Annotated in this window: 44 protein-coding genes and 3 tRNA genes (1 of these 47 running past the window's edge); 19 read left to right on the top strand and 28 right to left on the bottom strand. The window is 65.4% G+C overall.

Features of this window, described 5'->3' with window-relative positions; all coding sequences use genetic code 11:
• A partial coding sequence (locus CSQ99_RS09520; protein ID WP_099038811.1) for a wax ester/triacylglycerol synthase family O-acyltransferase occupies nt 1-1,462 on the bottom strand: 1,462 nt, incomplete at its 3' end.
• Between the two features lie 133 nt (nt 1,463-1,595).
• Here CSQ99_RS09520 and CSQ99_RS09515 point away from each other — a divergent pair.
• The 4 genes from CSQ99_RS09515 to CSQ99_RS09500 all read left to right on the top strand — a co-directional run bounded on the left by CSQ99_RS09515 (nt 1,596) and on the right by CSQ99_RS09500 (nt 4,530).
• Nucleotides 1,596-1,668, top strand: a tRNA-Arg gene (locus tag CSQ99_RS09515).
• A gap of 79 nt (nt 1,669-1,747) precedes the next feature.
• The gene (locus CSQ99_RS31675) at nt 1,748-3,316 is read left to right on the top strand and encodes an alpha/beta hydrolase family protein (RefSeq protein ID WP_099038810.1); all 1,569 of its coding nucleotides are present in this window, start codon (nt 1,748-1,750) and stop codon (nt 3,314-3,316) included.
• 97 nt (nt 3,317-3,413) lie between these two features.
• A complete protein-coding gene (locus CSQ99_RS09505) occupies nt 3,414-3,743 on the top strand; it encodes a hypothetical protein (protein WP_099038827.1) in 330 nt (109 codons plus the stop codon).
• 34 nt (nt 3,744-3,777) lie between these two features.
• Nucleotides 3,778-4,530, top strand: a complete 753-nt coding sequence (locus CSQ99_RS09500; protein ID WP_099038809.1) for an enoyl-CoA hydratase — start codon at nt 3,778-3,780, stop codon at nt 4,528-4,530.
• A 3-nt stretch (nt 4,531-4,533) separates the two neighbouring features.
• On the opposite strand, the gene CSQ99_RS09495 is transcribed toward CSQ99_RS09500, so the two are convergent.
• From CSQ99_RS09495 to CSQ99_RS09460, 8 genes are all read right to left on the bottom strand, one after another.
• Nucleotides 4,534-5,757, bottom strand: a complete 1,224-nt coding sequence (locus tag CSQ99_RS09495) for a dihydrolipoamide acetyltransferase family protein (RefSeq protein ID WP_099038808.1) — start codon at nt 5,755-5,757, stop codon at nt 4,534-4,536.
• Complete coding sequence (locus tag CSQ99_RS09490; protein ID WP_099038807.1) at nt 5,754-6,812, bottom strand: alpha-ketoacid dehydrogenase subunit beta; 1,059 nt, start codon at nt 6,810-6,812, stop codon at nt 5,754-5,756. Before CSQ99_RS09490 ends, CSQ99_RS09495 begins: the two co-directional genes overlap by 4 nt.
• The gene (gene pdhA, locus CSQ99_RS09485; protein WP_099038806.1) at nt 6,809-7,924 is read right to left on the bottom strand and encodes a pyruvate dehydrogenase (acetyl-transferring) E1 component subunit alpha; all 1,116 of its coding nucleotides are present in this window, start codon (nt 7,922-7,924) and stop codon (nt 6,809-6,811) included. Before pdhA ends, CSQ99_RS09490 begins: the two co-directional genes overlap by 4 nt.
• A 101-nt stretch (nt 7,925-8,025) precedes the next feature.
• A complete protein-coding gene (locus tag CSQ99_RS09480; protein WP_099038805.1) occupies nt 8,026-8,844 on the bottom strand; it encodes an HpcH/HpaI aldolase/citrate lyase family protein in 819 nt (272 codons plus the stop codon).
• The gene (locus CSQ99_RS09475; RefSeq protein WP_099038804.1) at nt 8,844-9,332 is read right to left on the bottom strand and encodes a MaoC family dehydratase; all 489 of its coding nucleotides are present in this window, start codon (nt 9,330-9,332) and stop codon (nt 8,844-8,846) included. The genes CSQ99_RS09480 and CSQ99_RS09475 overlap by 1 nt, the downstream gene beginning before the upstream one ends.
• Nucleotides 9,329-10,489 (bottom strand): acyl-CoA dehydrogenase family protein, encoded by a 1,161-nt coding sequence (locus tag CSQ99_RS09470; protein ID WP_099038803.1) that lies wholly within the window; start codon nt 10,487-10,489, stop codon nt 9,329-9,331. Before CSQ99_RS09470 ends, CSQ99_RS09475 begins: the two co-directional genes overlap by 4 nt.
• Nucleotides 10,486-12,477, bottom strand: a complete 1,992-nt coding sequence (locus CSQ99_RS09465) for an acetyl/propionyl/methylcrotonyl-CoA carboxylase subunit alpha (RefSeq protein ID WP_099038802.1) — start codon at nt 12,475-12,477, stop codon at nt 10,486-10,488. Before CSQ99_RS09465 ends, CSQ99_RS09470 begins: the two co-directional genes overlap by 4 nt.
• A gap of 4 nt (nt 12,478-12,481) precedes the next feature.
• Nucleotides 12,482-14,032 carry a carboxyl transferase domain-containing protein gene (locus tag CSQ99_RS09460; protein WP_099038801.1) on the bottom strand — a complete coding sequence of 517 codons (1,551 nt, stop codon included), beginning with the start codon at nt 14,030-14,032 and terminating at the stop codon, nt 12,482-12,484.
• A gap of 98 nt (nt 14,033-14,130) precedes the next feature.
• On the opposite strand from CSQ99_RS09460, the gene CSQ99_RS09455 reads away from it, so the two are divergent.
• A complete protein-coding gene (locus CSQ99_RS09455; RefSeq protein WP_099038800.1) occupies nt 14,131-14,766 on the top strand; it encodes an SACE_7040 family transcriptional regulator in 636 nt (211 codons plus the stop codon).
• On the opposite strand, the gene CSQ99_RS30940 is transcribed toward CSQ99_RS09455, so the two are convergent.
• The 3 genes from CSQ99_RS30940 to CSQ99_RS09440 form a co-directional block, all read right to left on the bottom strand.
• Nucleotides 14,763-14,918, bottom strand: a complete 156-nt coding sequence (locus tag CSQ99_RS30940) for a DUF6131 family protein (RefSeq protein WP_099038799.1) — start codon at nt 14,916-14,918, stop codon at nt 14,763-14,765. The two genes, CSQ99_RS09455 and CSQ99_RS30940, sit on opposite strands and share 4 nt — an antisense overlap.
• Nucleotides 14,919-14,957: 39 nt before the next feature.
• Nucleotides 14,958-15,167 carry a hypothetical protein gene (locus CSQ99_RS31280; protein ID WP_099038798.1) on the bottom strand — a complete coding sequence of 70 codons (210 nt, stop codon included), beginning with the start codon at nt 15,165-15,167 and terminating at the stop codon, nt 14,958-14,960.
• Nucleotides 15,168-15,264: 97 nt separating this feature from the next.
• Nucleotides 15,265-17,142, bottom strand: a complete 1,878-nt coding sequence (locus tag CSQ99_RS09440) for an alpha/beta hydrolase family protein (RefSeq protein ID WP_099038797.1) — start codon at nt 17,140-17,142, stop codon at nt 15,265-15,267.
• 127 nt (nt 17,143-17,269) lie between these two features.
• Between CSQ99_RS09440 and CSQ99_RS09435 the strand changes: the two genes are divergently transcribed.
• On the top strand, nt 17,270-18,064 hold the full coding sequence (locus CSQ99_RS09435) for an MmpS family transport accessory protein (protein WP_099038796.1): 795 nt from the start codon (nt 17,270-17,272) through the stop codon (nt 18,062-18,064).
• Here the strand turns inward: CSQ99_RS09435 and CSQ99_RS09430 are convergent.
• Nucleotides 18,061-19,371, bottom strand: coding sequence for an MFS transporter (locus CSQ99_RS09430; RefSeq protein WP_099038795.1), 1,311 nt, complete (start codon nt 19,369-19,371; stop codon nt 18,061-18,063). The genes CSQ99_RS09435 and CSQ99_RS09430 overlap by 4 nt on opposite strands.
• Before the next feature lie 25 nt (nt 19,372-19,396).
• On the opposite strand from CSQ99_RS09430, the gene cmrA reads away from it, so the two are divergent.
• Entirely contained in the window at nt 19,397-20,203 is an 807-nt protein-coding gene (cmrA, locus tag CSQ99_RS09425) for a mycolate reductase (protein ID WP_099038794.1), read from the top strand.
• 69 nt (nt 20,204-20,272) lie between these two features.
• Here cmrA and CSQ99_RS09420 read toward each other — a convergent pair whose 3' ends face one another.
• The gene (locus CSQ99_RS09420) at nt 20,273-21,868 is read right to left on the bottom strand and encodes a helicase HerA-like domain-containing protein (RefSeq protein ID WP_099038793.1); all 1,596 of its coding nucleotides are present in this window, start codon (nt 21,866-21,868) and stop codon (nt 20,273-20,275) included.
• Between the two features lie 25 nt (nt 21,869-21,893).
• Here CSQ99_RS09420 and orn point away from each other — a divergent pair, with 25 nt between their 5' ends.
• Entirely contained in the window at nt 21,894-22,541 is a 648-nt protein-coding gene (gene orn / locus CSQ99_RS09415; protein WP_176560946.1) for an oligoribonuclease, read from the top strand.
• 31 nt (nt 22,542-22,572) lie between these two features.
• Nucleotides 22,573-22,645, top strand: a tRNA-His gene (locus tag CSQ99_RS09410).
• A 43-nt stretch (nt 22,646-22,688) separates the two neighbouring features.
• On the opposite strand, the gene CSQ99_RS09405 is transcribed toward CSQ99_RS09410, so the two are convergent.
• The gene (locus CSQ99_RS09405; RefSeq protein WP_099038791.1) at nt 22,689-23,909 is read right to left on the bottom strand and encodes a L,D-transpeptidase; all 1,221 of its coding nucleotides are present in this window, start codon (nt 23,907-23,909) and stop codon (nt 22,689-22,691) included.
• A gap of 146 nt (nt 23,910-24,055) precedes the next feature.
• Between CSQ99_RS09405 and CSQ99_RS09400 the strand changes: the two genes are divergently transcribed.
• Nucleotides 24,056-24,128: transfer RNA gene (locus CSQ99_RS09400), tRNA-Lys, on the top strand.
• Between the two features lie 503 nt (nt 24,129-24,631).
• On the opposite strand, the gene CSQ99_RS09395 is transcribed toward CSQ99_RS09400, so the two are convergent.
• On the bottom strand, nt 24,632-24,859 hold the full coding sequence (locus CSQ99_RS09395; protein ID WP_099038826.1) for a DUF3618 domain-containing protein: 228 nt from the start codon (nt 24,857-24,859) through the stop codon (nt 24,632-24,634).
• A gap of 113 nt (nt 24,860-24,972) precedes the next feature.
• Here CSQ99_RS09395 and bcp point away from each other — a divergent pair, with 113 nt between their 5' ends.
• Nucleotides 24,973-25,446 (top strand): thioredoxin-dependent thiol peroxidase, encoded by a 474-nt coding sequence (gene bcp, locus CSQ99_RS09390; protein ID WP_099038790.1) that lies wholly within the window; start codon nt 24,973-24,975, stop codon nt 25,444-25,446.
• On the opposite strand, the gene CSQ99_RS09385 is transcribed toward bcp, so the two are convergent.
• The 4 genes from CSQ99_RS09385 to CSQ99_RS09370 all read right to left on the bottom strand — a co-directional run bounded on the left by CSQ99_RS09385 (nt 25,423) and on the right by CSQ99_RS09370 (nt 37,699).
• Complete coding sequence (locus CSQ99_RS09385; RefSeq protein WP_099038789.1) at nt 25,423-26,769, bottom strand: dipeptidase; 1,347 nt, start codon at nt 26,767-26,769, stop codon at nt 25,423-25,425. The two genes, bcp and CSQ99_RS09385, sit on opposite strands and share 24 nt — an antisense overlap.
• A gap of 43 nt (nt 26,770-26,812) precedes the next feature.
• Nucleotides 26,813-27,208, bottom strand: a complete 396-nt coding sequence (gene acpS / locus CSQ99_RS09380) for a holo-ACP synthase AcpS (RefSeq protein ID WP_006241314.1) — start codon at nt 27,206-27,208, stop codon at nt 26,813-26,815.
• Nucleotides 27,209-27,223: 15 nt separating this feature from the next.
• Nucleotides 27,224-36,469: a type I polyketide synthase gene (locus tag CSQ99_RS09375; protein ID WP_099038788.1), complete on the bottom strand. Its 9,246-nt coding sequence runs from the start codon at nt 36,467-36,469 to the stop codon at nt 27,224-27,226.
• 495 nt (nt 36,470-36,964) lie between these two features.
• Nucleotides 36,965-37,699, bottom strand: coding sequence for a DUF1906 domain-containing protein (locus tag CSQ99_RS09370; RefSeq protein ID WP_141562655.1), 735 nt, complete (start codon nt 37,697-37,699; stop codon nt 36,965-36,967).
• 159 nt (nt 37,700-37,858) lie between these two features.
• On the opposite strand from CSQ99_RS09370, the gene CSQ99_RS09365 reads away from it, so the two are divergent.
• Genes CSQ99_RS09365 through CSQ99_RS09350 form a run of 4 tightly spaced genes read left to right on the top strand, consistent with a single transcriptional unit; the run spans nt 37,859 to nt 41,801 of the window.
• Entirely contained in the window at nt 37,859-38,953 is a 1,095-nt protein-coding gene (locus tag CSQ99_RS09365) for an ABC transporter ATP-binding protein (RefSeq protein WP_099038787.1), read from the top strand.
• A 3-nt stretch (nt 38,954-38,956) separates the two neighbouring features.
• Complete coding sequence (locus CSQ99_RS09360) at nt 38,957-40,150, top strand: ABC transporter substrate-binding protein (protein ID WP_099038786.1); 1,194 nt, start codon at nt 38,957-38,959, stop codon at nt 40,148-40,150.
• Nucleotides 40,129-41,001, top strand: coding sequence for an ABC transporter permease (locus CSQ99_RS09355; RefSeq protein ID WP_176560944.1), 873 nt, complete (start codon nt 40,129-40,131; stop codon nt 40,999-41,001). The genes CSQ99_RS09360 and CSQ99_RS09355 overlap by 22 nt, the downstream gene beginning before the upstream one ends.
• A complete protein-coding gene (locus tag CSQ99_RS09350) occupies nt 41,001-41,801 on the top strand; it encodes an ABC transporter permease (RefSeq protein WP_099038784.1) in 801 nt (266 codons plus the stop codon). The genes CSQ99_RS09355 and CSQ99_RS09350 overlap by 1 nt, the downstream gene beginning before the upstream one ends.
• Before the next feature lie 11 nt (nt 41,802-41,812).
• Here CSQ99_RS09350 and CSQ99_RS09345 read toward each other — a convergent pair whose 3' ends face one another.
• Complete coding sequence (locus CSQ99_RS09345; RefSeq protein ID WP_141562654.1) at nt 41,813-42,595, bottom strand: MerR family transcriptional regulator; 783 nt, start codon at nt 42,593-42,595, stop codon at nt 41,813-41,815.
• A gap of 342 nt (nt 42,596-42,937) precedes the next feature.
• Between CSQ99_RS09345 and CSQ99_RS09340 the strand changes: the two genes are divergently transcribed.
• Nucleotides 42,938-44,209 (top strand): MFS transporter, encoded by a 1,272-nt coding sequence (locus CSQ99_RS09340; protein ID WP_176560943.1) that lies wholly within the window; start codon nt 42,938-42,940, stop codon nt 44,207-44,209.
• Here CSQ99_RS09340 and CSQ99_RS09335 read toward each other — a convergent pair.
• The gene (locus CSQ99_RS09335) at nt 44,206-45,468 is read right to left on the bottom strand and encodes a low temperature requirement protein A (RefSeq protein ID WP_099038782.1); all 1,263 of its coding nucleotides are present in this window, start codon (nt 45,466-45,468) and stop codon (nt 44,206-44,208) included. The two genes, CSQ99_RS09340 and CSQ99_RS09335, sit on opposite strands and share 4 nt — an antisense overlap.
• A 166-nt stretch (nt 45,469-45,634) precedes the next feature.
• Between CSQ99_RS09335 and CSQ99_RS09330 the strand changes: the two genes are divergently transcribed.
• A complete protein-coding gene (locus CSQ99_RS09330; RefSeq protein ID WP_099038824.1) occupies nt 45,635-46,057 on the top strand; it encodes a PPOX class F420-dependent oxidoreductase in 423 nt (140 codons plus the stop codon).
• A gap of 53 nt (nt 46,058-46,110) precedes the next feature.
• Nucleotides 46,111-46,818, top strand: a complete 708-nt coding sequence (locus CSQ99_RS09325; protein ID WP_176560942.1) for an IspD/TarI family cytidylyltransferase — start codon at nt 46,111-46,113, stop codon at nt 46,816-46,818.
• A gap of 6 nt (nt 46,819-46,824) precedes the next feature.
• Here the strand turns inward: CSQ99_RS09325 and CSQ99_RS09320 are convergent, their stop codons facing one another.
• The 6 genes from CSQ99_RS09320 to CSQ99_RS09295 all read right to left on the bottom strand — a co-directional run bounded on the left by CSQ99_RS09320 (nt 46,825) and on the right by CSQ99_RS09295 (nt 53,441).
• Complete coding sequence (locus CSQ99_RS09320) at nt 46,825-47,508, bottom strand: IspD/TarI family cytidylyltransferase (protein WP_099038780.1); 684 nt, start codon at nt 47,506-47,508, stop codon at nt 46,825-46,827.
• Nucleotides 47,509-47,519: 11 nt separating this feature from the next.
• Nucleotides 47,520-48,179, bottom strand: a complete 660-nt coding sequence (locus CSQ99_RS09315) for a hypothetical protein (protein WP_099038779.1) — start codon at nt 48,177-48,179, stop codon at nt 47,520-47,522.
• Complete coding sequence (locus tag CSQ99_RS09310; protein WP_099038778.1) at nt 48,176-49,006, bottom strand: hypothetical protein; 831 nt, start codon at nt 49,004-49,006, stop codon at nt 48,176-48,178. The genes CSQ99_RS09315 and CSQ99_RS09310 overlap by 4 nt, the downstream gene beginning before the upstream one ends.
• Nucleotides 49,007-49,148: 142 nt before the next feature.
• Nucleotides 49,149-50,612, bottom strand: coding sequence for a FadD3 family acyl-CoA ligase (locus CSQ99_RS09305; protein ID WP_099038777.1), 1,464 nt, complete (start codon nt 50,610-50,612; stop codon nt 49,149-49,151).
• A complete protein-coding gene (locus tag CSQ99_RS09300; protein ID WP_099038776.1) occupies nt 50,609-51,799 on the bottom strand; it encodes an amidohydrolase family protein in 1,191 nt (396 codons plus the stop codon). The genes CSQ99_RS09305 and CSQ99_RS09300 overlap by 4 nt, the downstream gene beginning before the upstream one ends.
• Before the next feature lie 103 nt (nt 51,800-51,902).
• A complete protein-coding gene (locus CSQ99_RS09295) occupies nt 51,903-53,441 on the bottom strand; it encodes an AMP-binding protein (protein WP_099038775.1) in 1,539 nt (512 codons plus the stop codon).
• Nucleotides 53,442-53,523: 82 nt separating this feature from the next.
• Between CSQ99_RS09295 and CSQ99_RS09290 the strand changes: the two genes are divergently transcribed.
• Nucleotides 53,524-54,221, top strand: partial view of an enoyl-CoA hydratase/isomerase family protein gene (locus CSQ99_RS09290; RefSeq protein WP_099038823.1) — the 5' portion only. 19 nt of this gene lie beyond the right edge of the window; 698 of the gene's 717 nt are visible here — the first part of the coding sequence; it begins with the start codon at nt 53,524-53,526; the stop codon falls past the right edge of the window.

The following is a 54,221-nucleotide window of genomic DNA, read 5'->3' as shown; positions in this document are numbered from 1 at the left end:
GGATGTGTATACCGGGTTCGGGCGGGTCTGTGGAGAACGACGCCGGGACCGCGCGACCGTCGCCACCCAGAGCCAGAACTTCGTCGAAACCCGACAGCAGGCAGCGGGCCCACAGATCCGGGTCGTCGATCGCGGCGCGATCGTAACGTGTGGTGATGGTGCAATACCCCGCCCGGGAGATCAGCACCACCATCATGGCCACACCCGGCAGCGGGCCAATTCCGTACTGCCGCAGAATCTTCGCGCCGGCGATGAACGTGTCGCCCGCATAGACGGGCACATTGCTGGCTTGCACATCGGAGTTGACGATCGACCCCGCCATGGACTCGAGCACCGAGTCGGGCAGCAGGCTGATCACCGGAGCAATGGCCCCGACCATGTCGATCGCCCGCTCTTCACGCTTGCTCGTCATCTGTTGGCGGATGTTCTTGATCCGCACCTCGGGGTCTTGCAGTCCGATCGGAGCGGCGAGATTGACTCCAGCGAACCGGTTTCCACCCGCGGGGTCCGCTTCAGATCGCAAGTTGACCGGAACCGCCATCGGCAATGCGTCGATGGGAACGCCTTTGGCATCGTGGTAGAGCCGTAGTGCGCCACACAGGCCGGCCAGGTACGCATCGTTGATGGAGCCGCCCGCCGCCTTGGCCGCGCGATGGATGTCACCGAACTTGATGTCGATGGCCTCGCTGCGCGACGAGAGGCTGCGTCGACGCAGCACCGGCGACGGGTCTGCGACGGGCCCCATCACTCGGGCACCGGACATCGCGTAGTCGATGATGCTGCCCATGCGTGAGATCGGGTCGCGGACGGCTTCGCCCACGACGTGGGCGGCGCCGGACACCACGCCGCGCACCCGCCCGACGATCGTGCCCGGCAGGCGTCGAACCCCTTGGCGCATCAAGTCGTTGGGTGAGAGGTCCTGCGGGATCGGTAGCGGCGGTATTGCCTGCGGCGCGGGTTCGCGCTCTAGGTCGTAGATATGGGCGAACATCTCGACGGCTCCGACCCCGTCCGTGATGGCGTGACTGAGATGCATCATGATCGCCGCGCCGCCACCTTCGAGCCCCTCGATGAGCGTCGCGGTCCACAGCGGCCTGGAGATGTCGAGCGGCGACTGCGCCGCGACGTCAGCGAGGTCGAGTACCTGGCGCAGGGTTCCGGGTTGGGAGATCCGAATCCGGCGGACGTGGAAGTCCAGGTTGAAATCGGGATCGATCACCCACCGCGGTGCCACCGTCGGCAGCGTCGGCGTGACGACCTTCTGACGCAGCCGGAGCACCTTGCGTGACGCGTTGTCGAACCTGCGCCGGAACTGGTCCCAGTCCGGGTCGCTGTCGAGGATCTCCAGCGTCATGATCCCCGAACGGGTGCGCGGGTTGGCCTCACCGCGATGCAGGATCTGGTCGAACGCGCTGAGTTCCTCCGGGAGTCCGTCCGCGTCCAGGTCCGGCACATCACTCATTGCTCGTCGCTCTCCTCCCGTACGGCCGTTCGGTGGTCACCACGCTAGTCCGCCGCGCGGTAGCGCGGCGTGCGTTTAGTGGCCGCCACGCAGCCTGGAGGCGACCTGAGGGGGCGATAGACTTCCGTGCGTTGCCCCCGTGGCGCAACGGATAGCGCAGCGGATTTCTACTCCGTAGGTTGCAGGTTCGAATCCTGCCGGGGGTGCCTACTTCGTGCCTGGATCTCGCGTACGATGCCCGTGAGCGATAGGGTTTGCTAGAAATCCTTGTGGAGGGGCGCACGAATGGCCAGGGCTGGAAGAAAAGACGCGGTCAAGGTCGCGATCGGCGCTGCCGCGATCGGGGTCGCAACGAGCGTCACCGCCGTTGCAGTCACCCAGCCGGCATCCATTTCCTCGTCCCTCGTCGATCTGGCGGCCCTCATCGTCGTCGGCAGCTCGACAAATCCCAGCGGAGCGGGCGTTGAAGATTTTTTTGGGGGCAGGTTCCAAGACGACATCTACACGGCAGGCAAGCCACCCGTCCGCGTGAATTTCTCGGAGGGCCCCGCCGGCATCCAGGCTGCGCTGGAAGCCAATGCCGACGACGACCGCAATGTCGTTCTCAGCTCCGGTTGGGGCGCCGCGAACGCGAGTTTGCTGCTGCTGGCGCAGAATCCGAGTTTCAGCGATAACACCATCTTCGTGCTGGACAACGATGTCGCCCGTCCGGACGGCGGTTTTGGCACCCGCTATCCATGGTTCGCGCTGATCGGAGTAAATCCCATTCCGACTCCGAGCAGCGTCCCCGACGGCGTCACAGTCGTTAACACCGGCTACGAGTACGACTACAATTCCAACGCGCCGGGATACGTGCTGAACCCGTTCTCCGCCGTCAATGCGCTGGCCGCCTACCTGAACACGCGCCTGAACCAGGCCGAGATCGACTTGCCCGTCGATGAAAACGGCGAACCTGCCGACTGCGGTGCGAATACGTGCGCGGTCACCGAGGGCGGCGCGCTGCTCCCTTGCCTCGACGCCCGCTGCACCTCACCAAATGACAGGATCACCGCGTACGTCACAAAGCGGAACGACACTACGTATGTCACATACACGACCAGAGAACTACCGCTGACCACCCTTATCCGCGGCGCCTTCGGTGACTACATCGCAAACGTCACGGCGCCACTATTGAAGCTGGCGGTCGACTTCGGCTATTACGGCGGCAACCCGATTCCGACGGATCCGAGCGCGTACCGCCCCGGGCGCCTATTTCCTTCAATCGGGGACATTGTCACGACCCTCCTGAAGCTCCCCGGTGCGATTGTGGAGACCATCGCGGCAATCTTCGCTCCATTCCAGCCGAGGGCGGCGCAGACCATATCCGCGGCCAGACAGCTCGAGTCAACCGACAGGATCGCCGGCGACAAGACCGACTTGCTGTCTTACGGCACCGACGAGCAGATGAACATCATGGACAACAGCTTCGGTGCTGTGCCCGGAGGCGACGAAGACAATGAACGCGCAGGCTTCGTTGACGCAAAGCAGGGAGACCCAGAAGACGGCCTGGGCACTGGACAACCGACGGAGCTCTCGGAGACCGACCTGACGGGAACCGGAACCGGAACTGCCATCGGCACCGGCACAGGAACTGGCCCCGCCACCGGAACCAACGACGACACCGACACCGACAACGCCACCGGGACCGGAACCGGAACGGGGACCCCGACCGGGACCGGCACGGGTACCGCAACGGGGACCGGCACCGGCACGGGTACCGGAACCACCAACGACAACGACAACGACAACAACGACAACGACAACGACAACGACGACGACGACGACAACGACGACGACGACGGGGATGCGGGCTAGCGAACGCTGTCCGCGAGATCTGCTTCGCTGCGGCGTTCGTCTCGATACACTCCACCACGTGAAATCCAAGGTCGCGGCCACAGCGGCCGCCGCACTGATGGCGGTGGCGCTGGCCGTCCCTGCGAATGCTTCCCCACCGAGCTACGGCAGCAACGGCGTCTTCAATGTCACCACCAACCCGCGCGACGGATGGGCGACGGCGTTCATCCCGCCGGGCCGGTACCGGGTCGATCAGGCACCGAGCATGTTCCCGTACCAAAGTGCGCAGGGCTTCTGGTTCCGCTGCAACAACTTCCCGTGCAGCCCCAGCTTTCCGGCCAATGTCATCGCGTCCGGCCCCGCTCAACGCGATGCCCCGACATTTGTCGACATCCTGCCCAGCGATGTCGCGGTGTCGCTGGCCAACGTCACGTTGACGAGCGCCTGACCCCGGCCCGGCGGCGGTCACTAGGCTGAGCCGCGTGTCTGATCTCGTACTGATCCACGTCGACCATCACGTCGCCGTCATCACCATCAACGACCCGGACCGCCGTAATGCGGTCACGGCCGAGATCTCAGCGGCGTTGCGGGCCGCGGTGGATGCCGTCGAAGCCAACCAGGACGTTAACGCGCTGATTGTCACCGGTGCAGGGAAGGCGTTCTGCGCGGGCGCGAATCTGACCGCGCTTGGCGAGGCCACCGAGGACGGCCTGCGCGTGATCTACGACGGATTCCTCGCTGTCGCCAACTGCGCGCTGCCGACGATCGCGGCCGTCAACGGCGCCGCGGTCGGCGCCGGGCTCAACCTCGCGCTGGCAGCCGACGTGCGGATCGCCGGTCCGGCGGCACTCTTCGATCCGCGGTTCCAGAAGCTGGGCATCCATCCTGGCGGCGGTGCCACGTGGATGCTGCAGCGTGCTGTCGGCCCACAGGTGGCCCGCGCGTCGCTGCTGTTCGGCATGAGTTTCGACGCCGAAACCGCGGTGCGCCACGGACTGGCGCTGCGGGTCGCAGAGGACCCGGTCGCCGCCGCCCGCGAACTCGCCGCGGGCCCCGCAGCGGCACCGCGCGACGTGGTCCTCGCGACGAAGGCCTCGATGCGGGCCACCGCCAATCCCGGTTTTGTCGACAGCGACCAGCACAGCATCGCGGTCGACACCGAACTGGGCCCGCAGGCCACCTCGATCGAGTCACCGGAGTTCGCACGCCGACTCGAGGCCGCCAAGCGCAGGTGACCTCTAGAGGTCCAGGAGTGCCAGTTCCGGCGCCTCGATGAGGGCACGTAGTTCGGTCAAGAATGCCGCGGCTTGTGCGCCGTCGATGATGCGATGGTCGAACGCGCACGTCAGCGACATCGTCGGACGTGCCACGACTTCTCCGTCGACGACGACGGCTCGCGGTTTCAGCGAGCCCATCCCGAGGATCGCCGCCTCCGGGTAGTTGATCACCGGGACACCGTCGTCCAGTCCGAGCGCACCAAAGTTGGACACCGTGAACGTGGAGCCCTGCAATTCGGTCGGTCGCAGCGTGCCTGCCCGGGCATCCGAAATCAGCCGCGCTACCGCGTCGGCGAGCTCACGGGTCGTCTTGTTCTGCGCGTCCTTGACGACGGGCACCAGCAGGCCGCGCGGGGCCGCCACCCCGAATCCCAGATGCACCGCGGAGTGCAGGTGGATCTGGGGGCCTTCGGTGGTGTCGACCCACGTCGCGTTGAGATTCTGGTGGTGCGTGAGCGCAATCGTCAACAGCCGCAAGGTGAGAACGAAAGGCGTGATCGGCACGTCGATGCCCGCCTGGTCGCGTAGCCGGTCACGCAAGCGCTGCAGGCCCGTCCCGTCCGCCTGCACACTCGCATGCGCATCAGGTATCTCCGTGCGCGACAGCGACATTCGATGCGCCATTTCCGCCCGCACACCGCGCACCGCCACCATGTCGGAACTTGGCGCAGACCGGCCCGCCGAAGACAGCACGTCCTCGCGGGTGATCACTCCGTCGGTGCCCGAACCTGCCAACTTGTTGAGGTCGACGTTCAGCTCCGCAGCCAGCTTTCGTACCGGCGGCTTCGCGCGCGGACGTGTCGACGCCGGTCGTGCGCTCCGTCTGCTGTCGTCCATCTCATCGTCGGCGCCGTATCCGACGAGCACCGGACGCCGCTTTGTGCCCGCTTCGACCGCCTTCTCGGCTGCCGTCGCGATACGGACCAACACCGCACCGACATTCAGCGTCTGCCCCTCACCGCCGCCAAGCTCGGTGATCAGCCCGGCGTACGGACTCGGGATCTCGACCTCGGCTTTGTTGGTCTCGACCGTGCACAGCGTCTGGTTCAGCTCGACGGTGTCTCCCACGGCGACGCTCCAGCTCGTGATAGTCGCGTCCTCGAGTCCTTCGCCGAGATCGGGAACGAGGAAGTCCCGTACCGCAGCAGCTGCCCCCACTTCGCGCGAGCGCTCATCGCCGGTCATGGCTGTTCCAGCGTCCGCTCGACGCAATCCAGCAGCCGGTCGACGCCCGGCAGCCACAGCTTCTCCAGCCGTGCCGGCGGGAACGGCGTGTCAAATCCGGTGGCGCGCAGGACCGGTGCCTCCAGGTCGTAGAACAGCTCCTCTTGGATGCGCGCCGCGAGTTCCGCACCGAAGCCCAATGTGCGCGGACCCTCGTGCATGACCACCGCACGGCCGGTCCGTTGCACCGATGCGGCGACAGTGTCGAAATCCAGCGGATTCAACGACCGCAGATCGACGACCTCCAGGCTCCAACCATGTTGTTGTTCAGCCAGTTCGGCGGCGCTGATCGCCGTGGCGACCAGCGGGCCGTAGGTGATCACCGTGACGTCATCGCCGCTGCGCCGGATCGCCGCGTGCCCAATCGGAAGACCCGGGGTGTTGGTGTCGACGGGCTCACGCGTCCAGTACCGCCGTTTGGGTTCCAGATAGACAATCGGATCCTGGCAGGCGATCGACTGCCGCAGCAGCCAATACGCATCCGTCGGAGTCGACGGCGTGACCACCTTCAGGCCCGCGGTGTGCAGCCAATAGCTTTCCGTCGACTCCGAATGATGTTCCACGGCGCCGATCCCGCCGAACGACGGAATCCGGATGGTCACCGGCATCTCGATGTCCCCGCGCGTCCGCATCCGGTACTTCGCCAAGTGGCTGACGATCTGATCGAACGCGGGCGCGGCGAACCCGTCGAACTGGATCTCGGGAACGGGTACAAAGCCGCGGATCGCCATCCCGATCGCGATGCCGATGATCGCGGACTCCGCAAGGGGTGTATCGAAGCACCTTTGCTCGCCGAAGGTTTGAGAAAGTCCCTCGGTGACACGGAAGACACCGCCGAGCGTGGCGACGTCCTCACCGAAAACGAGCACGCGCTCATCGGCTGCCATCGCGTCGTGCAGCGCCCGGTTGATAGCCTGCGCCATGGTTAGCGTCTGGACGTCCGGCATCGTGGTCAACAGCGCCCGGTGCGGTTCGTCGTCGCCGTGAAATATCGGTCGCTCGATGATCTGAGTCACGCTTCTGCCTCCTTCGCGATCTCCGCCAACACTTGCGCGCGCTGTGCCAACAGATCCGGGGTGATGTCGTGATAGACGGTGTCGAACACATCGGTGATCTCGAAGTCGACTGCGTCGACGACCGACTCCCGCAGTTCGGCGCGTAATCGCTTCGATCTGGCAGCTATTCGGTCCTCGAGCCGTGCGGTCCAAACGCCTTCTGCCTGCAGATAAATGCGATAGCGCTCAATCGGATCTCGTGTCGCCCAGTACTCGAGTTCCTCGTCGGACCGGTACCGGGTGGGGTCGTCGGAGGTGGTGTGCGGCCCCATCCGGTAGGTAACCGCCTCGATCAAAGTCGGGCCGCCACCGTCCCGGGCACGCCTGGCGGCCTCTGCCGTCACCGCATAGCAGGCCAGCACGTCGTTTCCGTCCACCCGAATTCCGGGCATCCCGTATCCGATGGCCCGGTGCGCGATGGAAGGCCCTGCCTGCTGTCTGCTGACCGGAACCGATATCGCCCAATGGTTGTTCTGCACGACGAAAATGCATGGTGCCTTGAACACGGCCGCGAAGTTCAACGCCTCGTGAGCATCACCTTCACTGGTCGCGCCGTCGCCGAGAAAGGCCAGCGTCACCGAGTCCTCACCGAGGCGTTGGGCCGCCATCGCCGCACCTACCGCGTGCAGGCCTTGCGTGCCGATCGGGATCGAGATCGGTGCGACACACTTCTCGGTGAACCCCAGCCCCCCGTGCCATTTACCCCGCCAGACCGCGCCCAGCTGCGCCGGCGTGAGTCCACGCAGCAGGAACGCGCCGATCTCGCGGTACTGCGGGAAAAGCCAGTCGGTTTTGGGCAGACAGGCCGCCGCGCCGATCTGCGTGGCCTCCTGACCGCGGCACGACGCGAACAGCGCCAGCTCACCCTGGCGTTGCAGGTTGACGAACTCGGTATCCAGCTCGCGGGTGATGACCATCGACTCGTAGAGCCAGGTCAGCGTCTCGGGTGGGAGGTTCCGTCGGTACCGCGTCTCGGCGGTCGCCGTCCCGTCCGGGGCGACCAGCTGTATCGGCTCCAACTCGACGCCCGAATGTGACGCATGCGTCCGCGGGCTCGCATCGATCCCTGCCATACCGCCTCCTAGGGTCACTGACGGCGGGTCGCGCCGTCAGGCGACTGAGGTGCTCAGCACGGAGGCGATAGGAGCAGAACCCCTGGTGGGAGGTTCGTCGGCTAGCTGCCGGGGTGTGGCGCTAACGCGACGATGCGCTCTGCTCGCCGCAGTACTGGGGCATCAACCATTATGCCCTCGTATTGGAAGACACCCCTCTGGTTGTGGGCCGTGTCGAGGACACGCCTCGCCCAGTCGACCTGCTCGTCGGTCGGTGCGTAAGCGGCGCGGATGACCGCGACCTGGGATGGGTGAATGGCGACCTTGGCGTCGAAGCCGACTGCCACCGCGTCGTCGCTTTCGGCGCGCAGGCCGTCGAGGTCCTTGATGTTGAGGTACACGGAATCCAAGGCCATCTTTCCGTAGGCCTTGGCGGCCAGCAGGCTCTGCGAGCGCACATGTTTGGCGACATCGCGATAGCTACCGTCGGGCCACCGGTTGGCGGTGCCGCCGGTGACGGCGAACAGATCCTCTGCGCCCCACATCACCGCGATCGCGTTCTCCATGCGCGCAAGTTCGCCGACCTCCAAGGCGCCCAGCGGTGTCTCGATCAGCACGACCACGTCGCGCGGGGCGAGATCGCGTATCTGCCGCGGCGATTCGGTTTTCGCCAACATCACCACGGTGTAGTCGGTGCGCGCGAGCGCGTCCAGGTCGAGCTGATGATCGGGCGTCGCGCTCGGATTGATTCGCACCACGGTGCGAGCGGGGTCGAGACGGGTCTCGATCAGCGCGTGGCGCGCGGCCTCCCGATCCTTGGCGGCCACCCCGTCTTCGAGGTCGAGGATGACGACATCGGCTGCAGCAGCGGCTTTCTCGAATCGCTCGGGCCGATCGGCCGGACAGAACAGCCAGCCGGGACCGATGTTCGGCAACGACATCAGGTCGTCTCCTCGGGCCGTTTGCGCACCATCGTCTTGCGCGACGCCGCCGCCACGATGTCGCCGTGCTGATTTCGGCCGATGTGCGAGAAGGTCACGATGCCCTCCCCCGGCCTGCTTTTCGATTCTCGCTTCTCGGTGATCTCGGTCTCGGCATAGAGCGTGTCACCGTGGAAGAGGGGCTTGGGAAAGGCGACCTCGCCGAAACCCAGGTTGCCGACGATCGTGCCCTGGGTCAGTTGTGCCACGGACAGGCCGACCAGCGTGGACAACGTGAACATCGAATTCACCAGGCGCTGGTTGAACGGAGGCAATGCATCCGAGAACGCCGCATCGAGGTGCAGCGCCTGGGTGTTCATGGTCAGGGTGGTGAACAGGACGTTGTCTGCCTCGGTGATGGTGCGGCCGGGCCGGTGCTGATACAGCACTCCGGTCTCGAACTCCTCGAACCACAGTCCCCGCTGGACGATGACCTTCTTCTCGCTCACAGGCCCGACTCCCGTGCGATCAGCATCAGCTGCACTTCGGTTGTCCCCTCACCGATTTCGAGGATCTTGCTATCGCGGTAGTGGCGCGCGACCGGATACTCGTTCATGAAGCCGTAGCCACCGAAAACCTGCGTGGCATCGCGGGAGTTGTCCATGGCCGCCTCGCTGGCCACCAGTTTGGCGATCGCGGCGGCCTTCTTGAACGGCTTGCCCGCCAACATCAATGCGGCCGCGTCGTAATACGCGGTGCGGGCGACGTGCGCGCGCGCCTCCATGCGGGCGATCTTGAACGCGATGGCCTGGTAGGCGCCGATCTTCTGACCGAACGCCTCCCGCTCCTTGGCGTACTTCACACATTCGTCGACGCAGCCCTGCGCCGCGCCGACGGACAGAGCGGCGATCGCGATCCGCCCCTCGTCGAGGATGCGCAGGAAATTGGCGTAGCCGCGACCGCGTTCACCCAGCAGGTTCTCCTGCGGCACCCGGACATCGTCGAAACTCAACGGGTGGGTGTCCGACGCATTCCACCCGACCTTGTTGTAGGCCGGCTCGGCGGTGAATCCCGGTGTGGGAACGGGCACCAGAATCGAGGAGATCTCTTTCTTACCGTCCGTCTCCCCGGTGACCGCCGTGACGGTGACCAGCTTGGTGATGTCGGTGCCCGAGTTGGTGATGAACTGCTTGGAGCCGTTGATGATCCACGTTGATCCATCCGATTTGGCCGTCGTCTTCGTCGCGCCCGCGTCGGTGCCGCCACCAGCCTCGGTCAGGCCGAACGCGCCGAGCGCCTTTCCGCTCGCCAGCAAGGGCAGCCATTCCTGCTTCTGGTCCTCGTTGCCGAAGCGGTACACGGGCATAGCACCCAGCGAAACACCGGCCTCCAACGTGATCGCCACACTCTGATCGACCTTGCCGAGTTCTTCCAGCGCCAGGCACAGCGCGAAGTAGTCACCGCCCATGCCGCCGTATTCCTCGGGGAACGGCAGACCGAACAACCCCATGTCGGCCATGCCCGCCACGACCTCATACGGAAAGGAATGCTCCTCGTCGTGTTTGGCGGCGACCGGGGCGACCACGCTCTGGGCGAAGTCACGGACCGTCTTCGCCAGTTGCTCGTAGTGATCGGGCAGCATGCCCGTCGCCAGAAAATCGCTCATGGGAGTTCTGCTTTCTCACTAGCGGTGATCCGGGCCAGCGGCTGGCCCACCTTGACCTGGTCGCCAACGGCGACGAGTAGTTCGACAACGCCATCGCCCGGCGCGGTGAGTGCGTGTTCCATCTTCATGGCCTCGACGGTCACGACCACGGCTCCCGCCTCGACTCGTTGACCATCGGAAACACCGACGGCGACCACCGAACCCGGCATCGGACTGGTCAGTTCGGCATCACCGCCCGATTCGTCGTCGGGCCGCACGGGTGCCTCCCGTACTTCTTCGACCATGCCCGTGAACCCGGTGCCGGACAACCAGATCTGCCCGTCGACGGCCACAACCAGGTATTCGGTTCGCAGTCCATCCAGTGTCAACGACAACCGGCCGCCATCGAGAGATGTTGACAACGAGCGGGATTCGCCGTCCTCGACGGCAGCCGACGCTGCCACCGGAGTCCCGGCGAGATGGACGTGGTCGGTACGGTCGCCGCTGTGCAGCCGAAAGGTGGTCGGTGCCGATAGCCCGATCCGCCATCCCGACGGCACAGCCCACAGGTCGGTGACGGGGTCGGGCCAGCTCCGCAGCCACTTGTAGGCGGCAGCGGCGATCAGCTCGCGATCGCCCGGTTCCCCGGGTCTGAAGTCGGGCAGGCGGCGGTCGAGCAACCCGGTGTCGAGATCACCGGCGACGACGTCGGGATCGGCCAGCAGAAATCGGAGAAACTCGATGTTCGTAGTGACACCCAGAACTGCGGTGTGCGCCAACGCCGTGTCGAGGGCGCGGATGGCACCGGCACGATCCTCGGCGTGCGCGATGACCTTCGACAGCATCGGGTCATAGTCGCTGCCGATGGCTGTGCCGTCGGCGAGTCCGGAGTCGACGCGAATGCCCGATCCCCCGGCTTCGACGAGACCGAGCACGGTGCCGCCGGTCGGCAAAAAGCCGCGACCGGGATCCTCTGCGTATACGCGCGCCTCGATGGCGTGCCCGGTCAACGTGACGTCGTCCTGACCGATCGGCAGCTTGTTGCCAGCGGCGATCAACACTTGCTGTTCGACGAGGTCGATACCGGTGACCATCTCGGTCACCGGATGCTCCACCTGAAGACGGGTGTTCATCTCCATGAAGAAGAACTCGTCGGGCCGGTCTGCGGACACGATGAACTCCACCGTGCCTGCGCCGGTGTACTGGACGCTGCGCGCCGTATCGCACGCCGCGGCACCGATTCGGGCCCGCGTCGCCGGATCCAGCAGCGGCGACGGCGCCTCTTCGATCACCTTCTGGTGCCTGCGTTGGAGGCTGCACTCGCGTTCGCCCAAGTGCACCACGTTGCCGAAACCGTCGGCGAGCACCTGCACCTCGATGTGCCGCGGGTTCAACACGAATCGCTCGAGGAACAACGTGTCGTCACCGAAGGCTGAGCCGGCCTCCCGACGCGCGCTGGTCAATGCGGAGACCAGTTCGGACGGCTCGTGCACGACACGCATGCCCTTGCCGCCACCGCCCGCAGAAGGCTTGACGAGAACGGGATACCCGACGTCCTCGGCGCCTGCGATCAGATCGGCGTCGGTCAGACCGGGGCGCGATACACCGGGAACGACCGGCACTCCGAATGCCGACACCGCGGCTTTCGCGGCGATCTTGTCACCCATCGTCTGAATCGCCCCGACCGGTGGTCCGATGAACACGATGCCGGCCGCCTGCAATGCCGCGGCGAAATGCGCGTTCTCCGAGAGGAACCCGTAGCCCGGGTGCACCGCCTGCGCGCCGGTGCGCTGTGCGGCCGCGACCACAGCGTCGATATCGAGGTAGCTCTCGCGCGCCGCCGCAGGTCCGATGTTGACGGCGACATCGGCCTCGGCGACATGGCGGGCGCCCGCGTCGGCGTCGCTGAACACCGCAACCGATCGGATGCCCATCGCGCGCAGCGTTCGGATCACGCGCACCGCGATCTCGCCGCGGTTGGCGATGAGGACTGTCTGGATGTCAATCATGTCATCACATCCGGAACACACCGTAGGAAACCGGCTCTAGCGGAGCTTGGCCGACCACGGAAAGCGCCAGGCCGAGAACGGTTCTGGTGTCAGCGGGGTCGATGACACCGTCGTCCCACAGCCGCGCCGTCGAGTAGTAAGGGTTGCCCTGGTCCTCATACTGCTGGCGGATGGGCGCCTTGAACCTCTCCTCTTCCTCGGGAGTCATCTCACCGCGCACCGTTGCGAGCACCGAGGCGGCCTGTTCGCCGCCCATCACCGAGATCCTGGCGTTCGGCCACATCCACAGGAAGCGAGGCGAATACGCCCGCCCACACATCGAGTAGTTGCCCGCGCCGTACGACCCGCCGATCACGACGGTCATCTTCGGCACTCTGGCGCAGGCGACCGCGGTGACCATCTTCGCGCCATGCTTGGCGATACCTCCGGCCTCGTAGTCGCGGCCCACCATGAACCCGGAGATGTTCTGCAGGAACAGCAGCGGTGTGCTGCGCTTGTCGCAGAGTTCGATGAAATGTGCGCCTTTGAGCGCCGACTCACTGAACAGCACGCCGTTGTTGGCGATGATGCCTACCGGGTGGCCGTGGATGCGGGCGAATCCAGTCACCAACGTGTTGCCGTACTCGGCTTTGAACTCGGCGAACTCGCCGCCATCGACGATCCGGGTGATCACCTCGTGGACGTCATAGGGCACGCGGGAATCAACGGGCACCACGTCATACAGTTCGGTCTGGTCGGCGACCGCGTCGATCGTCGGCCTGACATCCCAGGGCAGCTTCTCACGCGGGCCCAGCGTCGACACAATGCGCCGGACGATGCGTAGCGCGTCGCGGTCGTCGTGGGCCAAATGGTCTGTGACACCAGAGGTTTTCGAGTGCAGATCCCCGCCACCGAGATCCTCGGCGGTGACGATCTCGCCGGTTGCCGCCTTCACGAGCGGCGGCCCGCCCAGGAAGATGGTGCCCTGGTTGCGGACGATGACCGCCTCGTCACTCATCGCGGGTACATACGCGCCGCCGGCGGTGCACGAGCCCAGGACCGCCGCGATCTGCGGTATGCCTTCGGCGGACAGGTTGGCTTGATTGAAGAAGATGCGACCGAAGTGCTCGCGGTCGGGGAACACCTCGTCCTGACGCGGAAGGAACGCCCCTCCCGAGTCGACCAGATAGATGCACGGGAGCCGGTTCTGACCGGCCACCTCCTGAGCGCGTAAGTGCTTCTTGACGGTGATCGGGTAGTAAGTGCCGCCCTTCACGGTGGCGTCGTTAGCGACGATCACGCACTCGCGCCCCGAAACGCGCCCGATACCGGAGATCATGCCCGCACCGGGACACTCATCGTCGTACATGCCATCGGCGGCAAGCGGTGTCAGCTCGAGAAACGGACTGCCGGGGTCGATTAGCCCGTCGACGCGGTCGCGCGGAAGCAGCTTGCCCCGGCTGACATGACGCTCACGCGCACGCTCGGAGCCACCGAGCGCTGCGGCGGCGAGCTTGGCCCGCAACTGAGCGACCAGCTCGAGATGCTCCTCGCGATGCGACGTCCGCGGTGTCATCGTCGGAAAGCCCGTTTCGGTTGAGTTAATGATGACTAACTCGTGGTATGTTAGTCACGATTAACTGAAATGTCCACCAGCGCGTTTGGAGTGTGTCCATGGCCTCCACTTCGGTGCCCGATCTGACCGCGACGCGCCGCAGCAAGGCCAAATCAGACCGCCGGTCACAACTGATCGCGGCGGCCGAACGCCTCGTGGCCGAACGGGGCTATCTCGCGGTGCGGCTAGAGGACATCGGGGCAGCCGCCGGTGTCAGCGGACCGGCGATCTATCGCCACTTCCCCAATAAGGAAGCGCTTCTCGTCGAGCTGCTGGTGGGAATCAGCACCCGCCTGTTGGCCGGTGCCACCGACGTCATCACCCGCGCCGCCGATCCTCGGTCGGCCTTGGACGGACTGGTCGACTTCCATCTGGACTTTGCGCTCGGCGAGTCGGACCTGATCCGCATTCAGGACCGCGACCTACCGAGCCTGCCCCCCGCCGCCAAGCGTCAGGTACGCAAGGCTCAGCGACAGTACGTCGAAATCTGGGTAGATGTGTTGCGGCAGTTGAATATGTCCCTACGCGAGGACGATGCCCGCCTGATGGCGCACGCGGCATTCGGCTTGCTGAATTCGACACCGCACTCGGTGAAACCAAGTGCGGTGAAAAAGGCCGAGGCCAGCGAGCGTGCCGTCCTTCGAGCGATGACGGTTGCTGCGCTGGCCTCGGCCGCGCCGAGCGTGAGCGGTTAGTACCAGGCTCGGCGGCCGCCGACGGGACGCCCGACGGACCCGAGAATCCAGAAGACGGCACCGATGACTACCAGGATGACACCGATGGTCGTCAAAACGCTGATGCCGAGGATGTAGCCGAGTACCGCGAGGATGATTCCAAGGATAATCATCGTGATTTCCTTTCTATTCAACTATCAACTGCCAGTGGACTATTGACTGGGCTGCGGGATGTTGCAGTCCGCCACCTTCGGATTGACTCCCGCGTAGTTCAGCGGGCCAACTACTACCGTGAGGGCGATACTCCCCGCCGTGGCGCAGTTTGTAGCGCCGGTTTCAAAGTAACCGCGCTGATAGGCCGCAAACGCGCCGATCAGCAACCAGATGAGCACAAGAACTCCGAGTAGCCCACCACCTCGCATGCTGCGCCTCCATCTCTAATTGCGCCCCAAATCGGCGCGCACGCAGCATGTTTACCCGGCAGAAAATTTCCCAAACCTGGGAATGACAACGATCGGGCTACGGTGTCTGACGTGGCACAAAGGCTGCGAGTAGCCACTCGCGCATCGCCTTGACCAGCACGGCGCGGTTCTCCCGCTTGTCGATCTCGTGGCCGTCGTCGTCGAACATCAGGAGTTCGACGGTGCGTCCGAGAGCCTGCAGGGCAGTACACATCTGCACCGACTCATCGGGAGGAACGTTGGTGTCGTTCGCGCCGTGCACGAGCATCAGCGGCGCGGTCAACGCATCCACCCGCTGCAACGGGGACAACTGCTCGAGCAGGTCGCGGTCGCTGACGGGATGACCGTACTTCGGGTAGGCGGCCGCAGCGATCCACGGTTCGGTGTTGCGGTACCACGTGTTCAGGTCGCTCATGCCGCAGATGCTGATGCCTGCGGCGAACAACTGCGGATGAAAGGTCAGCGCCGCCTGGGTCAGGTAACCGCCGTAGGACCAACCGCAGCACGCGATGCGGTCGCGTTGGGCATGGCCGTTGTCGGCGAGGAAGCTCACGGCATCGGCCACATCGTCGATGGCCGCGAATCGCTTCTCTCTGTCGTCGGCGTGCATGAACGAGCGGCCGAAGCCCCCAGAGCCGCGCACGTTGGGAAGGAATACCGAGATACCCGCTTCGAGCAGGGGCGGGAAGAACTCGTTGTAGCCCGGACGGCCCTGACCTTCGGGCCCGCCGTGCAGGAAAAGCATCGCGCCGATCGTCTCGATGCCCTCAGGAGGCCGGAAGAGCCAACCGGTGAACGTCAGGCCGTCCCGTGCCGTGATCGTCTCCAGCGTCGGATCAGCCGACACCGGACCCATACTCGGCTCGCGGTCGACGGGCTCCCATTCGCGCGTGCGGGGATCGACCAGTTCGACCGTCGCCGGCATCGACGGACTCTCCACCGTCATCGCGAGCATCGAGCCACCGGCGCTGATGCTCAGCTCGCTGGCCACCATCCCGGGTAGCGGAATAGGAGCGGATGCGGTGTAGTCGGCCAGTTCGAGAATCTGTAATTCACTGGCGCCGTGTAAGTTCCACAATATCGCCACGGTTGAGAGGTCATCGCTGACGGTGAATTCGTCGAGTTCATACCCCGGTCGTTCCGCGATCACCTGGTAGGACACCCCGTCGGCAGTGGTGGTGACCTCGAGCAGCCGGGCATGCTCGGCGCCGTTCTCGCTGCGGATCAGCGCACGCACATATCCGTCGGTGCTGTTGACGCCGGACGCGCTCGACGGCTGATACAGCTCATAGGAATCCCCCTCCAATCCAGCGCGGAGGCGGCGGGGACCGTGATCGTCCAGGATGATCCCGCTGTCGGTCGTTGATCCGGGATCGTAAGGCAGCAAAGCGATTTCGGTCAGGCCGCGCAACATGATGAGGTCGCGGTAGCCCCGTGGCCCGACCCGCACGAGTGCCGCTCCCGCCCACGCGTCGACCAGCCTGCCGCCCGACCGCCGGTCGAGCACCACCGTCGCGCCGTCAGCGGGATCGATCAGGCACGAGCTGCCAACGCCGTCGTCACCGGTCAGGATCGCCGCGACCCGGGTGCCGTCCCAACCGATCAGCTCCGCGGTGCCTTCGGACGATCCGGCCGGCCAATGGTCGATCCGGCGGGCATCGCGGTCGTCCGGATCGGTTGTCACCACCCAGATCTGGCTTCGAGATCCACCTTCTGGCGCCACCTCACACGCGAGCCAGTACCCGTCCGCGGAATGCATGACCCGGTTCACCGGGCCCACTACGGGCAGTTCGACGTCCCGGGACGAACTCGCCCGCCACCCGCGCAGGAAGCGCTGCACCGCGCGCGGATATCCGCCGTCATCGACGAGGTGCGCGAACGCGGTGGCGTCCGGCGACATCGATGCGCCGTAGACGCGACGAACCTGCTGTGCCATCGGAACCAGAGTAAACCGAGGTCGCAGGCCCCAAACGTGGTGCTCGTGACAGTCAGAGCAATCCGAACCGTCGCGGCGGGAGCAGACTGAGCGCCTGCACAGGTACCCTCGCAGCCATGAGGCGGGTATGACCGATTCACCACATCGCGGACGTGATGAGCAACCAGGCTTCCGCGAAGGGCCCGACCCGACGCCCCCGGTGAGTGGCGGTTACCAGGGATACCCCGACCCGGCGTATGCGAGCCAGGCCCCGTACGGCCCGACCTATCAGAACCCCGCGACGCCGCCTCCGACCCAGCAGTTGCCCCCGTACTCGCCGTACGGCTACGACCCCTACTCGACCGGCCAGTATGGCGGGCAGTATCCGCCAGAAGGGCCGGGCGAACCGCCGCCGGATGAGCCCAAGTCGCCCCGCTGGCTGTGGGTGCTGGCCGCGACGGCGGTGCTGACCGTCATCGGCCTGGTAATCGCGTTGGTCGTCGTCTATGACAGCAGCTCCCGCCAGGAGACGGTTGTCGCACCGCCGCCGTCGCTGACTGAGCCCAGCTCCCCGACCCGAACTCCGACGACGACGTCCCGCACACCCTCGGTTCCGGTGATTCCCCTTCCGACCCTGCCGTCGGTACCGCCCACGACCGGCACGACCCCAGCCGGTCCCACGGAGACGGTGGTCTACAACGTCATCGGTGACGGCCGGGCCATCAACATCACTTACGTCGACAACGGCGGACTGCTGCAGACGGAGTTCAACGTCCTGCTCCCATGGAGCAAGGAGGTCCAATTGCCAGAGCCCGCAAACAGTTCCGCGAGCATCAGCATCATCAATGTCGGCCGCGAGGTGAACTGCTCGATATCCGTGAACGGCGTCATTCTCGAGCAGCGCAGCGGTGCCGGCCTGACGATCTGCGCCACGACGGGCTAAGCGGCGGCCACCCGGCCGGGTGTCTTCACCGCGAGCATCGCCAATAGCCCCGCCGCCAGAACCACGATGAGCCCGCCCATCCCGGCGCGGTCGGTGCCGAAGACGGCAATGAATGTCGAGAAGAGCACCGGCGCCAGGTAGGACACCGCCCGCCCCGTGGTGGTGTAGAGGCCGAAGGCCACGCCCTCCTTGCCATCGGCTGACATCCGCAGCATCAGCGTTCGGGCGGCTGACAGCGTCGGCCCGATGAACAGGCACAACAACAGCCCGCAGATCCAGAAGGCCAACACACCCGACAAAGTCATCAGGGTGCCCGCCACCGCGATCATCGCCGTCAGGGCGCCGACGATGACGGGTTTGGCGCCGATCCGGTCGTCGAGCCGACCGCCGACGACAGCGCCGACGGCGGCGACCACGCTGGCGCTGACGCCGAACAACAACACGTCGGCCTCGGAGACGCCGTATACCTTGACGCCGAGCACGGCGCCGAATGCGAAGACGCCGGTGAGACCGTCGCGGAACACCGCACTCGCGATCAGGTAATAGATGACGTTGTGATCGCGTTGCCATTCACTGCGAATCTCCGCCCACAGCTTGCGATATCCGCCGAAGAACCCGGCGCTCTCGCGCTGCTGCAGCGGGTCGGGTTTCGGGCTGGGCGCCGAGATCAGTAACGGCAGCGCGAAGAGACCGAACCAGATCGCCGTGAAAAGCATGGCGGCCCGGACGTTCTGACCGTCGGCGACAGGTATGCCCAAGAGCCCGCCCTCGCCGGTGACGAAGCCGAAGTAGACCACCAGCAGCAGAACGACGCTGCCGAAAAACCCAAGGCCCAAACCCAATCCGGAGATCTGGCCGGAGGTCTTCGGGGTGGACAGCTGCCGAAGCATCGCGTTGTAGGGCACGCTGGCCAGGTCGTTGCTCGCCGACGCGGCGGCCACCAGCATGAGGCCGACGGCAAGATAGCGGTAGTCGTCACGGATCAGGCTCATGGCCGACGTCAGCGTGACAGTCGACGCGGTGAGTACCGCTAGTGCCCGTCGCCGCCGCCATGGCGCGTCGACCCAGACGCCCGTCAGCGGGGCGAGCAGCGCCACCGACAGACCCGCGCCGCCCAGCGCCCAGCCGAGCCAGCTGGTCGCGCTCGTGTCGCCGGGCAGATCGTCTCCGACGGTATTGGTCAGGTAAATCGAGAACACGAAGGTCACCACCACCGCGTTCAACCCGGTCGCGCCGAAGTCCCACAGCGCCCAGGCAAGGATCTGCGGTCGTCGCGCGGCTGGCGCGGACGACCGCAATTCGCTCATGAAGGCAAACGATATAGTCCCGCCCATGCCAGTACCCGCTCCCAGCCCGGAAGCCCGCGCTGTCGTCACCGGCGCATCGCAGAACATCGGCGAGGCGCTGGCCATTGAGCTCGCCTCCCGCGGGCACCACTTGATCATCACCGCGCGCCGCGAGGACGTGCTCAGGGCACTGGCGAGCCGGATCACCGGGCAGTACGGCGTGACCGTCGAAGTACGTCCTGTCGACCTCGCCGACCCTGCCGAACGGGGAAAATTCTGCGACGAATTGGCCGTCCGTAACATTTCGATCCTGTGCGCCAACGCGGGCACTGCGACATTCGGGCCGGTCGCGACCCTTCCCGTCGACGGGGAGAAGGCCCAGGTGCAGCTGAATGTCCTTGGCGTGCACGATCTTGCGCTCGCGGTTATCCCAGGGATGGTGGAGCGCAGGGCGGGCGGCGTCCTGATTTCCGGTTCCGCGGCGGGCAATTCGCCGATACCGAACAACGCGACCTATGCGGCCAGCAAGGCGTTCGCGAACACGTTCAGCGAGTCGCTGCGCGGCGAACTGAAGCGCGACGGCGTGCACGTCACCTTGCTTGCGCCGGGCCCGGTCCGCGAGACGCTACCCTCCGAAACCGAACAGTCGCTGGTGGAGAAGCTCATCCCCGACTTCCTGTGGATCTCCACCGAGTACACCGCCAAACTGTCGCTGGATGCCCTGGAACGCAACAAGATGCGCGTCGTCCCCGGAGTGACCTCCAAGGCGATGTCGGTGGCGTCGGGATACACACCGCGCGCAATCGTGACGCCGATCGTCGGCGCGGTCTACAAGAAGCTCGGCGGCGGCTAGCGGATTCGTTGCGAATCGGGCGCGCTCACCGTCGCTGACGGTCGGTTTGCGCGCCGAATTCGCAAAGATTCAGCGCCTGCGGCGGCGGCCGGTGCCGAAGATGCTGCGGGTGATCTCGCGTCCGATCACCGTGCCCGCTGAGCGCATCGCGCTCTTGAACGCCGGACTGTCCATCACCTTCTCGAGCATCCCTGGCTCGGCGGTTCCACGGCTCTTCACCTCGCCGGAGGCGGTGGCCCCGCCGACGTCGACGGGCAGTGGTGGAGGAAGCTGAGGGTCGGCGGCCGGCGGCATAGCTGGTGGCGGCGCCATTCTGGCGGACAGCCGCTCGTAGGCCGAATCGCGGTCAACCGTCTGCCCGTACTCGGCCTGCAGCGGACTGGCCTTCGCGGCCGACGCGATGGCGTCGGGACCAATGGTGTCCATCAGCGAGCGCGGAGCCCGCACCCTGGTCCACGCCACGGGTGTCGGCGCACCCTTCTCCGAAAGCACCGTCACGATCGCTTCGCCGATGCCCAGCGACGTCAACGCCTCCTCCAGGTCGTAGACGCCAGTTTTCGGGTAGGTGCGCACGGTCTTTGCGAGCGCCTTCTGGTCATCGGGGGTGAACGCGCGCAGAGCGTGCTGAATTCGCGCACCAAGCTGTGAGAGCACGGCGTTGGGCACATCCGTGGGCAGCTGGGTGCAGAAGAACACGCCGACACCCTTGGATCGGATCAACTTCACGGTCTGCTCGACCTGCTCCAGGAAGGCCTTGGACGCATCGGTGAAGAGCAGGTGGGCCTCGTCGAAGAAGAACACCAGCTTCGGCTTGTCGAGATCGCCCACCTCGGGCAGCGTGGTGAAGAGGTCCGCGAGCACCCACATCAAGAACGTCGAGAACATCACCGGCCGCGCGGCCTGCTCGCCGACCTCGAGCAGACTGATGATGCCTCGACCCTGGGCGTCGAGACGCATCAGGTCCTTGGGCTCGAGTTCGGGCTCGCCGAAGAACGTGTCACCACCGTCGGCTTCGAGGTTCACCAGGGCCCGCAGGATGACACCGGCGGTCGTCTTGGACACCGCACCCAACGCCTTCAATTCGGGCTTGCCGTCGTCGCTGGTGAGGAACTGGATCACGGCGCGCAAATCCTTCAGGTCCAGCAGCGGCAGGCCCTTCTGGTCGGCCCAGTGGAAGATCAGCCCCAGGGTGGACTCCTGGGTTTGGTTGAGCCCCAGCACTTTTGACAACAGGATCGGTCCGAAGCTGGAGATGGTTGCGCGCACGGGTACGCCGATGCCGCTGGTGCCGAGCGACAAGAATTCCACGGGGTAGGCAGTCGGCGTCCAGTCGTCGCCGGTGTCCTTGGCCCGCTGCTGGATCTTCTCGCCTGCCTCGCCAGGACGCGAGAGGCCCGACAGATCGCCCTTGATGTCGGCCATCAAGCACGGCACACCGGCTGCCGACAACTGCTCGGCGATCACCTGTAGCGATTTGGTCTTACCGGTACCTGTGGCGCCCGCGACCAGGCCGTGCCGGTTGACCGTGGCCAACGGGATGCGGACCTGCGCGGTCGGGTCGCAAACCCCGTCGACGACGACTGTGCCCACTTCCAGCGCCGGACCCTCGAACGCGTAACCGGCGGCGATCTGCTGGGCTCCAGGGGCGCTCGAGTCAGTGGTCATGGTCGAAAACAGTACTGTGAGCGCTGTGCGTGACGAACTCGTGTGGATCGACTGTGAAATGACCGGCCTGGACCTGACGAATGACCGCCTCATCGAGATCGCGGTGCTCGTCACCGACGCCGACCTGAACGTCCTCGGCGAGGGCCTCGACGTGGTTATTCACGCCGACGACGAGGCGCTGTCGTCGATGGTCGGCGTGGTCAAGGACATGCATGCCCGGTCGGGCCTGACCGAGGAGGTGCGGGCGTCGACTGTCGACCTGGCGACGGCCGAACAACTCGTTCTCGACTACATCCGCACCCACGTCAAACAGGCGAAGACCGCTCCCCTGGCCGGCAACTCGATCGCCACCGATCGCGGCTTCATCGCGCGAGACATGCCCAAGCTCGATGAATTTCTGCACTACCGGATGATCGACGTCAGCTCCATCAAAGAGTTGTGCCGGCGCTGGTATCCGCGGATCTACTTCGGCCAGCCCGAGAAAGGCCTGGCGCACCGCGCCCTGGCCGACATCCACGAATCGATCCGCGAGCTCAAGTACTACCGTCAGACCGCCTTCGTCGCCCCGCCGGGCCCGTCAACCGGCGAGATCGCCGCGATTTCCAATCAACTCGGCCCACCGAACAGCGACGCGGACGATATCGATTCGGCTGCCGAGCACACGAGCGGCTAGTATCGACGGCGCTGCAGATGTTGCAGCGATGGTGGCTGTAGTTCAGTTGGTAGAGCACCAGGTTGTGATCCTGGCTGTCGCGGGTTCGAGTCCCGTCAGCCACCCAAATAGGTCAGGGAGCGATTTCGCTCCCTGACTTTTTTGTCGTCAGACGCCGGCGTTGCCGCTCTTCCACTGGCTCCACGGGATGTTCCAGTCGCCCAGCCCTTCGGTGCCCGGAAGTGTCGAACCGACGGTGTTGACGATCTCCACGATGTCGCCCCGTTTGGAGTTGTCGTAGAACCACTGCCCGTTGCTGGTACTCACGTTGATGCATCCGTGGCTGACATTGCTGTAGCCCTGGCTGCCCACCGACCACGGCGCGGCGTGCACGTAGATCCCGCTGTAGGAGATCTGGGTGGCCCAGTCCACTTCGGTGCGATAACCGTTCGGCGAGTTCGTCGGCACGCCATAGGTGGAAGAGTCCATCACCATGTGCGATCGACGGTCCCCGACGATGTAGGTGCCGTTGTTCGTCGGTGTGCTGTTCTTGCCCATCGACACCGGCATGGTCTTGATCACCTCGCCGTTGCGCGTGACCGTCAGCGTCTTGGTGTTGTCGTCGATGCGGGTGATCACCTCGTCGCCGATGGAGAAATGCGTGGTGATGTTCTCCTGGCCGAACAATCCGTCACCAAGGTCGACGCCGTAGGTGTTGACGGCCACCTCGACCGTCGTGCCGGGCTTCCAGTAAGCAGCTGGGCGCCAGCGCACCTCGCGGTTGTTCAGCCAGTAGAAAGCCCCCTCTACGGGCGGGTTGGTCGTGATCTTGATGGCCCGCTGGGCCGCGAGCCGGTTCGGGATGTTTTCGTCGAACTGGACGGAGACCGGTTGACCGACACCGACGACCTCGCCCTCGCTGGGCACCACATAGGCCATCGTGAGATTCTCCGGCGAGTGCGTCTCGAACGTCATCTGCCGGGTCGTGGCGCCGCCGAGGCCGAGCGCTTCAGCGGTCAGGGTGTAGCGCTTGTTGTAGCCGAGCGGCTCGGCGGTGGCCCACTGCAGCCCATCCTTGCTCAGCTTGCCCTGCACAGGCTCGCCGTCCTCGTTGACCATGGAAACCGCGCCGAGCACGCCGTCCTCGGCACCGACAGTCACCGGCGACGCCGCGCTGATCCCGACGTCCCCGTCCGTTACCGACGCTGCCAGCTTGGGAAGGAGCAGATCGCCGAAGGGCGTGCCCTTATCGGCGATGACCTGCGGCAGCGGGGGCGCGGAGTTGCTGCTGCACGCCGACAGTCCAAGCACGACCGCGGGAACGAGCGCGATGACAGTCAGCCATCGACGATTGCGACGCGGACCGGCCACGGATCTGACCTGCCACATTGTTTGCTCCATCTCACGAATAGATGATTCTCTTCGAATAGTCTAGGGCCACTGACGGACGGGGGCGCGACGACGGCGTCGCTCTCCAGCGGCGGGCGAGTAACAATTTCATCTGCGCCGCGCGGCCTGTTATCGTCTCACACGCAGCGCCGTTAGCTCAGTTGGTAGAGCAGCTGACTCTTAATCAGCGGGTCCGGGGTTCGAAACCCTGACGGCGCACTCATCTCTCCGAATAGCGTCGGAGCCGATCTTCGGCTCCACCCGCCGCCTAGCACGCATTCAGTCGTTGCGGTTCATGTTTCCGTAAATACCCTGGCCGGCTCCGATAATCGCGGTTAACAAGTGTGCTGGAAGCCACATAAGTCACGTTGTCGTACGGATTACGCAGGGACGAGGATAGTTGCGGAAGTAACCCCGCCAACAGATCCTCCCGTTTCAAGCTGCCAAAAGACCGGGATAGATGCTAGAGTCCGCGTTAGCTGACGATCAGGGCATACGCCGGGTGCGGGCAGCGCGCAATACGAGACAGGAAATTAGCTGATGGCGCAGATTGGCGCAGCGTTCGGAGCTGGTGCGCACGGGGCGCATGGCGACGACGACGTAACTGGACAGGGTCCAGTCGCGGTGTACAACTGCAGCCGCCTAGGCCGGGTGGCCAACCCGCCGAGCTCCTGGTTCTCCGATTTGTTCCGCTCCGCCCGCCGGCGTTGAGCTGAGGCGCCTCAGCGCCGCCTGATCCGGCGTACGACGAGCACGATAACGACAGTTCCGACACCTGCCAGCGAGATCGCCACCGCCGGTTTCTTGACGAGCCCCACCAACCCGGCCTTGAGGTCGTCTGCGAGCCTTCGAGGGTTCGCACGCTCGGCGAGGGAGTCGACGGTCAGCGCGAGCTGATCACGAGCCTGGTCGATCTCCTGCTTGATCGTGTCGGGGTCGCGGTCCGCCACATCCATCTCCCATACGCGTCAAGCCCTGCTCGGTGTCTGGTGCCTTGCGGAACTACCCTAGATCAGCTCGCACTAATCGAAGTGAACCGGTCCATCAGAGGGGATTCGCACGCGTGCCAGAGACTCCGCGACTCGAGGTGGGCACCAAAGCCCCCGCGTTCAGCCTGACCGACGCCGACGGCAACACCGTCAAGCTCTCCGACTACAAGGGCCGCAAGGTCATCGTGTACTTCTACCCCGCCGCATCGACGCCGGGCTGCACCAAGCAGGCCTGCGACTTCCGCGACAGCCTCGGCGAGCTCAACGGCGCCGGACTCGACGTCATCGGCATCTCCCCCGACAAGCCTGAGAAGCTGGCCAAGTTCCGAGACAAAGAGAAGCTGACGTTTCCGCTGCTGTCGGACCCCGACCGCGAAGTCCTCACCGCGTGGGGTGCCTACGGCGAAAAGATGATGTACGGCAAGACCGTTCACGGCGTGATCCGTTCGACGTTCGTGGTCGACGAGAAGGGCAAGATCGCCGAGGCGCAGTACAACGTCCGGGCGACCGGACATGTGGCCAAGCTACGGCGCGACCTGTCCGTCTGAACCCAGGTTCGCCAGCAGTAGCGCCTCGGCGGTCGCGGCGCGTGCCAGCACCCCGAGGTCCAGGCTCTCGTTGACGCTGTGCGCCTGTGTCGCAGGGTCTTCCACGCCGGTCACCAAGATCTTGGCCGACGGGAACGCCGCCGCGAACTCGGCGATGAACGGAATGGAGCCACCGATTCCGGTGTCCACCGGCTCGGCACCCCACGCGTGCCGGAAGGCCGAACGCGCCGCGTCGTAGACCGCTCCGCTGGCGTCGATGGCGTACGGCTGGCCGACGTCGCCGGGCGTGACGGTCACCTGCGCACCCCACGGCACCTTCTGCTCGAGGTGACGCGTCAGGGCCGCCAGGTGTTCGCCCGCGTCACCCCCGGGTGCGACACGCATGCTGATCTTCGCCCGCGCCCGCGGGATCAAGGTGTTCGACGCTTTCTCGATCGGTGTCGTGTCGATTCCGATCACCGTGATCGCCGGCTTGGCCCAAAGTCGTTGCGGCACCGAGCCAGAGCCGACCTCGCGGACGCCGTCCAACAGGCCCGTCTCCGCGCGGACACGCTCCGGCGGGTAGTCGACGTCGGCCGCCTTGGCTTCGTACAGGCCCTCGACCGCCACGTTGCCGTCGTCGTCGTGCAGGGTCGCCAGCAGTCGCACCAGCACCATCAACGCATCGGGGGCGACGCCGCCCCATAGTCCGGAATGCAGGCCGTGATCCAGCGTTGCCACCTCGACGATGCAGTCGGCGAGTCCGCGCAGCGACACCGTCAACGAGGGGACCTCGGTGCTCCAATTGTCGGAGTCGGCGATGACGATGACATCGGACGCCAGCGTCTCGCGGTGGGCCGCCAGCAGCCGCGACAACGATGGCGATCCCGATTCCTCCTCCCCCTCCACGAACACCGTCACCCCCACCGGCGGGTTCCCCCCGTGGGCACGAAATGCCGCCAAATGCGTTGCGATGCCTGCCTTGTCATCGGCGGTACCCCGTCCATAGAGGCGTCCGTCTCGCTCGGTGGGCTCGAATGGCGGCGAGTGCCACTGCGTGTGGTCGCCCTCGGGTTGCACGTCGTGATGCGCGTAGAGCAAAACGGTTGGCGCGCCAGGTGGCGCCGGATGCCGGGCGATGACGGCGGGGGCACCGCCCTCGCTGACGATCTGCACGTCTTTGAAGCCCGCGTCCGACAACAGTTTTGCCGTGGCATCGGCGCTGCGCTGCACCTCGCCGCGGCGCCCCGGATCGGCCCACACCGACTCGATGCGCACCAGGTCTTCCAGGTCCGCCCGCACCGCGGGAAGGACGTCGCGTACCCGCTGCACCAGATCACTCATGGTTCGAGGCTAGCGACCTCGGTGTGGGCCCAGCTCGCCAGGTTTAGGGGTGGGATTCGAGGATGGCGACCGCGGCTGCCGTATCTCCCTCGTGGGTCATCGAGACGTGAATCGTCACATCCTTCAGATGCTCGCCGATGGCGCCGGTGAGCCGGACCTTCGGCCTGCCCCACATGTCGGTGACGACCTCGATGTCGCGGTGAATTCCCTCCGGCAGCATCGGCCGCTTGGCGAACCGCGACCCGGACCACGCCTTGATCACGGCCTCCTTGGCCGCCCAACGCGCCGCCAGATGCCGTGCCGCCGACGAGCTCTTGTCGGCGGCATCGCGCCGCTCGCCGGGCGTGAACGTCTCGGCGAACACCGTCCCCGGCTGGTCGACCTGTTCAGCGAAGTCGGGTATGGAGACGAGATCGATCCCCACACCGACTACCGCCATGGGCACGAACCTATCTCACTGCCCCGCTTGCATGTAAACGTCGTCCTCACCGAGCCGCGACGCCGCGTCCAGGAGCATCGCGGCTTCCTGACGCTTCTCCGGTGCATCGGCGCTGAACCGACGGTCGGCCGGCTTCTCGTACAGCGGCCGCCCGCCCGCGATCGCTGAAGCGAGACGCAGCTGACCCGCAAGCACACGGGCGTCGGCCCTGCGCTTGTAGTCCTCACGCTGGTCGGGGCTCAACGCCGCCATGAAGGCCTGCGGGTGCACCAGGGCCACCAGGCCGGACACGTGACCGAATCCGAGGCTGGTGATCAGGCCCGCCTTCAACGGGAACTTGTCACCGAGCCGCAGGCTGTCGCGCAGCCAGACCAAGTGGGCGGCACTGGACATTTCTTCGTCGACGCAGTCCAGGCTGCGGTTGGGCGGGATGACGCCGTCCCGCAGGATCTGGCACAGCCCCATCATCTGGAAGGCCGCCGCACCACCCTTCGAGTGACCGGTCAGGCTCTTCTGCGACACGACGAACAGCGGGGCTCCAGCGGAGCGGCCCAATGAGTCCGCGAGTCGTTCGTGCAGCTCGGTTTCGTTCGGGTCGTTGGCCAGTGTGGAGGTGTCGTGCTTGGAGATCACCGCGATGTCGTCGGCGCCGACACCCAACTTCGCGAGTGAACGCGCCAGCTGCGAATCCCTGCCGCCGCGACCGGCGGCCAGCGCACCGAGCCCAGGAGCGGGGATCGACGTGTGGACACCGTCGCCGAAGGACGACACGTACGCCACGACGGACAGCACCGGCAGGCCCATCTTGAGCGCGAGGTCGCCGCGGGCCAGCAGGATGGTTCCGCCACCCTGTCCCTCGACGAATCCGAGTCGACGACGGTCGTTGGCACGGGAGAACTTCGAGTCGCTGATGCCCTTGGCACGCATCACCTCGGTGTCGGCCGTGGCCGCCATGTCACCGAATCCGATGATGGCCTCCAGCGTCAGGTCGTCGTAACCGCCCGCCACCACGAACTCGGCCTTGCCGAGACGGATCTTGTCGACGCCCTCCTCGACCGAGATCGCCGCGGTGGCGCATGCGCCGACCGGGTGGATCATCGACCCGTAGCTGCCGATGTAGGACTGAACCACATGTCCGGCAATGACATTCGGCAGGACCTCCTGCAGGATGTCGTTCGGCTTGTTCCGGCCCAGCAGGTTGCCGTGGTACATCGTCTGCATCGACGTCATGCCACCCATGCCGGTGCCCTGGGTACTGGCCACCAGGCTCGGGTGCACCCAGCGCATCAGCTCGGTCGGCGTGAATCCTGCGGACAGGAACGCATCGACGGTCGTGACAAGATTCCACAACGCCAATCGGTCGACCGTTGAAACCATGTCCGCGGGGACGCCGTACACCATCGGATCGAAGCCCGTCGGGATCTGGGCGCCGACCGTGCGGGACAGCTTCGTCTTACGAGGCACCCGAATCTCGGTGCCCGCCTTGCGCGTGACCTGCCAATCGTTGCTGTCCGGCACCGGAGCGATCACCGTGTGCTCCGGATCGAATTCCACGAACGGCCGGGCCTCGGCCTCCGACGACACGACAAACGTGAAGTCCTTGTCGAGGAACACCGAAACCATGATCGGTGAAGCGTGGTCCGGATCTATCGCGCCATCGTCGACGAACTCGCGGATGCCGACCCGCTCGATGACCGCGTCGTGATAGCGCTCCACCAGCTCGCCTTCGTCGACCAGCTCACCGGTATCCGTGTCGTACCAGCCGGGCGTGGGATCTTCCTCCCACTTGACCAGGCCCGTGGTCCACGCCAGCTCCAGCACGCCGGCGGCCGACAACTCGTTGTCGACCTCCATCTCGAGGCGGGTGCGTGAGGAGCCGTACGGCCCGATCTCCGCACCGCCGACGATCACCACCAGATCGGCGGGATCGACGTCGAGGTCGCTCCACTCCGGTGGCGGTGCCGACCGGTAGCCGCGCGGCGGGGACGGCAGCGCGCGAATCGTGCCGTGCTCCTCGGTCTCCTCGTCCACGCTCTCGGCGGCAGATGCCTGATCTTCCCGCGCTTTGGCGGCCAGCTCGGCCAGGTCGAGCTCGACTTCAGCGAGACCACCGGTCAAATCGGCCTGCAGCGGCTCGCGTGCGGCGGCGACCTTGGACTCGATGTCGCAGAGAGCGAGCAGCATCCTCGCCATCTCATCGGTGGTGTACGTGGTCACACCGGCTTCCTCGACGGCGTCGACGATCGCGTCGTTGTGACCCATCAGCCCGGTGCCCTTGGTCCAGCCGATCAGCGCGTGTGCCAACGAAACCCGCTGCGCCCACGAGGACTCGGCCTTCCACCTGGTGACCAGCGCGTCGAGGGCGGACTTGGACTCGCCGTAGGCACCGTCGCCACCGAACATGCCGCGGTTGGGAGAGCCCGGCAGCACGACGTGCAACCGCGCGGCGATATCGCGTTCCGCGCCGACGTGTGACAGCCCGCCGATCAGCCGCTGCACGGCCCACAGCAGAACCTTCATCTCCATCTCGGCGCGGGATCCGGCGTCGGACAGGTCGCCGGCGACTCGCGGTGCGGCGAACGGGAACAGCAGCGTCGGCGTCAGCGCATCCTTGAGGTGAATGGATTTCGGCCCGAGGCTTTCGCTCTGCTCCGTACCCACCCATGAGACGAGGTCGTCGATGTCGCTGTAGGACGCCATGTTGGCAGGCACCACCCACAGCTTGGCGTCGAACCGGGCGTTGTTGCGGTAGAGCGTGCGGTAGAACGCCAGACGTTCGTCGTTGAGGTTGGACGTGGTCGCGATGACCGTCGCCCCGCCATCGAGAAGCTGCGCCACCACGGACGCGGCGATGGACCCCTTCGAAGCTCCAGTGACGACGGCTACCTCGTCGGTGTGGGTTCCCTTGCCCGGGTTCTCCGCTCCGGCGGCCGCGCGGCCATACAGAGAGGCATGGATGTTGCGCCCTGCCGCCAGTGACTTGCCCTGCCACCACGTCGCCTGCGTGCCGACAATGTGGCCGGCACCTTCGAACCGTTCCGAAAGACGCTGCCAGTCCCTGTCGATCTCGCCCTCGTCGAGCAGCCAGAGCCTGGCCAGGTCCTCACGTGCGCTGGCCCAGCGGTCGTCGAACAGAACGGCCTTGCGGCCGTCGAACGTCGGCGCCACCAAACGCGGCCAGTCCGAACCCAATTCGGTCGTGACGAGATCGATGAGCTCGGCGTCCGTCGCTTCAGGCACGCTGACAGGTGCTTCGTGGCCCAACTGGCCCAGGATCAGGCGTGCCGCCGAGGCGAGCACACCGTTCGGTCCGGTCACCTTTTCGGCGAACTCACCGAGCGCCGCGGAATCCACCACACCGCCTCCGCCACCTGCGGCCGCGGGCAGTGTGACCGCCACACCGTTGCGTGCGCCCACCGCCGCCACTGCGGCGTCGATGACCTTGTCGACACTCGCCGCGTCCGCGAGAGCGCCGCTGTGCAGGCCGCCCAGATCGCCGCCGCGCACGCTGGACCCCTCGCGGGTGCCCAGCGCCACCTCGACAGTGACGTGCTTGACCCAGCCGTCCTCGAGTTCCCAGGTCTTCTTGACCCGTTCGGCGATGTATGCGGGGCGCTTGCCCGACGGCCCGAGAGCCGTGCGGAGCTGGTCGTTGACCGCGTCGGAAAGCACTGGGCCGTAAGGCTTGTAGGTTCTGGCGAGCTTGGTGACCTGGCCCTTGAGCCCGGCGAGATCGGCCTCCGCGGCACCGTCGATGGCACCGAGATTCAGCTCGGACCCAAGATCCACCAGCAGCTGGTTGCGTCGCGACGACGCTCCGTCGGTGATGGACTCGATGGAATCGAGCGCTTCGATCTGATCGATGCGCATCTTCGCCGACAACGCGATCAAAGCCGTTGTGGCGTCGGCGGCGTCGTAGGTGAGATCGGCCGGACGTGGACCACCCGACGGCGCTGCGGGCGCGGCGGGGGCGGGTGCGGCCTCGACCGACGCGGCCGCTTCCTCGGCCGCCGGCGCCGCGTCGGCTCCGTCGTCCGCGTCGAGGTCCGGCTCCGGGTCGGTGTCCGTGGCGAACAGCACCGCGGCATCGCGCTCCGAGTTCAGCACCTCGGTGGTGTTGTGCGAATACTCCGGAAGCTTCAGCGTATTGGTCGCAAGACCGGCGACGGTCGGTGCCGACTTCACACCGATCTCGACGAACCGCTCGATGCCGAGACCGCCCGCGGCCTCCTCGATGAAGAGCAGGTCCTGCGTCTCGATCCACCGCACCGGGCTGGCGAACTGCCAGGCGAGCAACTCGATCACGACCTTGCGCATCAACTCGCGCGGCTTCTCGTTCCGCCAGGTGTCGTAGTCGGCGAGGATCTCGTCGAGCGGTTCGGCAGGCACCAGATCGCGGATCTCCTGAATGAAGTCGCGGTCCAACGTGAACGGCCGCGGCACCAGGTTCGGGATGTACTTGCCGACGATCAGATCGGGATCCGCGTCGCGCGGCATGACGCGCTCGAGCGAGCGGCGGAAGTCGGCGACGCCGACGCGGAGCACAGACGAGTGGAACGGCACGTCGATGCCGGGCACCAGGATGAACGACCGCTTTCCGCCGCTGATCTCACGGCGCTTCTCGACCTCTTCCTCCAGCACCTCCAGCCCGCGGACCGTACCGGCGATGGCGTACTGCGAGCCACGCAGGTTGAAGTTCACGATCTGTAGGAATTCCCCGGTGCGCTCGGCGATCTCGTCGATGAATCCTGGGACGTCGGCATCGTCGAGATCGATCTGCGACGGCCGGATCGCGGCCAACCGGTAGTTGGACCGGCCGAGGTGGTCGCGCGGAACGATGTCGTGCATCTTGCTCCCGCGATGGAACACCACCTCCAGCAGGGCGTCCAACTCGTAGACACCGCTGACACAGGCCAGCGCCGTGTACTCGCCGACGGAGTGGCCGCAGGCCAGCGCACCTTCGACGAAAGCACCCTGTTCACGCATCTCGGCGACCTGGGCGGCCGCCACCGTCGCCATCGCGACCTGAGTGAACTGCGTCAAGAACAGCACGCCGTCGGGGTGGTGGTAGTGCACACCGCTGGCGATCAGGCTGGTCGGGTTGTCCCGCACCACGTGCAGTACCGAGAAGCCCAACGTCTCGCGGGTGAACTTGTCGGCGGTGTCCCACACCTTGCGCGCGGCCTTGGACCGGGAGCGCACCTCCATGCCCATGCCCTTGTGCTGGATCCCTTGGCCGGGGAACGCATAGACGGTCTTCGGTGCGGCCAGTTGCGCCGTCGCCGACATGACCAGCTCGTTGTTGACGCGCGCGGCGACCTCGACGATCTCTGCGCCACGGTCGATCCCGACTCGGTCCACCCGGAAATCGACGTCATCGCCGGGCAGGACCATGCCGAGGAATCGAGACGTCCAGCCGACCACACGGGCCGGCGGTGCGGCCTTGCCGTCGGTTGCGGCGACGACGTGCTGGGCTGCCGCCGAGAGCCACATGCCATGCACAATGGGTGATTCGAGGCCGGCCAGCAGTGCGGCGGCACGGTCGGTGTGGATCGGGTTGTGGTCCCCGGAGACCACCGCGAACGCACGCATGTCGGTCGGCGCCGCGACGGTGACGTCACGACGGCGACGACGCGGCGTCTCGGTCGCGTTATCGGTGATCGCGCCACCGGCACGGGGCGGGTCGCTCAGTTCTGCCCCACCGGTACGGCCCCGGATGGCGAACCGTTCCTCCAGCTTCGCCAGTACATTGCCGTCGGCATCGGCGACGTCGACGGTGACCGGCACAACTCGCCCGTACTCGGTGTCGAATGCCGCCGAACTCGTTGCGGTGACCGTCAATTGAGCGACCGTCTTCGGCATTGGGGTGAGCAGGTGCGCGGCGTGGTCCAGGTGAACCAGGCTCAGCAGACCTTCGACGACGGGGATCCCGCCGTCGGTGACGGCCGCACCGATCGTCGCGAAAACCGCGGGCCAGCAGTGGCCGACGAGCGCGTCCGGCACCAGCGTGAGGCCCGGCGCCAACGGTCCCCCGAAGGTGGCGGTGACACCGGTGTGGTCGGCGACCTCTTCGGGATCCCATTTGACGTTGACCGTCGCGGTGTTGTCGTGTACTGGCGGCAACGCCTCGGGGCCGTCGACTCCCGCGGCGATGGCGAGGACCGAGCGCATCGCCTTCGAAGCATCCTCGACGGTCACGACCGGCATACCACCGTTAACGGTGCAGGATCCAAGCGTGAAGCGGATGTCGATCCAGATGTCGCTCAGCGGAACACTCAGCGTGACGGTTTCACCGCTCAGTTCCAGCCGGGCACCCGTGGACGGGTGTGTAGCGCTGCGGTTTTCGTTGGCCTGCCATTCGTCCGGCGCGCCGATGCGGTGCACCGGGTTGATGGCGGTCCGGCCCGCCCACAGCACGTCGGGTGAATCGAGCACGACCGCGAGCGCACCGGTGACATCACTGCGGGCCTGTCGACGGGACACCGCCGGCGTCGGCTCAGCGCCGGCCACAAGCAACTCGTCGATGGACGCCTGCTCGAAGCGGTCCAGCAGTTCGCCGACCGGTTCGTCGACGCGCGTGATCCCGGCGACCGCCTCTGTGCCCGGGATGATGCACACCTGGTCGGCGGTATAGCGCGCGTCATGCGCCTGCCACAACGAATCGCTGCGCCACCAGCGCCGCACATCCTTGTCGATGACGGGCACGAAGTTGACCGGCTTGCCCGGCGTCTTGCAGAGCGTGATGAAGAACGGTACGTCGGCCGGATGCAGCTTGAGCGTCCCGGAATCGGGGTAGCGATCCTGCAGGAGATCGATTGCGTTCTGCGGATTATCCAGCAGCGCTTGGCCTTCGGGGCTGTCCGTGAACAGCGTCTCGATCGGCCCGGAGTCCTGCGGATGCAGTCGCGCCTCGGCGCGCTTGAGCATGTCGGCGAACCGGTCCCGCCAGGTGTCGGCGATCCACGGGCTGCCGGGGGTCGCGGTGTCCGCGGTGCTGTCACCGTCACCGATCGCCAGTTCGACATAGCGCTTCAGCCACTGCAGGTAAGTCATGTCGCCGATGTCGCCGAAGTAAGGCTTGGCCGTGTCGGCCATCGCGGCGATCAGCTCGTCACGACGCGCCGCGACGGCGTCCGCGTCGCCGGCAACCTCGTCGAGCAGTCGCCCGCACCGAGACGCCGTGTTGTCAATCTCGTGAATGTCGGCGCCCAGCTGGCTGCGGCTGGAAGCCATGCCCCCGTTGGCTTTTCCGGCGCTGATCCAGTGGTCGGTTCCGCTGGTCTCGACCAGCAGCTGCTTGACAGCAGGCGAGGTCGTCGCCTCCAGCGTCGCCATGGCTGCGGTTCCGACGAGAATCCCGTCGACCGGCATCTCGGGGAATCCGTAAGCCTTGGCCCAGGCACCCGACAGGTACTCCGCCGCTCGCTCGGGTGTGCCGATGCCGCCGCCGACGCAGATGGTGATATTCGACAGCTTCCGCAGATCGGCATACGTCGCCAGCAGTAGGTCGTCGAGGTCCTCCCACGAATGGTGACCGCCCGCGCGTCCACCCTCGATGTGCACGATCACGTCCTTGCCGGGCACCTCGGTGGCGATATTGATGACCGACTTGATCTGGCCGACCGTGCCGGGTTTGAACACCACGTGGCTGAGGCCCACGGTGTTCAACTCGTCGATCAGGTCGACGGCGTCCTCGAGATCGGGGATGCCCGCACTGACCACGACACCGTCGATCGGGGCGCCGGACTGACGTGCCTTCTGCACCAGTCGTTTTCCACCGACCTGCAGCTTCCACAGATAGGGATCCAGGAACAGCGTGTTGAACTGCACAGCGCGGCCCGGCTCGAGAAGCGTGGTGAGTTCGGCGATGCGGTCGGAGAAGATCTCCTCGGTGACCTGACCGCCGCCGGCCAGTTCGGCCCAGTGGCCCGCGTTGGCCGCCGCGGCGACGATCTTCGCGTCGACCGTCGTGGGGGTCATGCCCGCAAGCAGGATGGGCGACCGCCCGGTCAGTCGGGTGAACTTGGTGGACAGCTTCACCGAGCCGTCGGGCAGCTTCACGGTCGTCGGCGCATAGCTCGACCACGGAGGCGGCACCTCGGGTTCGGCACCGACGGTGAACAGATTGCGTTGCCCGGCGCGGGTGGCCGCGGGAACGATTCCGACCCCGAGACCCCGGATCACCGGGGCGGTCAGGCGCGTCACGGTATCGGCGGGTCCCATGTCGACGATCCACTTCGCGCCGGACTCGTGCAGCCGCTCGATCTCAGCCACCCAGTCGATGGGGCGAACGAAGATCGCCTCGGTCATCTCGTGTGCCATCGCGGCGTCGATTCCACACTTCTCGGCCCAGCCCTCGACGACCTCGACACCGTCGGCCAGCCGCGGGGTGTGGAACCCGACCTCGACCTGCACCCCGTGGAATTCCGGGGCGAAGACCGCGCCCCCGCGGACCTTGTTCTTGCGTTCGGCTTCTTCTCGCTCGGTGATCTTGCTGCAGTAGAGCTCGAATCGACCGAGTTGCTCGGGCGTGCCGGTGATGACGACGGAGCGCCTGCCGTTGCGGATCGACAGCACCGGCGGCAGCACCGTGCGGACATCCGTGCTGAACTCCTCGAGCAGTTCGCGCATGCGTTCAGGGTCGACGTTGGTCACCGACACCATCGGTGTCTTGTTTCCGCGGCCGACCATGCCCCGGCGGCGTGACATCAACGAACCGGCCGCGCCGATCAGTTGCAGCAGCGCCAGCAGTTCTGCGTCCTTGGCGCCCTTAGCTCGCAACGATTCGCAGGCCATGATGCCCTGCGAGTGACCCGCCATTGCCACGGGCGGCGTGTTGTACAGATCCAGGCCCTGCCTGGTGAGTGCGCGGATGGCGGCCATCTGGGCGAGCAGGATGCCCGGGCCCGAGATCGCGGCGGTGACGAGTTGTTTGGTGGCGGGTAGCGGCTCCTCGGCGGCGAGGGCCCTGACCCACTGCATCGGTTCGAAGCCGATGGGCCGTACGACGACGAGCTCCCGCGCCACGGGTTGCAGTAGCAGCTCGGCCTCGCCCACCACTTCACTGAGTTCGGATTCGATGCCTGCCGAGCTGACCAGCTCTTCCAGGTTCTCCAGCCACGCCGCGCCCTGCCCGCCGAACGCGACGGCATAGGGCTCGCCGGCGTTCAACCGATCAACGAGCGCATGCACGGGCGGACGGGATCCCGGACGCTCGGTGGCTGATTCGGTGGACACCCGGTGCTGCTCGTTGATCGTCACGTCTTGTGTTCTCCCTCGGTACCGTCTAGCGCGTATCGCACGTCGTCTGTGTCGGCTGTGTCGTCTCTAGAAGCTGGCTGGCCTGCGCTCCTGCGCGGCGGCCCTGCGATTCAGCGTCGAATCCCGACTCGTTCGTCCGGTCTGGCGGACAACTCCAGCTGCACTAAGAGTGTCATAAGAGGAGGCACCACTTTCGCGGCCGAAATGGTTACTGGCGAGTTCTACGCACGGGTAACCGGTGCTTCGATAACGCACGCCTCCGAGCGCGCCGAACCTATCCGGGACAAACGTCCTGCATGCGGGTGGTTACGGTCGAGTAAGTGTAATAGCGCAGATCAAGGCGGTATTGTTATCAAATCGTTATGTAAAAATCTCGGTACTTTTGACCTGCGGCATCTCGGCACCCAGACCCGACAACATGGGTCGAAATGTCTTGTCTACGGCGCCGGCCACCGCAGGAAGTTTGCTAGCTTTACCTACTGGTCGGTAAGATTTCTAGTCCCACTGCCCGAATTGGGGCTGCAGTATGTGATTGATGTCGACGCCGACGCCCCCGACGGAGCGCTTGTCGATCTCGACCTGGTGCAGATGGGCGGCCCGGTGGGCGATCTTCCCCGGCGACCCCCAATTGTGCTGCCAGTACCAGGCGCCCAGCCCGTCCTGGATGGCCCACTCGATGGTCTTGGAGTTGGCGTAGACGCCGGTGCGCTGGTGACCCAGCACCGCCTCCCAACCGCGGAGATAGGGTGCGACCTGCTGTTTGTACTGCTCATATGTCGGATCGTCATCGATTGACGTATAGATCGGCGCCCCATAGGAGCCGCCGGCGGCCACGTGGAGTTCCCAGCCCCGCTTGGCGTGCGCGACTCCGGCGTTCTGCCCGCCGAGCCAGTCCGCGGTGTCTTGCTTGCCGTACTGGTAGCAGGACACGATCTTGAGGCCGTTTTGATAGAGGTCCCGCGCCTCGGCAATCTGAATCGGCTTTCCCAGCATCCAGGCACCACCCGGGCGGCGGTCCGAAACGTACCGAATGGCACCCAAGGCGCCCGAGCCCCGGATGTCGCTGGCACGGATGACACCGGCGGCGTAATCGAGCAGAACGCCCAGCGGAGCCGCTGAAGCCGTCGCAGGAGCAGCCGCCGACATCAGCGCCTGCAGGCCGGTGCCCGCGACGAGGGCGGCAGGCACCGCCGCGGCACCTTTCAGCACGTCGCGCCGGGAAACTGACACGTGCCACAGAGTACGACAGCTGTATCACATTTCACGTCAGCGCCACTGGTCACAGCTGTATCAAGATTTTTTTCCGGCTTCGCGATGGCAATGCGAACGGGCGCACTGCGAAATCCTCGATGACCTGCGGCCCGGCCATTCGAATTCATACGATTGGCCATGGTTTCGGGGCCTTCGGGGACGATCGGCGCGCAATCCGCTGTGAATGTGTCTGGTGAAGTCCGAGATCCGCAGGTCGAGCTGATCGGTGTCCGCAAGGAGTTCGGCGCTGCGGTCGTGGCCGTCGAAGGCGCCGACCTAGCCGTCTCCGACGGCGAATTTTTCGCCGTCCTGGGTCCATCCGGTTCCGGCAAGACCACGGTCCTTCGCATGATCGCGGGATTCGAGCCGCCCACCGCAGGGGTGATCAAACTCGGTGGCGTGGACGTCACAGGCCTGCCTGCGCAACGCCGGGATGTCAACACCGTTTTCCAGGAGTACGCGCTGTTCCCTCACATGACCGTCGCGCAGAACGTCGAGTACGGCCTCAAGGTCCGTGGCGTTCCCAAGGCCGAACGCAGGCGTCGCACCGGCGACGCGCTCGACATGGTCCGGCTCACCGAGCATGCGCCGCGACGCCCGGACCTGCTGTCGGGCGGGCAGCGTCAGCGCGTTGCGCTCGCGCGCGCACTGGTGGGTCGGCCACGGGTGTTGCTGCTCGACGAACCGCTCGGCGCGCTGGACCTCAAGCTTCGCGAGCAGATGCAGATCGAACTCAAGGCGATCCAGCGCGAAGTCGGCATCACGTTCGTCATCGTCACCCACGACCAGGACGAGGCGCTGAGCGTATGTGACCGGCTGGCAGTGTTCAATCACGGGCGCATCGAGCAGATCGGCGGTGCCCGCGAAGTCTACGAGAATCCGGTCAACAGATTCGTGGCGGATTTTGTCGGAACGTCGAACGTGCTCGACGGTGCCGCCGCCGAAGCACTCGTCGGGCGCGCCGGAATGTTCGTGGTCCGGCCTGAGCGCATCGGCGTCTTCGCGGCCGATACCGACTCGGTGCCCGGTGTACGCACGGTCGCGGCGACGGTGTCCGAACTCATCTACGCCGGGCCCACGACCCGAATCACCGCGCATACACAGCTCGGCGTCACCCTGACCGCCACGGTGCTTACCGCCAGCACGTGGCTGCCTCCCGACCTGCACCACGGCAGTCCAATCACGTTGGCATGGCCGGAGAAGGCCATCCACACACTGATGAACGAGGAGTAGCGAATGCCGTCAAAGTCTCTGGCCGTTCTTGTGCTCACCACGTGCGCTGCGCTCGTACTCGCCGGCACCACGGCCTGCGGTTCCGATCAAGCCGGTACAGGCGAGACGCCGCCGAAGATGGAGCCGCTGGCCGCCGTCGGCGACGGCGAGGGCGAGCTGAACCTCGTCGCGTGGGCGGGATACGCCGAGGACGGTTCGAACGACCCGAGCGCCGATTGGGTGACGCCGTTCGAGCAGCAGACCGGATGCCAGGTCAACGTGAAACTCGGGAACACCTCCGATGAGATGGTGCAGCTGATGCGCAGCGGTCAGTACGACGGCGTGTCGGCGTCAGGTGACGCGACGCTTCGCTTGATCTATGCCGGCGATGTGGCGCCGGTCAACACCGATCTCGTGCCGAACTACGCCTCGATCTCATCGTTCCTCAAAGACAAGCCCTGGAATTCGGTCGACGGGCAGATGTATGGGATCCCGCACGGCTGGGGCGCCAATCTCCTGATGTACAACATCGAGGTCGTTCGCGATGCGCCGGATTCGTGGTCGGCGGTGTTCGACGAGGCAGGCACATACAAGGGTAGGGTCACCGCGTACGACTCCCCCATCTACATCGCCGACGCGGCGTTGTACCTTTCCAAGTCCAAGCCGGAACTCGGAATCTCCGATCCGTATTCACTGACACCCGAACAGCTCGACGCCGCAACCGAATTGCTCAAGAAGCAGCGGGAGAACATCGGGGAGTATTGGTCGGATTACACCAAGGAAGTGCAGGCCTTCGAATCTGGCACTTCAGTTATCGGGACGACTTGGCAGGTCATTGCAAACACAATCGGCGCGGAGAACAGGGTGCAGGTCAACACCGTCCTGCCCAAGGAAGGTTCCACAGGGTGGTCTGACACCTGGATGGTCGCGGCGAAGGCCGCCCATCCCAATTGCATGTACAAGTGGATGGACTGGATCTCGTCACCTCAGGTCAACGCCCAGGTCGCCGAATTCTTCGGTGAGGCACCGGCGAACGCCAAGGCGTGTGACTACACCATCGAACCGGACTTCTGCGACATCTATCACGCGACCGACGAGGATTTCGCCGAAAAGATTCACTACTGGACCACACCACAGAAGAACTGCGTCGACGGCAGCGGTGACAACTGCACGGCCTACAGCGAGTGGGTCGACAAGTGGCAACAGATCAAGGGCTGAGCCTGCCCGGGTCCGCCCCGTCAACCTCGTTGCGACGGCGCATCAGGCTCGCGATCCTGCTGGCGCCTCCCCTTGCGTGGTTGGTCGTCGCATACCTTGGATCGCTTGCAGTGCTACTGGTTTCGGCATTCTGGAGCACGAATTCCTTCACCGGCGCGGTGGTGCACACATTCACCCTCGACAATGTCGTGCGGGTGCTGACCGATGAGCTCTTCAGGACAGCGACGCTGCGCACAGTCTCGGTGGCAGTCACGGTCACCGTCATCTGCGTGGTCCTGGCCGTGCCTCTGGCGTTCTACATGGCCAAGATGGCCTCGCCGCGAATGCGGTTGGCGCTCGTCGTGGCGGTGACAACGCCGCTGTGGGCCAGCTATCTGGTCAAGGCGTACGCCTGGCGTATGCTGCTGTCCCCGGAGGGCCCGCTGTCCTGGGCGACCGACTACACGCCCGGATACGGCCTGACCGCCACCATCGTGACCCTGAGCTACCTGTGGCTGCCGTACATGGTCCTTCCCGTGTTCGCGGCGTTCTCCCGCGTCCCGAACTCGCTGATCGACGCGAGTGCCGACCTCGGCGCCTCCGACCTGTCCACCCTGCGAATGGTGGTGGCGCCGTTGGTATTCCCTGGCATCGCCGCAGGCTCGATCTTCACCTTCTCGCTATCGCTTGGCGACTACATTGCGGTAACGATCGTCGGCGGCAAGACCCAACTGCTTGGCAACATCATCTACGGCCAACTCGTCACCGCCAACAACCAGCCACTGGCGGCGGCGCTGTCGATCATCCCGCTGGTGGCAATCGTCGCCTACCTGCTCGCGATGCGGCGCACGGGCGCGCTGGAGAACATCTGATGCTGTCGAACACCGCACGTCGACTGGTCCGCGGATGGACACTGTTCGTACTGCTGTTCCTCTACGCGCCATTGCTCCTCGTGGTGGTCAACGCCTTCAACAGCTCCCGCACATTCGCATTTCCTCCGACGGGTTTCACGCTGCGCTGGTGGTCGGATGCCTGGAACAGCCACGGCATGTGGCAGTCGCTCGCGAATTCGGCCGTGGTCGGCCTCGGCGCAACGGCCATTGCGCTGGTGCTGGGGACGATGGCCGCCGTCGCGGTGCAGCGCTACGACTTCTTCGGTAAACATGTGGTGAGTTTCCTTGTGGTATTGCCGATCACGTTGCCCGGTGTCGTCACCGGCATCGCCTTGAACGCGACGTTCACGTCCGCGCTGGGGGTGTCCCTCGGCCTGGCCACCGTCATCATCGGGCACGCCACGTTCTGCGTCGTCATCATCTTCAACAACACCCAGGCACGGCTGCGTCGAATGGGCGGCAACCTGGAAGACGCCTCCGCCGACCTCGGCGCGTCACCACGACAGACCTTCCGCTACGTGACGTTCCCGATGATGCGAGGTTCCGTGGTGGCGGGCGCAGTGTTGGCGTTCGCGCTGTCCTTCGACGAGATCGTCGTCACAACCTTCACGGCCGGCCCGGCTGTGCAGACACTGCCGATCTGGATCTTCGGAAACCTGTTCCGCCCCAACCAGGCACCGGTGATCAACGTGGTCGCTGCGGCGCTGACGATCGTCGCGATCATTCCGGTGTGGCTTGCTCAGCGCTTCGGCGGCGACCCGACGGTCAGCAGGGTGTAGGGCCGGCGCTGCTACAGCCGCAGGAGTTCACTCAGCAGGGCCCCGCCGGAATATCCCGCCGCCGCGCCAGCGGACAGCTGCCGCTCCATCGACTCCTCCAAACGATCAGACAGAACGTGCCCCCACAGCTCGCGATAGTCCTGGGTGATCTGACCCAAAGCTTCGACGTCATCCTTCTCCGGCACACCGCTTTTCCCGAGTCTGGCCTCCATCACCTCCTCGAGCGAGCGGACGAAGCCGATGGCCAAGCCGTCGGCGGCATCCCGACTCGACTCATAAAAGCGAAGCAGCCCGCGGATGTACTGCGGCTGATCCGCGGCTCGCCCGAGAATTTCGGCAATCGTCGGATCGACGACGACAACGCGGCCGCGCTGCCGTTGCGCCAAGCCGTAATCGATGAGCGCGTTGGCTGTGTCCCCGTGGGGGTCGATGTCGAGGGCACGCGGTCTCGCCGCCGGCTTTCTGCCTGTCGGGCCCTTCGCGCCGGCCGTGGACTCGTCTTCGGGGTCGTCGCCTGGCCGAGGCCCGAGTAGGGCCCGCTGGATGCCCAGGATGTCTGCCAGGTCGGCACCTTTACGCATGCTCGCGAAGAACTCGGCGATGTGAGCTGAGTTGAACCCGCGACGCAGCAGCTGGTTGATGGTGCGCAGCTGCGAAAGCTGGTAGTCGTCGTAATACGCCGAACGGCCGACCCGGCGCGGCGGGTCCAGCAGCCCACGCTCACGATAGGCGCGGATATTGCGAGTACTGACGCCGGATAGTCGTGAGAGCTCATCGAGGCGGTACTCAGCCAACGGGGCGCACTCCGATCGCGTTTCGGGCGCAGAGCAGCTGTGGACCACGAAGGTTCATGCGACCACTGTAGCGAACGTGGCAGGCTACGAGCGAAGAAACCGTAGTTCCTGAATATTTTCACTAGCTAATCAATCTAGGCGTCACCATCTGCATATTTGACGCCCTGGTAATCTCCTGATCGACGAGGTTGTGCAAAGACAGCCAACTTTGACTTCCGCCAACGACCCACCGGGTGAGTGACCTCACCGCTAAAGAATTGGCTTCTGGGCCCGTCGTTGCGGGAGTATCAAAAGTGGCAGACATTAAGACAAATCCGCAGTTGTGCAGTTATGAGGTTCGGCGTGCGTCCCTGGATCGTATGGACCACCGGCCTCTTCGCCTACATCGTCGCCGTCCTCGACCGCACCACCCTCGGCGTCTCCGGCCTCGACGCGGCTGACCGCTTCAGCGCCGGCCCCACCGTGTTGTCGGCGTTCGTGGTCCTGCAAGTGATCGTGTATGCGGGCGCACAGGTCCCGGCAGGCCTGCTGCTCGACCGATTCGGCTCCAAAACCCTGATCGTCGTTGGCGCCGCGCTGATGGCCTCGGGCCAGCTGGCGTTGGCGTTCACCGAATCTCTGCCTGCAGCCATCGGCGCACGGGCGGTAGTCGGGCTGGGCGACGCATTCACGTTCATCTCGGTGCTGCGCCTGGTTCCGCACTGGTTCACACCTCGGAAGGTGCCGCTGGTGACGCAGTTGACCGGAATCTGCGGCCAGCTTGGTCAGGTGCTGTCCGCCATTCCGTTCTTCGCCCTGCTCGCGGGTATGGGCTGGACCACTGCCTACGTATCGGTGGCCGCGCTGGGGCTGCTGTCGATCGTCCTGACACTGCTTCTGGTCCAGGACACACCGGACGGCCGTGTAGTCGAGTCCGAAGCCACCTCGATCCGCGAAATCATGGCCAGCGTCAAGACGGTGTGGTTGCGGCCGGGGACACGCTTGGGCTTCTTCACACACATGGGCACCCAGTTCTCGGTGACGGTGTTCGCTCTGATGTGGGGTGTCCCGTATCTCACGGTCGCCCAGGGTCTTTCGGCAACCATCGCGGGAACTCTGTTGACCATCTCGGTGGTCGCCGCCATCTCCGCCGGCATCCTGGTCGGCATCTTCACCGGACGCCATCCGCACCGCAGGTCGCGGCTGGTGCTCTGCATCATCGCCAGCAATGCCGCCATCTGGTCGGTGGTGCTGGCCCTCCCCGACCGTGCGCCGCTCTGGTTGCTGGTGGTTCTGGTCGTGGTCATCTCGGTCGGTGGTCCCGGATCGATGGTCGGCTTCGACTTCGCCCGCACCTTCAATCCGCGTGCGACGCTCGGCACGGCGTCGGGCATGGTCAACATGGGCGGTTTCATCGCCTCACTGCTGGTCATGCAGTTCATGGGCGTCATCCTTGACGCGGTGGGTGAGATCTCGTTCGAAGCCTTCCGGCTGGCGTGGACCGTTCAGTACGCCATCTGGGCGCTCGCCGTTGTCGGCATCCTCATCACCCGCCGCAAGGCACGCGCGGTGATGCGCGCGGACCAAGAACGGATGCTGATGGAGGGTTTCGACCCCAGTCCAGCGCCCCGCTAGCGGCCTTCCAACGCCTTGAGGATGTCCGCGGCGGCATGCCGATGGCCTGCGGCTTCGTAGCCGATCACGGTCACCAGGGGCGCCAGCGTGACGACGAGCAAGCAGTTCGCCATCGAGTAACCCATCTCGGCCAACCACATCGCAACGGCCAGCACCACCGCCGTGAGAACAAGTAGCACCACGTGGAACAGCGCGACCTTCCGAACAATCACGAAATAGAGCGCGTAAATGGAGATGACGTACAGGCCAACCGGCAGAGCGACGGCCAACACAGTTTGCACAGAGCTCAGCTTGGAGTGATGCTCGATGTAATAGGCGGCCACATGCAGGCCGGCGCCCGTCGCCACGATCGCGCCGTACATCACGATCGGCAGGTAGCCGAACCAGAACGACCGTTCGCGGTGGGCGCGCAACAACTCCGCCTGCGGCACCACGAAATACGACCACCACATTCCGAACGTCAGGCCGATGCCGGCCACCACGACGAACGCGGCGTCAAACGTCCAACCCTGCGCGCTGACCACCGCCGACAGTGACGCCACGGTACCCACGACACCCTCGCCCAGCGCGATGATCGCCAGCAGGCCATAGCGTTCGGCAATGTGGTGCGGATGCCAAGGCGTACCTCCCGCGCGGTACTCGGCAATGATCGGCCCAAGAGTTTCCACGCCAATCAACACTGCGACGAGAATGAATGTCACCGGGATCGACTTGTGCACCAGGGCGCCGGCAATCCAGCCGACCTGCGCGACGCTCACCCACAACGCATACGTGAGGCAGGCGGCGCGGCGTCCCGGGTCCTGTTTGGCCGCCCGTAACCACTGCGCTACCAACGCAATTCGCATGATGACGTAGCCGGCAACCATGACCCGGCTGTCGACGTACTCGCCATGCTCGATCGATGCGAACATCGGCGGGAATCCGAGCGCCATGATGATGACGCCGACCATCTGCAGCATCGTCATCAACCGATAGACCCAGTCGTCGGTGTCATAGGCCGACGCGAACCAGCTGAAGTTGATCCAGGCCCAGCACACCGAGAACGTGGCGAGGGTGAAGCCGAGCAGGCCGGCGCCGACATGGTTTTCGGCGAGCATGTGTGCGAACTCATTGGCCGCAATACCGAAGGCGATGACGAACGTAAGGTCGAACAGAAGCTCTAGCGGTGTGGCCGCCCGATGCTGCTCGTCGGGATCACGACCGGACATCGGACGAACCCGGTGCTGGATCGTGATCGATTCCTGCTGCGCGTCGCTCATGGCTCTATCTTCGCCAACGTCCACCGCATCCGTCGCATCCGTCCCCCACAACATCGGGGAGTGCACTACTCACGCCATTGCGGCGGCCCCGATGCCCTGTTGGTGGCCTGCCCGTCGATCACGGCTCCACTGACCGCAATGGGCCGCCCGCGCTACCGTGGAGCGGGTGGACCAACTCTCCGATGACGTCATTGCTTTCCTGTCCGAAGGGACCCGCACCGGGATGTTGGGTTACCTCGCGTCCGACGGCCGCCCGCTGGTGGCTCCCGTGTGGTTTGTCGTCGACAACGGCCAGCTGGCATTCAACACCGGCAAAGACACCGCCAAAGGCCGCGCGCTCGTACGCGATCCACGCGTGGTGATGTGTGTCGACGACCCGCAGCCGCCGTACTCCTTCGTCCAGGTCCAGGGTGTCGCCACGGTCAGCGAAGATCCCGACGAGTTGCTCGACATCGCCACCCGTACCGGCGGCCGGTACATGGGCGCGGATCGGGCCGAGGAATTCGGCCGCCGCAACGGAGTGCCAGGCGAACTGGTTGTGCGAATCACGCCGACCAAGGTGCACAACGCCTTCGGCCTGACCAACTGACCGGGCGCGGGAGCGCGACCACGCGACGGCGCGCACAGTGACAAGATGTGGTCATGAGCGCGACGCCGGGGCCCCGTGCCGTGGCCGTTGTGCTCGCAGCCGGTCTTGGGACGCGGGTCGGGGCTGACGGCAACAAGGCCTACGTGAAGATCGCCGACCGCTCGATGGTCGCCTGGTCCATCGACACCTTGACCCGGGTTCCCGAGATCGCTCGCACCGTGTTGGTGTTTCGGAGCGGCGAGCTCGAGTTGGCGCGGGACACGATGCGGCGGGAACTACCCACGGCGGCAGTGGAATTCGTCGAGGGTGGGGACAGTCGGCACGCGTCGGAGTCCAATGTGTTGGCATACCTCGCCTCCGACATTGAGTCCGGGTCCGTCGACGTCGTTGTCATCCACGACGCCGCCCGACCGCTCGCCGGCCCTGAGATGTTCGCCACCGCGCTGTCGGTCGCGCGAGAGTTCGGCGGTGCAATCCCCGCGATACCCGCCGTCGATGTGGTCCGCATCCGCGGCGATAACGACGTCGAATCGATGACCGACCTGGTGCGCGTCCAGACGCCGCAGGCCTTTCGCGCCGCGGCCCTGCTCGAGGCCTACCGCGCCGCGGCACGGGAAGGATTCGAGGGCACCGACACCTCGTCATGCGTCGAGAAATTCACCGAAATCGAAGTCCGCACGTTCCGCGGCGACCACCGCAACTTCAAGGTGACCTACGCTGGGGACATCGCCGTCGCCGTACGCCTTCTCACGCGTCGCTAGGCCTGCCTACCTGCTCGCGATGATCGCCTCGATGAACTCTGCGTCTCTGGGCAGGTCGGGGCGGAACGCGTCGGGGTCACCGTCGACGAAGGTGATGGGGGTGGCAGCGCCGATGGCGACGGCGACCTCGTCGAAATCGCCGAACGTGCGCTGTGCGAGCCACCCGGCGAGTGCGTCCATGGCGAAGCCGCGGGGGAATTGGATGGTGCGCAACACTGACCGATCCACCGTGGCGGTGACGGAACCATGGACATTGACGGACTTGACGCTGTCGGTCACCGCGAGTTCCGGCAACACGACGGTGCCACCGCCACGCAGGCCTGCGACCACACGCTGCACTACATCGGTCGATACCAACGGACTGGAGATATCGTGAACCAGCACGTGGGTCGTCGAGAACGACGCGTGCCGAAGGTATTCCAATGCTGCAGCGAGGCAGTCAGCCCTGGTCGCGTCCCCATCGACGGCCGCGACACCTATCGACGCCAGATCCTCGGACGCCAGGGCGACGCCGACGTCATCGATCAGAGGTTCAGCGGCGGCGACGACGATGCGGCCCGGCTCTGCCACCGCGCCGAGCAGCGTTCGTACGACGCGCGACAGCGGCGGCGCAGCCGCCAACGGCAGGAACGCAGCCGCGGTATTGTCCACAACCGAAATCGGCAGCGGTACAACGACCGAAACGTCCACGGACTCTCGCGCTATACCGGGTCGAATGTGTTGATCAACCAGCGGTCATCGATCTTCTTCAGGCCGACCTTGACGCTACTGGCCGCAAATGCGCCGTCCGGATTCTCCTTGCTGGTGGTCGTCTGGTTGATGAACAACAGAACGGTTGCGGAGTCCGGTTGTATCTCGGACACCGCGCCCCGAATGACGGCAGCGACGGTCTTGACCTGTTTCTCCTTGGCAGCCGGCGTGACGATCTGTTCGGTGAATTGCGTGTAGTACGAAAGGAAGTCACCGGTCAGATTCGATTTGGCAGCCGTGAAGTCATTTTCGAGAGTGTCCGGCGAGTAGGACAGCAATGCCACGGTGCCACTCTTGGCGGCTTCCAGCGCGACGTTCGCGGCTGCCGCATTGGTCTGTTGATCCACTCGGTATTGGTAGAAGTACAGCCAGCCGGCCACTCCGGCAGAGACGACCAGTGCGGCCGCCACCAGGACGACACCCAGGATGGCGCCGAGATTGCGCCGGGCGCCGGTGGAACCCGCACGCTCGGGGTCCTTGCCGCCGGTGTCCTCGACGATCTCGTCGCTGGAATGCTCGGCGACTTCGCCGGACTCGGTGATCTCGACGGCCTCGCCGCTCTCCTGCGCGGTGCTTTCGTCCGGCTGCGGGCCCTTATTGTCGGCGCTCACGGTACGAACTCGACTTTCGACATCTTCACCTGTCCGCCGTCGACCCGTTCGAGGTTGACCGACAGCCGCCATGCGCGCGGCTCCTGTTTTGCGCCTGAGGAATTGGTGACTCGGGAGGTGGCGGCAATGAGCACCACGGCGGATGTCGGGGTCATCGACTCGACCGCGGTGGCGGTGACGTTGACATCGGTGATCACCTTGGCATCCTGGGCGACCTTGATGAAGTCGGCCTGCTGGTCCTGGAAGTCCTTCTGGAACTGGCCGGTCGTGTTGTCGATGATGCGCGCCACGTCGGCTTCGGCATTGTTGAAGTCCAACGACATCAAGGTCACCACACTCTGCCTGCCGGCCGCTTGATACTCCGCGTCAAGCTGTTGGGTTGCGACTGCCTTCCGGTGCTGGTTCACCATGAGCACGCTGACCGTGATCAGCGCGGCCGTGCCGAGGACCGCCAATGTCATCGCGACAATCTTGAGGACGAGCCCCCACCGGCGACCGCCTGGTGCGTGTTGCTCTTGTTCGTCGCGGGCGGTATCGGGTAGCTCGACAACAGCCTCGTCGTCGGCCATCGCTTCCAGGCTCTCGGATTCGGCCTCGGCCTTGGCTTCCGCCTTGGACCTGGCTTCGGATTCCTGCGCCTCGCGACGCAACCGGATCGCCCGTGCCTTTGCGCGCGCCGCGGCGGCGGCCGCCTCGGCCTCAGCCGCCTCGGCCTCAGCCTCTTCAGCCAGGGTCAGCGCGTCGCTCACCGGGGCGTCCGGCGGCTTCGGCGATTCCTCGACCGGATCAGGGTCGGTCACCGACGCACGGCGCTTGAATGACGGCACGGCGACCTCCTTGTCCTATGCCTACTTTTCATGAGAATGCCATTATCCTTTTTTGCGTATCGCCGCGACGATACCTTCCCTCCACAGGCCCGACAAATGCCGACCTTCCTGCGGAAATGCTATTTACACGCTGTGCGCACGCTCAGCGGTCTCGTTTGTGCAAGTCATCCTTGACCACCTTGCCGGTGGCGTTCAACGGCAGCTTGTCGAGGAACTCTACATACCGGGGCACCTTGAAACCCGCCATTCGTTGGCGGCTCCACTCGATGAGATCGTCGCTGCTGATCGCCGGTCCACCCGCCTTGGCGACGATGAACGCCTTGCCCACCTGACCCATCCGTTCATCCGGCACGCCGATCACGGCCGCCTGCGCGACGGCTGGATGCTCCAGCAGATAACCCTCGATCTCCGCGGGATAGGCGTTGAAGCCGCCGACGATGTACATGTCCTTCTTGCGGCCGACGATCCGCAGCCGTCCAGCGGCGTCAAGCGTGCCGAGATCGCCGGTGTGCAGCCAGCCGTCGTCGTCGATCGTTTCGGCGGTGGCGACTGGATCGTCGAGGTAACCCTGCATCACGGTGTAACCACGCACCAGCACCTCGCCGTCGTCGGCGATCCGGACCTCGACTCCGTCGCACGCCGTTCCGGCGGTGGTCGCGATGTCTTCGAAGGAGTCGCCCGGTCTCGACAGCGTCACCGTGCCCGCCTCGGTCAAGCCGTAGCCGGTGGCCAGCGTTTGGAAGGGCAACTCCTCATGTACTCGGCGGACCAGTTCCACCGGGATGTCGGCCGCGCCGGTCACGCCCGCGCGCAGAGTGGACAGCTTGCTCTTGTCGGCGACCGCCAGTAATGAGTGATATAGCGTGGGCGGCCCCGGAAGCATCGTGATCCGTTCGGCGGCAATCAGTTCCACGACACGCTCGACATCGAAGACGTCCACCGGAACCATGGTCGCGCCCCGAGTGAACGAGGCGATCAGCCCCGCCTTGTAACCGAAGGTGTGGAAGTACGGGTTGACCATCAGATAGCGGTCACCCGCGCGCAGGTCCGCGAGCTCACACCATTCGGCGTAGAGGCGCAGATTCTGACGGTGGTTCATCATCACACCCTTCGGACGCCCGGTTGTGCCCGAGGTGAAGATGATGTCGGAGATGTCCGAGCCCTCCAGGCCGTGGACCTCCCACGGTGAACCGCTGGAAAGGAAGTCGGACTTCAGGTCGATCACGGGCACACCTGCGGGGGCGGAGTAGTCCTGGCCGAGGAATCCCTTCTGGGCCACTACCGCCTTTGCCCCACTGCGGCCGATGATGTCGGCTGCTTCTTCGGCTTTGAAGCGCGTGTTCACGGGAACGAGCACTCCGCCAGCGGTGAGCAGGCCGAATGCGGCGATCATCCATTCTGCGCAGTTGGGCGCCCAGATCGCTACCCGATCACCCTTGACGATGCCGAAATCCGCGAAGGCGCCTGCTGCGCAACGAATCCGATCAACGATCTCGATGAAACTGAGGCGCAGCGGACCGTCGACAACCGCTTCTGCGTCACCGAAGCGGTCCGCCGCGCTCAAGACCATCTCGGGGATGGTCTTGAAGGGTTTCCTATCCGTCACACGGTGACGAGGCGACCGAGGTTGCCGCCCATGATCTTCGCCTGATCCTCCATGGAGAGGTGCTCGAGCGCGGTCACATAGTGGGTCGGTTCCGCAAGCCCCTCGGGGTGCGGCCAGTCCGAGCCGTAGAGCACCTGGTCGACGCCGATCAGGTTGATCAGATCGTCGATGCCCTCCTCGTAGAACGGGCTGACGAAGATGCGGTTCTTGATCTCCTCCATCGGGTTGCCCGGGAAGGCTTCTGGCGCCTTCTTGTAGACCTCGGCCATGGAGTCCAGCAGCGGGAACATCCACTTCGAACCCGCCTCGACGATGCCGACCTTCAGCTTCGGGAACCGGAACAGTGCACCGTGAATCACCCAAGAGGCCACGGCATCCTGAATCGGCCGCCACTCGTTGAGGATCGACATCGCGTTGGTCTGGAAGGGCAGCATCTCCTGCGCGGCGCCGTCCCACTCCGAGGTGTAGCGGGAGTAACCGCTGTCGCTGGAGTGCATGCCTACGAAGACGTCGTACTCGACGCACTTCTGCCAGAACGGGTCGAACTCGGGCAGCGCGAAGGACCGCGGGCCGCGGAACCCGGGCACCGGCGCGGGGCGGATGAGGATCGCGCGGGCACCGCGCTTGACCGCCCAGTCCAACTCCTCGATCGCCTTCTCGACGATGGGCAGGGTGATCACCGGGGTGGTGAAGATGCGGTTCTTGTAGTTGAAGCCCCACACCTCGTGCAGCCACTCGTTGAGCGCGTGGATGATGACGTGGATCGCGAGCGGGTCATCGGAGAGACGCTCCTCGATCAGGCTGGCCAGCGTCGGGAACATCAGCGAACGGTCGAGACCCAGCTCGTTCATCTTCTCCAGCCGTGGCGCGGGCTCGAAGAACGCCGGAATGGCGCGCATCGGCTCACCGAAGAGTTCACGCTTGCTCTTGCCGTCGGGGTTTCCGAATTTGAAGTACTCCTCCCAGGCGCCCGGCTTGGCGACCACCGAGAAGGTGGGGTTCGGGATGTAGTTGCTGATCTGGCCCTTCAGCGCGATCTTGGTACGGCCGTTGATCTCGACGTATTGGACGACGTCCTTGTACTCCTTGGGCAGGTACTTGGTCATCGCCTCTGGCGGCTCGTAAAGATGGTTGTCCGCGTCGAACAGCGGAAACGGAATGTCGACCCGGTGCGACAGCTGGCCCATGAAAGACTCCTTATCCTCTTACGAGAATCCTATTCTCCTAGTGCCACCGTAACAAGGTTTTACGGCCGAGTGGTAATGGCGTTCTCATGCACCTGTTCCCGACTCACGCCTGAATGTTCTGGCGAACGCGAAACTTCTGCACTTTGCCGCTCGCGGTGCGCGGAAAGTCTTCGCCGTCGGCGACACGATGGAGCTCCTCCGGCCATTTCTGGACCGCGACACCTGCCGCCTTGAAATGGGCACGGACCTCGTCGAGTGTCGGCATGTCGTGGCCATCTCGAACCCGCAACACCGCGGCCGCACGCTCGCCGAGACGGTTGTCGGGTGCCGCCACCACGACGGCCTCGACGACGGCGGCCATGCCGAGGAGCACCTCCTCGACCTCGAGCGCGCTGATGTTCTCACCGCCGCGGATGATCACGTCGGCCTTGCGGTCGGTGATGGTGAGGTAGCCGTCGTCGTCGAGCACGCCGACGTCACCGGTGCGATACCAGCCATCCGGGTCGAACGCGCGCTCGGTCATGGAATCGTCGGTGTAGCCGAGGCACAAATCGGGCCCGCGACTGAAGATCTCGCCGTCGGGCCCAAGGCGGATCTCGACTCCCGGCCGGACATCACCGTCGGTGAACAGCCGCTTGTCCTCCGGCGCGCTGCGTCGCGAGCCCGTGATCGACGGATGCTCGGTGCTGCCATAGGAGCGGAAGACGAACATTCCGAGGTCGGCCAGCCGGCGGGTCACCGCGGCGGGAACCGTCGAGCCACCGAGCCCGACCGTCGTGAAGTGGCGAATGTGGTCCGGCGTGCAGTCCGGATGATCGAGCACGCTGGTGACGAAGTAGGGCGGCCCGCCGCCGATCGACAACCCGTCGCGTTCGATCAGCTCGAGTACCCGGCCCGGATCCCACACGTCGCACAGATCGATGGGCGCGCCTTCGAGCACCGGGATGAGGAAGGCGCCGAGCATCCCGATGAAGTGGCCGACCGGAGTGGCGGTCAGCTGCCTGCCGCGGTCGGGTGGATAGTTCTCGAGGAGCTGACGCGTCTCGAAGCCGAGCGTCTGATGGCTGTGGATGACGCCCTTGGGGTTGCTCGTCGTGCCCGACGTGAACGCGATCAGCGCGGGACTGGCGGGGTCCGCGCCGAGGGTGCCCGTCATCGGATCGTCGGCAAGGAGGTCGTCGTATGTGCTGCCGACCAGACCGACGATCGGCACGTCTGCGCACAGGTCGGCCTGGAACGTCATCCGGCCGAATTCGGCGGTGGTGATGAAGGCCTTCGGCCGGGCCGTCGACATGATGTGGCCGAGTTCCCTGCGACCGTAGAAGTGCACGATCGGCACGGTCACCGCGCCGAGGAAGGTCGAGGCCCAGAATGCCGCGGCGGCCTCCATCCAGTTCGGCAGCTGGATGGCTACGACGTCGCCCGCGGCGACGCCGCGCGACCGCAGTCCCGCGGCCAGCCTGCGGGCCTGGATCTCGACGTCGGCGAAGGTGCCGGAGAACGGACGCACCTCCGAATGCACACGGAAGGCCGTGGCCGGGTTGGCCGCCAGTCCGCCGGCCACCAGATCCCCGAGCGTCTCCTGCGTCCACCACCCTTCGGCTACATAGCGTTTGGTCAGGTACTCGGGGATTCTTCGCATGGGCTTTGCCGCTCCTCCGCGTCGGGCACCGATGCTATTCTCCGCCAGAGAGAATGCCAATACCGAAGACGGAGAACGCTTGATGATCGATCTCGAGTTGGACGACGGCCTTGCGGTCATCACGATCGACCGACCGCATGCCCGCAACGCCATCTCACTCGAGACGATGGACCAACTGGAGAAGGCGCTCGACGGTGCAGATGGCGCGCGTGCGCTCGTCATCACCGGCGCGGGTGATCGTGCGTTCGTCTCAGGAGGCGACCTCAAGGAACTCAGCGCACTACGCACCGAACGCGACGCGTCGGCGATGGCTTTCCGGATGCGGGCCATCTGCGACCGGATCGCCGGCTTTGCAGGACCGACGATCGCGGCGGTGAACGGGCACGCGTTGGGCGGGGGCGCCGAGTTCGCGGTCTCGGCCGATATCCGGGTCGCCGCCGATGACATCAAAATCGGCTTCAACCAAGTGTCGCTGGAGATCATGCCGGCGTGGGGTGGGGCTGAAAGGCTGGTGGCGCTGGTCGGCTACAGCAAGGCCCTGTTGTTGGCGGGCACCGGCACCATCATCGGCGCCGCGGAAGCCGAACGGATCGGACTGGTCGACCGCGTCATTCCGCGTGCGTCGTTCGATGGCGGCTGGCGCGACCTCGCCCGTGCGCTGGCCAGCCGTCCGGCCGGTGAGATCAAGCGCGTGATGAAGGGAGCGACGACCGACGAGGCCGTTGCCGCCTTTGCCCGCCTGTGGGTCTCCGACGAACACTGGGCCGCTGCCGACAAGGT

Origin of the sequence: Mycobacterium neglectum, assembly GCF_002591975.1 — a bacterium.
GTDB classification, from domain to species: domain Bacteria; phylum Actinomycetota; class Actinomycetes; order Mycobacteriales; family Mycobacteriaceae; genus Mycobacterium; species Mycobacterium neglectum.
This window is presented reverse-complemented; position numbering and strand designations above follow the sequence as displayed.

Bases quoted from the DNA above. Each gene is read 5' to 3' on its own strand.
- CSQ99_RS09435 (WP_099038796.1), top strand. From the start codon at position 17,270: ATGACCGATTCACCACATCGCGGACGTGATGAGCAACCAGGCTTCCGC.
- CSQ99_RS09460 (WP_099038801.1), bottom strand. From the start codon at position 14,032: ATGACACCGCGGACGTCGCATCGCGAGGAGCATCTCGAGCTGGTCGCT.
- CSQ99_RS09365 (WP_099038787.1), top strand. From the start codon at position 37,859: ATGGTTTCGGGGCCTTCGGGGACGATCGGCGCGCAATCCGCTGTGAAT.
- CSQ99_RS09300 (WP_099038776.1), bottom strand. From the start codon at position 51,799: ATGGGCCAGCTGTCGCACCGGGTCGACATTCCGTTTCCGCTGTTCGAC.
- CSQ99_RS09505 (WP_099038827.1), top strand. From the start codon at position 3,414: ATGGCGGTGGCGCTGGCCGTCCCTGCGAATGCTTCCCCACCGAGCTAC.
- CSQ99_RS09420 (WP_099038793.1), bottom strand. From the start codon at position 21,868: ATGACCACTGACTCGAGCGCCCCTGGAGCCCAGCAGATCGCCGCCGGT.
- CSQ99_RS09350 (WP_099038784.1), top strand. From the start codon at position 41,001: ATGCTGTCGAACACCGCACGTCGACTGGTCCGCGGATGGACACTGTTC.
- acpS (WP_006241314.1), bottom strand. From the start codon at position 27,208: ATGGCGGTAGTCGGTGTGGGGATCGATCTCGTCTCCATACCCGACTTC.
- pdhA (WP_099038806.1), bottom strand. From the start codon at position 7,924: ATGGCAGGGATCGATGCGAGCCCGCGGACGCATGCGTCACATTCGGGC.
- cmrA (WP_099038794.1), top strand. From the start codon at position 19,397: ATGCCAGTACCCGCTCCCAGCCCGGAAGCCCGCGCTGTCGTCACCGGC.
- CSQ99_RS09470 (WP_099038803.1), bottom strand. From the start codon at position 10,489: ATGAGCGATTTTCTGGCGACGGGCATGCTGCCCGATCACTACGAGCAA.
- CSQ99_RS09295 (WP_099038775.1), bottom strand. From the start codon at position 53,441: ATGCGAAGAATCCCCGAGTACCTGACCAAACGCTATGTAGCCGAAGGG.
- CSQ99_RS09465 (WP_099038802.1), bottom strand. From the start codon at position 12,477: ATGATTGACATCCAGACAGTCCTCATCGCCAACCGCGGCGAGATCGCG.
- CSQ99_RS09430 (WP_099038795.1), bottom strand. From the start codon at position 19,371: ATGAGCGAATTGCGGTCGTCCGCGCCAGCCGCGCGACGACCGCAGATC.
- CSQ99_RS09335 (WP_099038782.1), bottom strand. From the start codon at position 45,468: ATGAGCGACGCGCAGCAGGAATCGATCACGATCCAGCACCGGGTTCGT.
- CSQ99_RS09325 (WP_176560942.1), top strand. From the start codon at position 46,111: ATGAGCGCGACGCCGGGGCCCCGTGCCGTGGCCGTTGTGCTCGCAGCC.
- CSQ99_RS09405 (WP_099038791.1), bottom strand. From the start codon at position 23,909: ATGTGGCAGGTCAGATCCGTGGCCGGTCCGCGTCGCAATCGTCGATGG.
- CSQ99_RS09480 (WP_099038805.1), bottom strand. From the start codon at position 8,844: ATGTCGTTGCCGAACATCGGTCCCGGCTGGCTGTTCTGTCCGGCCGAT.
- CSQ99_RS30940 (WP_099038799.1), bottom strand. From the start codon at position 14,918: ATGATTATCCTTGGAATCATCCTCGCGGTACTCGGCTACATCCTCGGC.
- CSQ99_RS31280 (WP_099038798.1), bottom strand. From the start codon at position 15,167: ATGCGAGGTGGTGGGCTACTCGGAGTTCTTGTGCTCATCTGGTTGCTG.
- CSQ99_RS31675 (WP_099038810.1), top strand. From the start codon at position 1,748: ATGGCCAGGGCTGGAAGAAAAGACGCGGTCAAGGTCGCGATCGGCGCT.
- CSQ99_RS09495 (WP_099038808.1), bottom strand. From the start codon at position 5,757: ATGACCGGCGATGAGCGCTCGCGCGAAGTGGGGGCAGCTGCTGCGGTA.
- CSQ99_RS09385 (WP_099038789.1), bottom strand. From the start codon at position 26,769: ATGAGTGATCTGGTGCAGCGGGTACGCGACGTCCTTCCCGCGGTGCGG.
- CSQ99_RS09360 (WP_099038786.1), top strand. From the start codon at position 38,957: ATGCCGTCAAAGTCTCTGGCCGTTCTTGTGCTCACCACGTGCGCTGCG.
- CSQ99_RS09455 (WP_099038800.1), top strand. From the start codon at position 14,131: ATGGCCTCCACTTCGGTGCCCGATCTGACCGCGACGCGCCGCAGCAAG.
- CSQ99_RS09440 (WP_099038797.1), bottom strand. From the start codon at position 17,142: ATGGCACAGCAGGTTCGTCGCGTCTACGGCGCATCGATGTCGCCGGAC.